48 protein-coding genes, 3 tRNA genes, 1 other RNA gene and 2 pseudogenes (2 of these 54 running past the window's edge) are annotated in these 57,671 nt (G+C 45.0%); 24 read left to right on the top strand and 30 right to left on the bottom strand.

Annotation, left to right across the window (positions count from 1 at the left end; all coding sequences use genetic code 11):
• The 9 genes and pseudogenes from OXI21_RS05225 to OXI21_RS05185 all read left to right on the top strand — a co-directional run.
• Positions 1-1,200, top strand: the 3' portion of a protein-coding gene (locus tag OXI21_RS05225) for a multifunctional CCA addition/repair protein (RefSeq protein ID WP_279618506.1). 42 nt of this gene lie to the left of the window's left edge; only the last 1,200 of its 1,242 coding nucleotides appear in the window; its start codon lies off the left edge, out of view; its stop codon occupies positions 1,198-1,200.
• A gap of 58 nt (positions 1,201-1,258) precedes the next feature.
• A tRNA-Pro gene (locus OXI21_RS05220) sits at positions 1,259-1,335 on the top strand.
• 45 nt (positions 1,336-1,380) lie between these two features.
• Positions 1,381-1,457: transfer RNA gene (locus OXI21_RS05215), tRNA-Arg, on the top strand.
• Between the two features lie 26 nt (positions 1,458-1,483).
• A tRNA-His gene (locus tag OXI21_RS05210) sits at positions 1,484-1,559 on the top strand.
• Between the two features lie 696 nt (positions 1,560-2,255).
• A pseudogene (locus tag OXI21_RS05205) lies at positions 2,256-3,179 on the top strand (TRAP transporter substrate-binding protein); the annotation flags it as partial.
• 181 nt (positions 3,180-3,360) lie between these two features.
• Positions 3,361-3,972 carry a TRAP transporter small permease gene (locus OXI21_RS05200; protein ID WP_279618504.1) on the top strand — a complete coding sequence of 204 codons (612 nt, stop codon included), beginning with the start codon at positions 3,361-3,363 and terminating at the stop codon, positions 3,970-3,972.
• A gap of 2 nt (positions 3,973-3,974) precedes the next feature.
• Positions 3,975-5,258 (top strand): C4-dicarboxylate TRAP transporter large permease protein DctM, encoded by a 1,284-nt coding sequence (dctM, locus tag OXI21_RS05195; RefSeq protein ID WP_279618502.1) that lies wholly within the window; start codon positions 3,975-3,977, stop codon positions 5,256-5,258.
• Between the two features lie 180 nt (positions 5,259-5,438).
• Entirely contained in the window at positions 5,439-6,083 is a 645-nt protein-coding gene (locus OXI21_RS05190) for a hypothetical protein (RefSeq protein ID WP_279618501.1), read from the top strand.
• Positions 6,084-6,134: 51 nt separating this feature from the next.
• Complete coding sequence (locus OXI21_RS05185; RefSeq protein WP_279618500.1) at positions 6,135-7,055, top strand: CorA family divalent cation transporter; 921 nt, start codon at positions 6,135-6,137, stop codon at positions 7,053-7,055.
• Between the two features lie 146 nt (positions 7,056-7,201).
• On the opposite strand, the gene OXI21_RS05180 is transcribed toward OXI21_RS05185, so the two are convergent.
• The 13 genes from OXI21_RS05180 to paaN all read right to left on the bottom strand — a co-directional run bounded on the left by OXI21_RS05180 (position 7,202) and on the right by paaN (position 19,902).
• Complete coding sequence (locus OXI21_RS05180; RefSeq protein WP_279618499.1) at positions 7,202-8,302, bottom strand: 2Fe-2S iron-sulfur cluster-binding protein; 1,101 nt, start codon at positions 8,300-8,302, stop codon at positions 7,202-7,204.
• A 33-nt stretch (positions 8,303-8,335) separates the two neighbouring features.
• Positions 8,336-8,869 carry a 1,2-phenylacetyl-CoA epoxidase subunit PaaD gene (paaD, locus tag OXI21_RS05175; protein ID WP_279618498.1) on the bottom strand — a complete coding sequence of 178 codons (534 nt, stop codon included), beginning with the start codon at positions 8,867-8,869 and terminating at the stop codon, positions 8,336-8,338.
• Entirely contained in the window at positions 8,869-9,696 is an 828-nt protein-coding gene (gene paaC, locus OXI21_RS05170) for a 1,2-phenylacetyl-CoA epoxidase subunit PaaC (RefSeq protein ID WP_279618497.1), read from the bottom strand. Before paaC ends, paaD begins: the two co-directional genes overlap by 1 nt.
• Complete coding sequence (gene paaB, locus OXI21_RS05165) at positions 9,696-9,989, bottom strand: 1,2-phenylacetyl-CoA epoxidase subunit PaaB (RefSeq protein WP_279618496.1); 294 nt, start codon at positions 9,987-9,989, stop codon at positions 9,696-9,698. The genes paaC and paaB overlap by 1 nt, the downstream gene beginning before the upstream one ends.
• An 85-nt stretch (positions 9,990-10,074) precedes the next feature.
• Positions 10,075-11,097, bottom strand: a complete 1,023-nt coding sequence (paaA, locus tag OXI21_RS05160) for a 1,2-phenylacetyl-CoA epoxidase subunit PaaA (RefSeq protein ID WP_279618495.1) — start codon at positions 11,095-11,097, stop codon at positions 10,075-10,077.
• 67 nt (positions 11,098-11,164) lie between these two features.
• Positions 11,165-11,950, bottom strand: a complete 786-nt coding sequence (locus OXI21_RS05155; protein WP_279618494.1) for an enoyl-CoA hydratase-related protein — start codon at positions 11,948-11,950, stop codon at positions 11,165-11,167.
• Positions 11,951-11,963: 13 nt separating this feature from the next.
• Entirely contained in the window at positions 11,964-12,749 is a 786-nt protein-coding gene (locus tag OXI21_RS05150; RefSeq protein WP_279618493.1) for an enoyl-CoA hydratase, read from the bottom strand.
• A 9-nt stretch (positions 12,750-12,758) separates the two neighbouring features.
• Positions 12,759-13,964: a 3-oxoadipyl-CoA thiolase gene (gene pcaF / locus OXI21_RS05145; protein WP_347815511.1), complete on the bottom strand. Its 1,206-nt coding sequence runs from the start codon at positions 13,962-13,964 to the stop codon at positions 12,759-12,761.
• A 5-nt stretch (positions 13,965-13,969) separates the two neighbouring features.
• A complete protein-coding gene (paaK, locus tag OXI21_RS05140; protein ID WP_279618491.1) occupies positions 13,970-15,301 on the bottom strand; it encodes a phenylacetate--CoA ligase PaaK in 1,332 nt (443 codons plus the stop codon).
• 111 nt (positions 15,302-15,412) lie between these two features.
• Positions 15,413-15,862 carry a hydroxyphenylacetyl-CoA thioesterase PaaI gene (gene paaI, locus OXI21_RS05135; RefSeq protein ID WP_279618490.1) on the bottom strand — a complete coding sequence of 150 codons (450 nt, stop codon included), beginning with the start codon at positions 15,860-15,862 and terminating at the stop codon, positions 15,413-15,415.
• Complete coding sequence (locus OXI21_RS05130; RefSeq protein WP_279618489.1) at positions 15,849-17,429, bottom strand: 3-hydroxyacyl-CoA dehydrogenase; 1,581 nt, start codon at positions 17,427-17,429, stop codon at positions 15,849-15,851. Before OXI21_RS05130 ends, paaI begins: the two co-directional genes overlap by 14 nt.
• A gap of 2 nt (positions 17,430-17,431) precedes the next feature.
• The gene (locus OXI21_RS05125; protein ID WP_279618488.1) at positions 17,432-18,229 is read right to left on the bottom strand and encodes an enoyl-CoA hydratase-related protein; all 798 of its coding nucleotides are present in this window, start codon (positions 18,227-18,229) and stop codon (positions 17,432-17,434) included.
• On the bottom strand, positions 18,226-19,902 hold the full coding sequence (gene paaN, locus OXI21_RS05120) for a phenylacetic acid degradation protein PaaN (RefSeq protein ID WP_279618487.1): 1,677 nt from the start codon (positions 19,900-19,902) through the stop codon (positions 18,226-18,228). Before paaN ends, OXI21_RS05125 begins: the two co-directional genes overlap by 4 nt.
• 743 nt (positions 19,903-20,645) lie before the next feature.
• Between paaN and OXI21_RS05115 the strand changes: the two genes are divergently transcribed.
• The gene (locus OXI21_RS05115) at positions 20,646-21,569 is read left to right on the top strand and encodes a LysR substrate-binding domain-containing protein (RefSeq protein ID WP_279618486.1); all 924 of its coding nucleotides are present in this window, start codon (positions 20,646-20,648) and stop codon (positions 21,567-21,569) included.
• Positions 21,570-21,676: 107 nt separating this feature from the next.
• Positions 21,677-23,053, top strand: a complete 1,377-nt coding sequence (locus OXI21_RS05110; RefSeq protein WP_279618485.1) for an MFS transporter — start codon at positions 21,677-21,679, stop codon at positions 23,051-23,053.
• Positions 23,054-23,062: 9 nt separating this feature from the next.
• On the opposite strand, the gene OXI21_RS05105 is transcribed toward OXI21_RS05110, so the two are convergent.
• Complete coding sequence (locus tag OXI21_RS05105) at positions 23,063-24,478, bottom strand: DHA2 family efflux MFS transporter permease subunit (RefSeq protein WP_279618484.1); 1,416 nt, start codon at positions 24,476-24,478, stop codon at positions 23,063-23,065.
• A gap of 150 nt (positions 24,479-24,628) precedes the next feature.
• On the opposite strand from OXI21_RS05105, the gene rnpB reads away from it, so the two are divergent.
• Positions 24,629-24,967, top strand: an RNA gene (gene rnpB, locus OXI21_RS05100) — RNase P RNA component class A.
• Between the two features lie 21 nt (positions 24,968-24,988).
• Positions 24,989-25,840: a peptide chain release factor N(5)-glutamine methyltransferase gene (gene prmC, locus OXI21_RS05095; protein ID WP_279618483.1), complete on the top strand. Its 852-nt coding sequence runs from the start codon at positions 24,989-24,991 to the stop codon at positions 25,838-25,840.
• Positions 25,841-25,947: 107 nt separating this feature from the next.
• Here the strand turns inward: prmC and htpX are convergent, their stop codons facing one another.
• The gene (htpX, locus tag OXI21_RS05090; RefSeq protein WP_279618482.1) at positions 25,948-26,835 is read right to left on the bottom strand and encodes a protease HtpX; all 888 of its coding nucleotides are present in this window, start codon (positions 26,833-26,835) and stop codon (positions 25,948-25,950) included.
• A gap of 178 nt (positions 26,836-27,013) precedes the next feature.
• Here htpX and OXI21_RS05085 point away from each other — a divergent pair, with 178 nt between their 5' ends.
• Positions 27,014-28,159, top strand: a complete 1,146-nt coding sequence (locus OXI21_RS05085; protein WP_279618481.1) for a glycosyltransferase — start codon at positions 27,014-27,016, stop codon at positions 28,157-28,159.
• Positions 28,160-28,207: 48 nt separating this feature from the next.
• On the opposite strand, the gene OXI21_RS05080 is transcribed toward OXI21_RS05085, so the two are convergent.
• The 5 genes from OXI21_RS05080 to OXI21_RS05060 form a co-directional block, all read right to left on the bottom strand.
• Positions 28,208-29,458, bottom strand: a complete 1,251-nt coding sequence (locus OXI21_RS05080) for an O-antigen ligase family protein (RefSeq protein WP_279618480.1) — start codon at positions 29,456-29,458, stop codon at positions 28,208-28,210.
• 135 nt (positions 29,459-29,593) lie between these two features.
• Positions 29,594-29,956: a 50S ribosomal protein L19 gene (gene rplS / locus OXI21_RS05075; protein ID WP_279618479.1), complete on the bottom strand. Its 363-nt coding sequence runs from the start codon at positions 29,954-29,956 to the stop codon at positions 29,594-29,596.
• A gap of 88 nt (positions 29,957-30,044) precedes the next feature.
• On the bottom strand, positions 30,045-30,665 hold the full coding sequence (locus OXI21_RS05070; RefSeq protein WP_279618478.1) for an L-threonylcarbamoyladenylate synthase: 621 nt from the start codon (positions 30,663-30,665) through the stop codon (positions 30,045-30,047).
• The gene (locus OXI21_RS05065) at positions 30,655-31,290 is read right to left on the bottom strand and encodes an NUDIX domain-containing protein (RefSeq protein WP_279618477.1); all 636 of its coding nucleotides are present in this window, start codon (positions 31,288-31,290) and stop codon (positions 30,655-30,657) included. The genes OXI21_RS05070 and OXI21_RS05065 overlap by 11 nt, the downstream gene beginning before the upstream one ends.
• A 138-nt stretch (positions 31,291-31,428) precedes the next feature.
• Positions 31,429-32,052: a DUF882 domain-containing protein gene (locus tag OXI21_RS05060; RefSeq protein WP_279618476.1), complete on the bottom strand. Its 624-nt coding sequence runs from the start codon at positions 32,050-32,052 to the stop codon at positions 31,429-31,431.
• A 213-nt stretch (positions 32,053-32,265) separates the two neighbouring features.
• Between OXI21_RS05060 and dnaB the strand changes: the two genes are divergently transcribed.
• The 9 genes and pseudogenes from dnaB (at position 32,266) to OXI21_RS05010 (ending at position 45,126) form a co-directional block, all read left to right on the top strand.
• On the top strand, positions 32,266-33,648 hold the full coding sequence (gene dnaB, locus OXI21_RS05055; RefSeq protein WP_279618475.1) for a replicative DNA helicase: 1,383 nt from the start codon (positions 32,266-32,268) through the stop codon (positions 33,646-33,648).
• 10 nt (positions 33,649-33,658) lie between these two features.
• On the top strand, positions 33,659-34,516 hold the full coding sequence (locus OXI21_RS05050) for a hypothetical protein (protein ID WP_279618474.1): 858 nt from the start codon (positions 33,659-33,661) through the stop codon (positions 34,514-34,516).
• Positions 34,517-34,698: 182 nt separating this feature from the next.
• A complete protein-coding gene (locus OXI21_RS05045) occupies positions 34,699-35,580 on the top strand; it encodes a DNA ligase (RefSeq protein WP_279618473.1) in 882 nt (293 codons plus the stop codon).
• A 923-nt stretch (positions 35,581-36,503) separates the two neighbouring features.
• Positions 36,504-38,726: an NADP-dependent isocitrate dehydrogenase gene (locus tag OXI21_RS05040; RefSeq protein WP_279618472.1), complete on the top strand. Its 2,223-nt coding sequence runs from the start codon at positions 36,504-36,506 to the stop codon at positions 38,724-38,726.
• A 232-nt stretch (positions 38,727-38,958) separates the two neighbouring features.
• Positions 38,959-40,681: pseudogene (ggt, locus tag OXI21_RS05030) on the top strand (gamma-glutamyltransferase).
• A 346-nt stretch (positions 40,682-41,027) separates the two neighbouring features.
• A complete protein-coding gene (locus tag OXI21_RS05025) occupies positions 41,028-42,503 on the top strand; it encodes a catalase (RefSeq protein ID WP_279618469.1) in 1,476 nt (491 codons plus the stop codon).
• Between the two features lie 280 nt (positions 42,504-42,783).
• On the top strand, positions 42,784-43,320 hold the full coding sequence (locus OXI21_RS05020; protein WP_279618468.1) for a GNAT family N-acetyltransferase: 537 nt from the start codon (positions 42,784-42,786) through the stop codon (positions 43,318-43,320).
• Between the two features lie 140 nt (positions 43,321-43,460).
• A complete protein-coding gene (locus OXI21_RS05015) occupies positions 43,461-43,988 on the top strand; it encodes a GNAT family N-acetyltransferase (RefSeq protein WP_279618467.1) in 528 nt (175 codons plus the stop codon).
• Positions 43,989-44,004: 16 nt separating this feature from the next.
• Positions 44,005-45,126 (top strand): cation diffusion facilitator family transporter, encoded by a 1,122-nt coding sequence (locus OXI21_RS05010; protein ID WP_279618466.1) that lies wholly within the window; start codon positions 44,005-44,007, stop codon positions 45,124-45,126.
• Positions 45,127-45,281: 155 nt separating this feature from the next.
• On the opposite strand, the gene OXI21_RS05005 is transcribed toward OXI21_RS05010, so the two are convergent.
• The 5 genes from OXI21_RS05005 to OXI21_RS04985 all read right to left on the bottom strand — a co-directional run bounded on the left by OXI21_RS05005 (position 45,282) and on the right by OXI21_RS04985 (position 50,980).
• The gene (locus OXI21_RS05005; RefSeq protein ID WP_279618465.1) at positions 45,282-46,319 is read right to left on the bottom strand and encodes a cytochrome-c peroxidase; all 1,038 of its coding nucleotides are present in this window, start codon (positions 46,317-46,319) and stop codon (positions 45,282-45,284) included.
• Between the two features lie 220 nt (positions 46,320-46,539).
• Positions 46,540-47,784 (bottom strand): amidohydrolase, encoded by a 1,245-nt coding sequence (locus tag OXI21_RS05000; RefSeq protein WP_279618464.1) that lies wholly within the window; start codon positions 47,782-47,784, stop codon positions 46,540-46,542.
• A gap of 235 nt (positions 47,785-48,019) precedes the next feature.
• The gene (ftsH, locus tag OXI21_RS04995; RefSeq protein WP_347815491.1) at positions 48,020-49,924 is read right to left on the bottom strand and encodes an ATP-dependent zinc metalloprotease FtsH; all 1,905 of its coding nucleotides are present in this window, start codon (positions 49,922-49,924) and stop codon (positions 48,020-48,022) included.
• A 236-nt stretch (positions 49,925-50,160) separates the two neighbouring features.
• Positions 50,161-50,787 carry an SAM-dependent methyltransferase gene (locus OXI21_RS04990; RefSeq protein ID WP_279618463.1) on the bottom strand — a complete coding sequence of 209 codons (627 nt, stop codon included), beginning with the start codon at positions 50,785-50,787 and terminating at the stop codon, positions 50,161-50,163.
• Positions 50,774-50,980 (bottom strand): hypothetical protein, encoded by a 207-nt coding sequence (locus tag OXI21_RS04985; protein ID WP_279618462.1) that lies wholly within the window; start codon positions 50,978-50,980, stop codon positions 50,774-50,776. Before OXI21_RS04985 ends, OXI21_RS04990 begins: the two co-directional genes overlap by 14 nt.
• A gap of 97 nt (positions 50,981-51,077) precedes the next feature.
• Here OXI21_RS04985 and yhbY point away from each other — a divergent pair, with 97 nt between their 5' ends.
• Positions 51,078-51,386 carry a ribosome assembly RNA-binding protein YhbY gene (gene yhbY, locus OXI21_RS04980; RefSeq protein ID WP_279618461.1) on the top strand — a complete coding sequence of 103 codons (309 nt, stop codon included), beginning with the start codon at positions 51,078-51,080 and terminating at the stop codon, positions 51,384-51,386.
• A 235-nt stretch (positions 51,387-51,621) separates the two neighbouring features.
• Here yhbY and OXI21_RS04975 read toward each other — a convergent pair whose 3' ends face one another.
• From OXI21_RS04975 to OXI21_RS04955, 5 genes are all read right to left on the bottom strand, one after another.
• Positions 51,622-52,965, bottom strand: a complete 1,344-nt coding sequence (locus tag OXI21_RS04975) for an MFS transporter (protein ID WP_279618460.1) — start codon at positions 52,963-52,965, stop codon at positions 51,622-51,624.
• 343 nt (positions 52,966-53,308) lie between these two features.
• Complete coding sequence (locus OXI21_RS04970) at positions 53,309-54,676, bottom strand: MFS transporter (protein ID WP_279618459.1); 1,368 nt, start codon at positions 54,674-54,676, stop codon at positions 53,309-53,311.
• Between the two features lie 495 nt (positions 54,677-55,171).
• On the bottom strand, positions 55,172-55,885 hold the full coding sequence (locus OXI21_RS04965) for a DsbC family protein (RefSeq protein ID WP_279618458.1): 714 nt from the start codon (positions 55,883-55,885) through the stop codon (positions 55,172-55,174).
• 7 nt (positions 55,886-55,892) lie between these two features.
• The gene (gene xerD, locus OXI21_RS04960; RefSeq protein ID WP_279618457.1) at positions 55,893-56,813 is read right to left on the bottom strand and encodes a site-specific tyrosine recombinase XerD; all 921 of its coding nucleotides are present in this window, start codon (positions 56,811-56,813) and stop codon (positions 55,893-55,895) included.
• Positions 56,814-56,873: 60 nt separating this feature from the next.
• Positions 56,874-57,671, bottom strand: partial view of a hypothetical protein gene (locus OXI21_RS04955; RefSeq protein ID WP_279618456.1) — the 3' portion only. 306 nt of this gene lie beyond the right edge of the window; 798 of the gene's 1,104 nt are visible here — the last part of the coding sequence; its start codon lies beyond the right edge, outside the window; the stop codon is at positions 56,874-56,876.

The raw sequence follows: 57,671 nt of genomic DNA, 5'->3' as shown, positions 1-57,671 counted from the left end.
CGTGATGCATTGCTTGGACACCCGTTTCATGAGCACGATTGGGTCGTTGTGGGCGCGACGCCTGAGATGATGCTCGAAAAAGGCTTTAAACAAGTGGGGAAAGATTTCCCGGTCTTTTTGCACCCGAAAACCGGGGAAGAATATGCCCTTGCTCGCAGTGAACGGAAAACGGCAAAAGGCTATCACGGCTTTGAGATTGATGCCTCGCCAAACACTACATTAGAAGAGGATCTCCTCCGCCGCGATCTCACCATTAATGCCATGGCTCAAGATGAAACGGGGAATTTGTTCGACCCCTATCACGGCGCGGACGATCTTAACAATCGTATATTACGCCATGTGAGCGATGCCTTCATTGAAGATCCGGTGCGAGTACTTCGCCTTGCACGATTTTACGCGCGCTATCAGCCCTATGGCTTTACCGTTGCCGATGAGACAAAAGCGTTAGTTAAAATAATGATTGATTCCGGTGAGCTCGATGCACTGGTGCCGGAGCGCATTTGGCAGGAGCTTGTGAAAGCGCTATCTGAGGATCAGCCCCAAGCCTTTTTCTACTGTTTAAAAGAGCTCGGTGCGCTAGAAACGCTATTTCCGGAGGTCCATGCTCTTTTTGGCGTACCGCAAACGGCGAAATATCACCCTGAAATTGATTCCGGCATCCATGTAATGATGGCGCTTGAGCAAGTTGCGAAGATTACGGGCGATCTTCCCACCCGTTACGCTGTGCTCTGCCACGATTTTGGCAAGGCCGTGACCCCGACTGATGAATTACCGAGCCATAAAATGCACGAAATTCGCGGCGTGCCGATTACGAGAGCCTTTTCGGAGCGGTTACGGGTGCCCAATGAGTATCGCGATATCGCACTTAAGGTGACTGAACACCATCTCATCATGCATCAACTGCTCAATGTTCGCCCAAAAACGATCTTAAAACTGATTTTAAATCTTGATGGATTTAGGCGGCCAATCAATGTAGAACGCTTTATAAATGCTTGTTTAGCTGACGCGCGCGGACGCCTTGGGTTGGAAACGCGAGAATATCCGCAAAAAAACTATTTACAAACCATTTTTAATGCACTACAATCACTCCCCATCAATGAGGCGATTCAGTCTTGTGAACCCAAAGAAATTCCATTGGTAATTGAACGACTTAGGTTACAACGAATCAGTGAAATGATTAAAAGTTACACACCCTCTTGACGAATGATGGCTTCGGCTATATCATACTAATCCTTCCTTCAACGGAAGATCAAAAAAACGGGGCATAGCGCAGTCTGGTAGCGCATCTGGTTTGGGACCAGAGGGTCGGGGGTTCGAATCCCTCTGCCCCGACCATTTTGATTTGATTAGTAACTCAACTTGGCCCTTTAGGGTTGTAAGGCGCTCGTAGCTCATCTGGATAGAGCATCGGCCTTCTAAGCCGAGGGTAGCAGGTTCGAGTCCTGCCGAGCGCGCCACTCAAATCTGCAAAAATTCGACTATGGTGGTCGTAGCTCAGTTGGTAGAGCCCCGGATTGTGATTCCGGTTGTCGCGGGTTCAAATCCCGTCGATCACCCCAATTCTCCCTCCTTATATATTTCTATATAAACTTCCCTCTCTAATCTATTCTCCACATCCACATATTGTTATTTTTGTACGACAAACCAAGATCGTCTTGCGTGTTGTTTTTTGCCGTCTATCGTTTATCTCCTCCCCTTGCACTATCTCCCATCTCAATTATTGTGATCACTTATTGCGGAAATCTCTAAGTCTTCCGAATCTTTTGGGGTTTTCACCGCGATTACTTCCCTATTTCTAATCTTTCCGTGATTTTTGCGCACGTTTATTGCTATTCACTCCGATAATTTTCGAGCAAACTTAAGATTTTCTATAGAATATTTATAGAGTTATCCATAAAAAAATTCACTATTTACATGCCTTTAATCCGCTTAACGTTTATTAATGTTTGTAAAATAGACGATCAAAATCAATCGATTAATTGATATGTTACATGTTGCATACCGTTAACTTAGATCAATAAAAAGAGGTGATTAACATCATCTTACGATTAAAATACATTTCTTGATTTTTTAGGAATGTGCTATTGTCATAATCGATGACGGCCAAAACGTACACCAAAATCTAAATAATAAAGTTCGTCATCGGTAATCAATATTTATAGTTATAGTGAATGGAGTAATTAATGAATAAGTTAATTAATAGGCTAGTCATGCCGCTTGTTTTTGCGTGCGGTGGAATGCTCGGCGTTGCAAATGCGGACCCGATCGTAATTAAATTCTCACACGTTGTTGCAGACTCAACCCCGAAAGGTCAAGGCGCACAGCTCTTTAAGAAATTGGCTGAAGAGCGTTTAGCCGGTAAAGTAAAAGTTGAAGTCTATCCAAACTCATCGCTTTATGGTGATGGACAAGAGATGGATGCCCTCTTACTTGGAGACGTGCATATTCTTGCGCCCTCGCTTGCAAAATTTGAGCACTATCAGAAAAAAATTCAGCTCTTTGACCTTCCATTCCTATTTGACGACATGGCAGCCCTTGATCGCTTCCAACACAGTGACGCCGGCCAAGGCTTACTGAAAAGTATGGAAGATAAAGGCATCACCGGTCTTGCGTACTGGCACAACGGTTTAAAACAGCTTTCAGCAAATAAAGCCCTACGTGTTCCACGTGACGCGCGCGGTCTAAAATTCCGTGTACAAGCCTCAGCAGTTCTTGAAGAGCAATTTAAAGCGCTCCGTGCAAACCCACGTAAAATGGCGTTTGCAGAGATGTATCAAGGCCTTCAAACCGGCGTTGTAAACGGTGCTGAAAACCCTTATTCAAACATCTATTCACAAAAAATTCATGAAGTTCAAAAGTACATCACTGAATCAAATCACGGTACTTTAGACTACATGGTAATCACAAATACAAAATTCTGGGACGGTTTACCAGAAGATGTTCGTACCGAGCTTAAAGCGATTATCGATGAAGTATCGATCGAAGTAAACGCGCAAGCGAATGCGGTAAACGAAGGTGATAAACAGCGCATTTTAGATGCGGGCACAACTGAAATTATTACGCTCACCAAAGAAGAGCGTGAACAGTGGCGTGATGCAGTTCGCCCGGTTTGGAAAAAGTTTGAAAATGAAGTCGGCGCGGATTTAATTGAAGCGGCGGTAAACTCAAACAACCAATAATGTAGGTTAGCGCACAACAACAGTTCATCTTGTTAGATGAATCAATGATAGCCCCTTTAATCCCTGTATTAAGGGGGTTATCGCGTTTTTGTGTGCGTCAAGCAATCTGTAAGGGGAACTCACCATGTTTATGAACATCTACCGGTTCATGGATAATTTATGGCAAAAAACTGAAATTTTTATGACGGTTTTTATCCTAACATCGATGACACTGGTTACTTTTATCTACACCATGCTCAACAATCTCTATATGCCATTTTATAAATTGGCGGACTGGGTTGCGGGCGATGAACCATCTAAACTGGAAGATTTTTTATTAGATGCCGGCGATTTCATGATGGAATCGGCGAGCTCGTTTAGTTGGTCAAATGAATTTACAGCGGCCTGCTTTGCCTGGCTTATCTTCTTCTGTATGTCGTACGGCGTGCGTATCGGCGGCCATATCGGCGTGGATGCACTCGTTAAACTTTTTAGCACACCGGTAAAACGCTTCTTTGCTTATTTAGGCTTAGGCGCTTGTCTTTTATACGGCGGGATTATGCTCTTTGCGAGTATCGACTGGGTCTTAAACTTCTACCGTTTAGGCACGCTTGCCGAAGGGCTTGACCGCTTTGGCGTAATGCGTTGGCAGATCTCCATCATTGTTCCGATCGGATTTACGCTCCTTATTTTCCGCTATATCGAAGTGGGCTATCGCATTTTTACCCACAAACAAGACACCCTCGGGTTAGCCGACGAAGCGGCCGATGCCATTGATGAGTTGAAAAAAAGCCAAGCAGAGGAGCTTAAATAATCATGACTGTACTATTTCTATTTGTCATCCTCTTTGCACTGATGCTGATCGGCGTGCCGGTCGCGATTTCACTCGGGCTTTCAAGTGCATTGACCATTATGTTTTTTAGCCCCGACTCACCCCGTGGCTTAGTGATTAAAATGTTCGAAACTTCCGAACATACAACGCTTCTCGCGATTCCTTTCTTCTTAATTGCCGGCGCATTTATGACCACAGGTGGCGTTGCTCGTCGTCTTATCGACTTTGCAAACACCTGCGTTGGCCATATTCGTGGCGGTCTTGCCATTGGTTCAGTACTCGCTTGTATGCTCTTTGCGGCACTTTCAGGCTCAAGTCCAGCTACCGTTGCAGCCGTCGGATCAATTGCGATTGCGGGAATGGTTCGTTCAGGCTATCCACAAGAATTTGGGGCAGGCATTATCTGTAACGCGGGAACCCTCGGAATCTTAATTCCTCCTTCCATCGTCATGGTTGTTTACGCAGCGGCGACGGAGCAATCGGTCGGTAAAATGTTTATCGCGGGAATCGTACCCGGTGCCCTACTTGGGGTTGCGTTAATGGTGGCGATCTATATCGTCGCGCGCATTAAAAACTTACCGGCTCAACCTCGCGCAAGCTTCAGAGATTGGATCGTCTCCTTTAGACGCGCCCTCTGGGGACTTCTGTTAATGGTGATTATCCTCGGCGGGATCTATTCTGGGATGTATACTCCGACAGAAGCGGCGGCGGTTGCGGCCGTTTATTCCGCGTTTATCGCGCTCTTTGTCTATAAAGATATGCGCATTCGCGACTTCCCGAAAGTGATGCTCGACTCTGGAAAAATGACGGTTATGCTGATGTTTATCATCGCCAACGCTATGCTCTTTGCCCACGTTTTAACCACTGAGCAAATTCCACAAATGATCGCAGCATGGGTGACCGATATGGGGCTATCTCCATGGATGTTCCTGGTGATTGTGAACATTGTGCTCTTAATTGCGGGGAGCTTTATGGAGCCATCGGCGGTGATTTTAATTCTCGCGCCAATCTTCTTCCCGATCGCGATGGAGCTTGGCATCGACCCAATCCACTTAGGAATTATCATGGTGGTTAACATGGAAATTGGTCTGATTACCCCGCCTGTAGGGCTCAACCTCTTTGTGACCTCAGCGGTTACCGGCATGCCGATCACCCGCACGATTCGCGCAGCACTACCATGGTTAATGATCTTGATTTTCTTCTTACTCTTAATCACCTATATCCCTGCCATTTCGCTCACTTTACCCGAGCTATTAAATGCAAAATAGGTATTAATCTTAAGAGGATTAGCATCATCATAAAAGAGTCACTTCGGTGGCTCTTTTTTTATTGCCACCCTACATTAAGGTGATCGGATATATTTAGGAATTTGATTGGGATTTCCTAAACTTCACGCTAAAATACCCCCATTCATTCATGCTTTTTGCTTCTTACTGATCGGATAAAAAATGACTGTTCTAACCGCTTTTCGTAGCAAATATTTTGTGCTCGCGCTTCTCTTAACGCTCTTGATTACAAGTTGCGCGCACTATAACGATTCAGTCACCGAGATAGAGATTCCCGCCCATATCAATGCCAAATCGATTCCCACCTTTTTAGTTCCTGAACCGATCAATCCGGAAGTGATTGTCTTTGAAAATGGTGATCGCTACGCGGGCGATGTGGAAAATGGTGTTCCGAACGGCATTGGAAAATATCGCTATAGCGACGATTCTCCCTTTAGCGGTACGGTCATTGTAGCCGGATTTATCGATGGCGTTGCCGAAGGCGAAGGCCGCATTGTGACCCCTCATTCGGTGTATACAGGTTCCATTAAACACGGCGTTCCCGATGGGATGGGCACCTCAGTCTCAGCACTTAGCCGATATGATGGGCAATTTGTCAATGGTGTCATGCATGGTTACGGGCGCATGGATTATGCCGAAGGACGCTATTTTGAAGGGCTTTACGAAAATGGCTACGCTAAATCCGGCACCTTCTATCTCCCTGAACTGGGCACTTTTAAAGGCGAGATCAAAGCCGGAAAACTCTTTGGCACCATCACCTATTTAGACGGCACCACCGAAGCGGTACAAAATATCCGCATCGATTAATCCGCGCGCATTTCCTATAATGATCTTTTACCGTACAGAAAGGAGATCACCATGGAATGCTATCAATTTACCGATAATCAATTTATAACATCCGATGTCGATACGGCGACCTTGCGGTGCATTCCCTTTGATCAACTCGAAACGGTGGCGTCTGAAAACGGCTGGCCGAGCACGATGATTACCGAAGTTTTGAACGCTAAAAATGATGCCTATGTCGAGCGGTATCGCGACCATATGCTCTTTAGCCTTACCATTAAAAATCATACCCAGCTTGAGAAAAATGAGGAGCTCGTCTTTATTAAACATGCGCAATCGGCGCTCCTTTTTTATGATGAAACGCTCCGCACGCCGCAAGATTATATTGAAATTATTAATTACGTCTACAGCCAAATCGGCGACGTTGATGATGCCAATCTCTTAATTCCCTATGCGCTCACTCGCTACGATCTTCTTACCGATCGCACCTTTCTCCGCGATCTTGAAAACACCATTTTAGAGCTTGAACTTTCACTTACTAGAGAGCCTAAAAACCCAGAAGAATCGATTCTCTCGCTTCGAAAAACGCTCTCCATCTACAAGCATCACTATATGTCCTTAATTGATCTCTTTGAAGATATTACCGACGATTACCGCGAGCTTTTAACCCTTGAGGCCGCCCGCGATTATCAGCGCATCCTCAACAAACTCAATCGGCTCTATAAATATACGACGATGCTTGGTGAATATGTGTCGCAAATTAATGATCGCTACCGCGCTCAGATCGATCTTAATCTCAATAAAACGATGAAAACCTTCACCATTTTATCCGCCGTTTTCCTGCCTCTGACCCTCATTGTCGGCTGGTATGGCATGAACTTCCAAGGCATGCCCGAGCTTGAATCAAAATATGGCTATCTCTATGTGATTATCCTCTCCATCTCGATTCTAATCGGCTCACTGCTCTATATTCGCCATCGCGGATTTTGGGATTAGTTCGCCCCATAAAAAAGCTTTTTAACTGCCGATCACCTGCTAGTCATCTAGCCAATCATCAGAGTTAAAAAGCATTCAACGATGGAGTCTAATTTACACAGCGCACTACCGAGAGGAGGTAGCGCAATCAGTGCAAACTACTACAATCAACGTTCATCATAACTAATCACTAACGTTGAGGTGGCCGGTCGTGATTGGCACGTTAACGCATACCCTTTATCTACCTCATCGGCCTCTAAGGTAAAGTTCTTATCCATGGTGATTTTCCCTTGTAAGACTTTGCCTCGGCAGGTACTGCAAACCCCCGCCTTACAGGAAAAAGGAACATCCAACCCTTCGGCAATAAGTGCATCTAAAATCACATCTTCATCGCTAATGTGAAGCGCATGCGTAACGCCGTCTAAAATAACGGAGATTGCCACATTTTTCTCTTTGGGCGCCTCGCGGATAATATCGGATACGACGCTATTTTTGGTATGATGCTCAGGATCAAACGCCATGAAACGCTCGCTATAGACACGCTTTTTTGGCACGCCAAGCTCAATTAAAGTTGCCTCCACCTCATCGATCATTCCTTCAGGCCCGCAGATAAAGACCTCATCCATACTCTTAATGGGGAGTAAAGTATCGACGATCTCTTTGACTTTAGAGGCAGTAATTCGCCCCTCTAACAGTGGCACTTCTTGCGCTTGACGTGAGAAAATGTGGATCAGAGTTAAGCGATCAGCAAAACGATCTTTCAAATCTTGCAATGCCTCATTAAACATCACTGTATTGACGTGACGATTGCCATATACGAGCGTAAATTTTGCGATAGGGTTTTCCTCAAGTGTCGTCGCAATGATCGCTAAAATGGGGGTAATTCCCGATCCCGATGCAAAGCCAACTCGGTGCAATGCGCGCTCTTTTTTAACCACAAAGCGGCCACTTGGAGGCATTACCTCAAGGGAAATTCCGGGTTTAAGGTGCTCATAGGCCCAATTCGAAAAGAGTCCCTCTTCAATGGAACGAATCCCAATACTCACCTCATTTTGCGTCTGCAAGCGACTGCGTGGACTGCAAATGGAGTAGGTACGGCGTACCTCTTCATCTTGAATATCGGTTTTAAGCGTTAAAAACTGCCCCGCTTTAAAATCAAATTGATCTTTGATCTCATCGGGTACAAAAAATGTTACCGCGATGGCATTATCCGCTTCAATATTGACGGCTTTCACAGCTAATTGATGAAAATGAAATGATGAAGTCATCTTCATACCTCCTTTGTTAAATTATTATTGTTTTTAATGAGGCTTAAAATAATCGAATGGCTCGTGGCATGTTTGGCAACGATAGAGCGCTTTACACGACGTCGAACCAAATTCAGACGTTACAACCGTATTGTTTGAACCGCAATGGGGACACTCAACAGACTCTGTCTCATAATGCCGTTCAAAATGGACGATCTGAATGGTTTTCCCACACTGTTTTTCTGGAGGCGCAATGCCATAGGCTTTAAGTTTTGCACGGCCACTCTCTGTCATCCAATCGGTGCTCCAAGCGGGCGATAATACCGTTTCAACGCGCACATTTTGGATCGCATTTTTTGCAAGCTCTGCAACAATATCATCCTCGATCTGCTCCATTGCGGGGCAACCACTGTAGGTGGGCGTAATCACCACAACCCACTCGCCATTATCATAGGAGACCTCTCGTAAAATACCGAGTTCACGCAGAGAGATCACCGGGATTTCAGGGTCTTTGACCGCCTCTAAAATCGCCCAGATTTCGGTAATCTCTGACGCATGTCGGTTCATCTCGTTTGCAATCATACTCATCACCAATTTCCATCAGGATAACTCCGAGCCACATATTGCATCTCGGCTAATAAAGGACCTAAATACTCAGAGTGGTAGCACACTTTCCCTTGGGTAATAAAGCCCGTAGCCTCGGGGAGCGTTAAGGTTGACGCGGTAACGGTTGTGCTCACCGCCTCCTCCCAGCTCGCTTTTAAGGTTGAAGGCAGCACCCCAAATCCTTCCAAATTTGCGGCCGTTTCAAAGTCTGCATCTTGCCAAAACTCCTGCGTATAATGAAAAAGTGCATCTAACGCCGATTGCATTTTCTGATGAGACTCCTCTGTGCCATCGCCTAAACGCTGCAACCATCCGCTTGAATGCCTCAGGTGATATTGCGCCTCTTTAATGCTCTTTTCGGCAATCGCTTTTAAGGTTTCATCGTTGGAATCGCTCAGCTCATTCCAAAGCAAGACCATCAAAGTGCTATACAGATAGTTGCGCACAATGGTGTAGGCGTAATCTTTATCGGTCGTCATATAGGAAGAGTATGCAATATGATGCGGTAATTCCAATAACGTATAGTTACGAAACTCCCGCTCGTGCCGAAAATAGGCTAGCGTATCTTCCGTTACCTCGTCTGCTCGCAGCGTTGCCGCATATTGATAGAGCATACGCGCCTGACCAATCAGATCTAGGCTGATATTGGCCATCGCAATATCCTCTTCAATCACCGGACCTTGCCCGCACCACTCCGCATTACGTTGCCCCAAAATAAGGGCGTTATCCGCCAAATGGAGGAGATATTCATATTTCATGCGATCCCCTTCATTCACTAAACTGTTTCCGTGATTATTCGTCTTTTTCATTACATGTACCCCACTTTTTCTGGAATGGTGTAAAACGTTGGATGACGATAGATTTTGTCATTTGATGGGTCAAATAATTCACCTTTTTCATCGGGCTGGCTTGCGGTAATCAGTTTAGAAGGCACCACCCAAATGCTTACCCCCTCTTGGCGTCTTGTATAGACATCGCGCGCCATCTCAAGCGCTTGAACCGCATCGGAGGCATGAAGACTGCCACAATGTTTATGCTCCAATCCTTGTTTACTGCGAACAAATACTTCCCATAAAGGCCACTCTTTTAATGCAGGTTTCATACAAATTCTCCTTTGGATATATCTCTATTTTTATTGTTTTTAGTTTGTATTTTGGTTTTATTTAGATAGGAAGAGAACCCCCTTCTTATCCCGCCATCTCTGTGGCTGATGCGTCTCTTTGAGCGTTTTTTTCCGCATAGGCAAGTGCCCCTTCGCGAACCCACGCACCATTTTCATAGGCTTTCACGCGCGTCCGTAAGCGGTCGTGATTGCAAGGCCCCTCGCCTTTTACTGTTGCCCAAAACTCATCCCAATCGATCTCGCCAAAATCATAATGGCCCCGCGCTTCGTTCCATTTAAGATCCGGATCGGGAATAGTAATGCCCAATACTTCCGCTTGAGGCACGGTTGCATCGACAAACTTTTGGCGCAGATCATCATTGGTAAAACGCTTAATGCCCCACTTCATCCCGAGCGCACTATGGGTACTTTCACTATCGGGAGGCCCAAACATAGCAAGGCACTTCCACCACCAACGATTCACCGCATCTTGCACCATTTCGTGCTGTTCAGGCGAACCCTCCATAAGCGCTAATAATGCCTCATATCCTTGGCGCTGATGAAACGATTCCTCCTTACAAATCCGGATCATCGCCCGCGCATACGGCCCATAAGAACAGCGACACAGGGGAATCTGATTCATAATCGCCGCCCCATCAACAAGCCAGCCAATCACTCCGACATCTGCCCATGAAAGCGTTGGATAATTGAAGATGGAACTATATTTTGCCCGCCCACTGTGAAGCTGTTCAATAAGCTCATCACGGCTAATGCCTAAGGTCTCCGCCGCGGAATAGAGATAGAGCCCGTGCCCACCCTCATCTTGCACTTTGGCGATTAAAATCACTTTGCGTTTAAGGCTTGGCGCGCGCAAAATCCAGTTCCCTTCCGGCAACATTCCCACCACTTCACTGTGTGCATGCTGACTAATTTGACGAATTAATGTTTTACGATAGGCCTCTGGCATCCACTCTTGTGGCTCGATTCGACCATCGGCATCAATGCGTGCTTGAAAATGCTCAAGCTGTTTAGGATCTTCATGAACGGCCGCTTTTTCAAGGGCTTGAACCTGCTTATCCTCTGGAATACTTAATGCTTGTGTATACATCGATTCCTCCTTATCGGTTTCGATTAATGATGATTAATAATTGTTTTTGTTGTTATGGTTTTTAATCTTAAGAATGGATCCAATTGGGCGATCGCTTTTCAAAAAAAGCGTCCATTCCTTCTCGCGCTTCATCGGTATTTCGTTGCGCTGTGATCCGCTTTGCTGTTGCCTCAATCACCGCCTCATCAAGTGGCATATTGCCAATACTCTGAATCAGTTCTAAAGCCGCTCTTTGGGCACGTGGACCTCCGATTTTAAGGGAGTCGGCCATGCCTGTGATCGCCTCATCAAGGGTTTCTAACGGCACCACCTGATGAATAAGATGGATGCGCAACGCCTCATCGGCACTGATGATTTCAGCCGTTTGGAAATAGCGCATCGCCTCTCGCCCCCCAATAGCTCGGAGCACATAAGGGCTAATCACCGCCGGGATAATGCCAAACTTCACCTCCGATGTAGCAAATCGCGCATTCTCCGCTGCAATTGCAATATGACAGGCGGCAGCCAGCCCCGTCCCGCCTCCTAACGCCGCGCCTTGGATTCGAGCAATCGTCGGTTTGGGAAAATGGGCTAATTGATAGAGCATCGAGGCAAACCGTTTCGCATCCGCAAGATTCTCCTCATCGCTCATCATCGCCGCACGCTTCATCCAATTGAGATCTGCCCCTGCAGAAAAATGCTTTCCGCGCCCCGCTAACACCAAAATTTTAGTCTCGGCATCGGATTCAAGCTCGGTTAAAACCGCCGATAATTCAGCAATTAAGCGCTCATCAAAGGCGTTATAGACCTCTGGGCGATCCATCCATAGCGTGGTTACGCCGGATTTTTTTTCAACCTCTAATGTTTGATACACATCCACCCCCTGCTTATCGATTGGTAAATTGCGCTTTACGTTTTTCTACAAAGGCGCGCATCCCCTCTTTTTGATCCTCAAGGGCAAAGGAGCTGTGAAATAGGCGCCGTTCAAACCAAAGCCCATCAGAAAGCCCGCTCTCAAAGGCACGATTGACCGACTCTTTGACCATCATGAGCGCGGGAAGCGAGTGTTCCGCCATCTTTTTAACGATGGTTAAACTCTCATCATAGTGGGTTGCAACGGGGAAAATACGTGCTACAAGCCCTGCCTTTTCAGCCTCTTGGGCATCCATAAAACGCCCCGTCAAACAGAGATCCATCGCTTTAGCTTTACCAATCGCTCGCGGTAATCGTTGCGTCCCTCCAGCGCCCGGCATCGTTCCAAGTGTAATCTCAGGCTGGCCAAATTTAGCGGTATCACTTGCAAAAACAAGGTCGCACAGCATCGCAAGCTCACACCCGCCACCTAAGGCATAGCCCGAAACGACAGCAATTAGAGGTTTACGCGCACGCTTAATACGATTCCAATTGTGGCTGACAAAATCGATCTGATAGACATCTGCAAAGGAAAATCCGAGCATCTCATCAATATCACCACCGGCGGCAAAAGCCTTTTCAGAGCCTGCAAGTACGATGCAATGAATGGCATCATTGGCTTCAAATGCCTCTACCGCATTGGCGATTTCACTCACTACCGCATCATTTAAAGCATTTAAAACCTCGGGGCGATTGAGCGTAATAATGCCCACTTTTCCATCCTGCTCAATTAAAATTGAGGATTCGTGATTGTGATTCATACTGCCCTCCTACACCCGCTCAATAATGATGGCGATTCCTTGCCCAACCCCGATACACATCGTGCAGAGTGCATAGCGTTTTTGGGTGCGAATCAACTCATACATCGCCGTTGTGACAAGTCGTGCGCCACTCATTCCAAGAGGGTGCCCCATCGCAATGGCACCACCGTTGGGATTAATGCGCGGATCATCATCGGATAATCCAAGCCCGCGAATCACCGCTAGCGATTGCGCCGCAAATGCCTCATTAAGCTCAATTAAATCGATATCATCTAAGGTCAATCCTGCTTTTTCCAATACCGCCTCGACCGCAGGGATCGGGCCAATTCCCATCACCTCTGGACGAACGCCGCGAGCCGCCATCGCTACAATTTTGGCTTTAGGGATTAGGCCATAGCGCTCTACCGCATCGTTTGAGGCGATTAAAAGCGCGCACGCACCGTCATTAATGCCTGACGCATTCCCCGCAGTCACCGTTAAATCCGCGCCATTAACGCCTTTTAGACGCGCCAATTTTTCTAAATTAGTATCGGGGCGAGGATGCTCATCTTTATCAAATAGATAAGGCTCTTGCCTTGGGCGCTCAATGGTTACCGGAATAATCTCATCTTGAAATTTTCCTGCTTGTTCGGCAGCTACCCACTTCTCTTGAGAGCGAAGCGCAAACAGATCCTGATCTTCTCGCGAGACGGTAAACTCAGCGGCAACATTATCCGCCGTTTCCGGCATGGTATGCACACCAAAGGCTGCCTCCATCTTAGGATTGGGAAAGCGCCAACCAATGGTGGTATCGTACAATTCAGCTGCTCGGCCCCAAGCCTTTTCCTGCTTCGCTTGCACAAAAGGCGCGCGGGTCATGCTCTCAACGCCGCCCGCAATTAAGAGCTCTGCATCGCCAGCCTTAATCGCACGAGCCGCCATCCCCACCGCATCCATTCCGGAGCCGCATAATCGATTAATGGTCGTCCCAGGAACCTCAAGCGGAAGCCCGGACAGTAATCCGGCCATACGCGCCACATTGCGGTTATCTTCACCGGCTTGATTGGCGCACCCTAAAATAATATCTTCCACCGCTTTCCAATCGACATTCGGGTGACGTTCTTGTAGTGCGATTAACGGAAGCGCCGCCAAATCATCGGCGCGGATGGAGGCTAATGCCCCACCATAACGCCCAATCGGAGTCCGGATCGCATCGCAAATATAAGCCTCTTTAATCATGCTCATAGTACTGCTCCATTTGCCGCATAAATATGACGATGATCCACCACACGTTTAGCTTTACCCTCAGAGCGTGGAATCGAGCCAAATGCAACAATATCAATGTTTGCCGAAACGCCGACATTATTTTTAATGAGGCGCTGTAAGTGGCGCGCAATTCGGCGGGTATATTGAGGATTATTAAAGAGGGCTTCATTAATCTGTTTGAGTTCGCACTTCACCTCAATCGTATCTAAAATGCCATCACGATTGACCTCGATAAGGTAGTTGCCAGAGAGCTCTTGCGTTTGCAAAATATACTCTTCGATCTGCGTTGGGAACACATTCACCCCGCGGATAATCAACATGTCATCAATGCGCCCTGCCATTGGACCAATCCGTCTAAATGCCCGTGATGTTGGCGGTAAAACGCTGGCTAAATCGCGCGTTTGGAAACGAATCACCGGGAAGGCCTCTTTAGTGAGAGAGGTAAAGACAAGCTCACCGACCTCACCATCTGGCAATACCTCGCCGGTTTCAGGATCGATCACTTCAACTAAGAAATGATCTTCCCAAATCACAGGGCCATCTTTCGATTCAACGCACTCTGAAGCAACGCCCGGCCCCATCACTTCAGTGAGTCCATAGATATTGAGCGCATCAATGCCTAGTTGCTCCTCCAGAGCGTTACGCATATCACCGGTCCACGGTTCTGCGCCAAAAATTCCAATTTTTAAGGGAATGTCTGATGGTGAAAAACCCTGACGAATCAACTCTTCCGCCACCACGAGTGCATATGATGGCGTCGACATTAAAATATCGCTCTTAAAATCCACAATCGATTGCACTTGACGCTCAGTATTCCCGCCAGAAATCGGTACAACCACCGTTCCTAAGCGTTCACCGCCATAATGGGCTCCAAGTCCCCCAGTAAATAACCCATAACCATAGGCATTTTGTAAGGTATCGCCCGGACGGCCACCCGCCGCATAGATCGAACGCGCAATCAGGTCTGCCCAATGGTCAATATCATTTTTGGTATAGCCCACCACAATGGGTTTTCCCGTCGTTCCTGAGGAGGCGTGTAGGCGCACAATTTTCTCTTTTGGCACCGCAAATAGGCCGTAGGGATAAGTTTCACGGAGCGACTGTTTATTCATCGTTGGAAATTTTTTGAGATCCTCCAACGTCTTTAGATCATCTGGATGCACACCGGCTTCATCAAATCGCGCACGGTGATAAGGAACATTGTTATACGCATTGTGGAGCGTCTCTTTTAAACGCGTTAATTGGAGCGCGGTAATCTCATCGCGACTTGCGTGTTCAATTGCGTGTAATCCTAATGGTTTATCCATGATATCGTCCTCTTTGTCATTATTAGTATTATTCTTATAAGTCTTATTAGTATTGTTATTATCGTGATTACGACTACTTTTAAACCGTGGTTTAATCGTGCTTAAGGCGAGCTACGCCTCAATATAAAGGCCCGGAATAGTGCGGCTTTTTCCTCGAAAAACGGCGATAATTTGCTCGTTTTGATTGGTTACGACAACGTCATAAATGCCATTTCGCCCCGCCTGTACCGTCGTTTCTGCCCGTGCAGTTAATTGGTCTCCTAAGAAGGCGGGCGCCATAAAATCAATGGAACATCCCGAGCTCACCATTTTCTGATTACGATTATTGCAAGCATAGGCAAAGATCGTATCGGCAAAGCTGAAGATAACGCCACCGTGACACGTTTGATGGCCATTTAACATAAAGCTCTCAATCACCATCGTGCCGATTGCCTCACCCGGTGCGGTGTTTAAGAGTTCAACCTTCAAATAGGTTGGAAAATTCTCATGGTCACGCATGATCGAAACGCACGCTTCCGCCGTGGCTTGAGGGCTCTCTAATATCTCATTAGGTTTCATCATAAAAGGGTCTCCCTGAATATAAATAGTGCTGTAACAGTGGGGATAATCGATAACGAGGATCACCGTAACGCTGATGCAGATTGTTTAATAGATCGCATAGGTAGCCTGTACCGATCTGATCCGCCCAATCAAACAGGCCTTGGGGATAATTCACCCCTAGCGTCATCGCGGTATCGACCTCTGCAATCGTGCTCACGCCTTGATGAACTGTGTCGGATGCTTCATTGACGAGCATTGCAACGGTTCGCATCACCAGCATCCCCGGCAGATCATCAAGCTCAACAACATTAAACTCAAGTGCCGTTAACACCGCTAACACCGCTTCAAAATTAGCCTCAAGACAGTTCTTGCTGCGGCTCACTCCGATCGATTTCGCTTCTCTATAATCCCTTGCCAAATCAAGCATGACCACAGATTGGGTTTGGCGCGTATACGCCACTTCCGTTGCGGTAATGCCTTTTGTAATAAAGCATTCAGCCTCACCGATTGTCATAAAAGGTGCCGACTCATCGGAAATGGTCTCAATTAAATGAGGCTCAACTCCTGCTCTGTTAAAACGCTCGATCCACGCCGTATAAAAAGGGGAGAGCTGATTGAGTCTGATCGCCGGTAAAACGCTCTGACTCACACGCTTTTGGGCAGACTCCCGCTGATCGGCAATCACTTTTCGAAGCGCACCACCACTCTCTTTTTCGTAACGGTAAAATCCTCGCCCCGTTTTTCGCCCATAAAACCCTGCATCAACATAGGATTTTTGGATCAGCGATGGGGTAAAACGTGCATCGTAATAAAATGCTTGCCACACCGATTCCGTCACACTGTAATTGACGTCATTGCCAATCAGATCCATTAGCTCAAAAGGCCCCATCTTAAAGTTGCCACTCTCTCTAAAGAGCTGATCAATTTCCGCCACATGAGCCTTTGACTCTTGCATCACGCGGAGCGCCTCAGCATAAAAGGGACGCGCCACTCGATTGACAATAAATCCCGGTGTTGATGCTGTATGAACGGGCGTTTTACCACACGCTTCAGCGGTTTTATAGAGTGTCTCGGCAATCGCTGGATCAGTTGCAAGCCCGGATACCACCTCCACCAGTTTCATCAACGGGGCAGGATTAAAAAAGTGCCAGCCCGCAAGGCGCTCCGGATGTGCCAACGCCGATCCAATCGCGGTAATTGAGATCGATGAAGTATTGGAAGCCAAGATCGTCTCGTTATTCACAATTTCCTCAAGTCTCTTAAATAAGGTCTGCTTAACCTCTAAATTCTCGACAATCGCTTCAATCACCAGCTCTGTTTTATGAAATGCCTCTAAGGTGCTGACGACTTGAAGTGATGCAAGCGCTCGGTTTTTCTCTTGAGAAGAGAGAATCCCTTTTTCAACAAGGCGCGCAAGCCGTGCCTCAATGGAAGCTTCCGCACGAATCGCACTCGATGAGGATTGATCAAACAATAAGACCTGATAGCCCGATTGCAGGAGTACTTGGGCAATGCCTTCCCCCATCGTTCCGGCACCAATCACGCCCACAGACGCGCCTAATGGTAATGTTTCAATGGTATTTGTCATGATCACGCCCCCTTAAAACTTGGTTTGCGCTTCTCAATAAATGCAGTAACGCCTTCGCGGTAATCATCGCTTTGACTCAAAATCCCCATCGCCCGGGCTTCATCATCCAGTTGTTTTTCAAGCGAGGTATAAGTGGATCGCTCCATTAAATGACGAATTTCAACAAGGGCTCTCGTTGGCATCGTAGCGATCTTATGCGCTAATTCCGCCACCACTTCCTCAAATCGAACCTCATCCACAGCGCGCCAGATCAGCCCCCACGCTTCGGCCTCTTCTGCACTCAACTTTTCCGCCAACAGCGCAAGCCCCATTGCTCGAGCACTGCCCACAAGCCGTGGCAAAAACCACGTTCCGCCGGTATCAGGAATCAATCCGATTTGGGAGAAAGCCTGAATAAAGGCGGCGGACTTTGAGGCAATCACAAGATCACATGCAAGGGCTAATGAGGCGCCCGCACCAGCCGCAACGCCATTGACCGCCGCAATCGTAGGAATATTTAACGCCCGAAGATTTAAAATTAACGGCTTATAGAGCGATGTCACCAGCGCTTCAAAATCAGGCACCTCACCGGCATCATTGAACTGCACCGCCGGATCAGAGAGATCTTGCCCTGCGCAAAATCCTCTCCCTGCACCTTTAATCACCAACGCCCGCACCGATGAATCGCTAGCGATCGCCTTAAATACCTGCTGAATCTCCTCATGCATCGTGCGATTAAAACTGTTGAGTTTATCGGGGCGATTGAGAGTTAATGTCGCAACGCCACCGGAGACGCTATAAAGAATGGTGTCATAACTCATACCGCCTCCTGGGTGTGATAACGGCGCTGTATCACCCGAAAACGATTGGCCACAAAGGCTGAATCTGCATAGGAGGCATTCGCCGCAGGATTCCCACCGGTGCCGTGATAATCAGAGTAGGCCGATGATTGATTCACAAACACCCCTTCCGTTAAGTTGATCGAAAGTGCCACTTGGCTCTCAAGCGTTGCCTCAATCACTGCCTCAATAATCGGCTCTTTAGTGCTATAAAGCCCCACCGTTAACGCCCCTTTCTCACGGGTTAAGCTTTTAGAAAGCTCAATCCCCGTCTCAATAGTGTGCGTACTAATGACAAAACTAATCGGCCCAAACTGCTCTTCGGCATAATATTGATTCTCATCGGTCACTTTGAGCATCACCGGCGAATGAACGCGCGCACCTTCAAATTCTGGATGCGTTAACGCCTCAGATCTAAGAATCACCTCGCCCCACTTACCTGAATTGGCAGTCTCTATTCGTGCCACCGTCGCTTCAGATCCGATCGCGCCGAGCACCGCAAATGCCACCTCAGGTTTTGATAAAAATTTGCTTACCGCCGCAGATAGATCGCTCGCCACCTCATCAAAAGTTTTATGCCCCTCATCGGTATCAATCCCCGTTTCAGGAATAATAATCGCCTGCGTTGTGGTACACATCTGCCCTGAGTAGAGCGAAAGCGTGAAAGCGAGATTGCGTAACATCGCTTTATATTGATCGGTGGACTCAATAATGACGTGGTTCACCCCCGCAAGCTCCGCATAGACATGCGCTTGAGTGGCATTCTCAATGAGCCAATTTCCAAAGGCATTATTCCCCGTGTAATCGATCGATTTAATCTTGGGGTGAGTCGCAAGCGCGCGTATTTTCTCGTGATCTTCCTCGATGGAGAGCGCGACTAAATGCGGATCAAGACCATACTCTTTTAGCACCTCTTGAATCACTCGAATCGTCATCGCTACCGGTAAAATTGCATTGGGATGGGGCTTTAAAATCACGCCATTTCCCGTTGTCAGCGAGGCAAAAAGACCTGAGTAACTATTCCATGTCGGAAACGTTGAGCAGCCCAAAACAAGGGTAATACCGCGCCCAACAATCTCATAATGTTTTTTCATCACAAGGGAGGGATGCTTCCCTTGGGGTTTCACCCAAAGCGTCTCTGTAGGAATAAAATCTTGCTCGCGATAGGCATACGCCACCGCCTCAAGGCCACGCTCTTGCGCATGTGAACCACCCGCTTGGAAGGCCATCATCGAGCCCTGACCGGATGTCATCATTACCGCATGGCCAATCTCAAAACTTTTCTGATTTAGGCGCTCCAATATCTCAATGCAGATGGCTGTACGCGCCTCATATCCGATCGCTTGCCACGCTTTCATCGCTTGAGTACTTGCCTCAATTAGTGCCTCGTGATCCGAAATGGGATAGGAAACCCCTAAGGCTTGACCATAGGGAGATTCTTCCGATCCGCCCCAACCAGTGATTCCAACCTGATCGATCTCAAAACGCTGATTCAAAAGGGCATCAAAGGCTTTCTTCCCATCCTCTGCGGCAGTTTCTCCGTAGGTGGAACGGCTTGGCATTTCACTATAATGTGCCCAGAAATGACGTTTCTCAATCGCATCAAGCGCTTTCTCAAGAATCGGTTTATGCGTATCAAACAGAGCTTTTGGCATTCTAGTTCTCCTCAAATAATCGTGTTGTCATCATGTTGACCCGTTTTTTAAGGTAAAATCGTCCTCTCCTTGAGTAAGTCATTTTTTACAAGGATTTAAAAAGCAGGTTCTATGATGTTTAGATGATTTCAGTTATGGATGAAATCGGTTATGTATCGTGTATCGTTTGTTATTATTGTTTTAATCTATTTTTCTAAAAGGCCACGGCGGACTGCCCGCTTGAACTTAGTCTGACGACGTTCTGGGCAATCACCCCTTTGACCTAAGTCAGTTTCATCCTAGTAATTTTGTTTTTTCGCGTCAATCATTATTATTTGCAATTCAATAGGATAAATGCCACAGCAATGGTATTTTTCAAGGCTATTATGGTACTTTTCATTCAAATTTTGATCGGATTTAAGCCCCGTATCTGAAAATTGATAGTACTTTCCGAAGGTTTAATCACGTTTTTCTACTATTAGTTTTTTCGTTAATATCAACCCAAATTCGCATCCTCTTTGGCGATAATCGTCTCGCCTAATCACTCAAAATGGGTACTTAAATCGATAAAAATCCTTCTATAAAAACACTGAAACTTACCATTAAATTTTGATTTATCATACAAATGCGCATAAACCCGAGCTTCGGTAAAACGGCATAAATCCGAGTAAACAAATTCGCTAATTCCGTTGAGATTTGCCTATAATGTCATATCCGTTATAACAAAAACACATATCTAAACGCGGGCTATTTAAGAGGTTTGTATGAAAGAGATTCCAATCGATCTAAAGCAATTACGTTACTTTGTGCACATTGCCGAATTTGGGAGTTTTACCAAAGCGGCCAATTTTCTGGATGTGGCACAACCGGTCTTGAGCCGTCAGATTCGTAAGCTTGAGGTGGATCTTGGGCAAAACCTCTTGATTCGCGATGGGCGTGGCGTGTCACTTACCGACTCGGGCGCCGTGCTACTTGAGCATTCTCGCGGAATTTTGCACCAGCTTGAGCGCGCCTTTGAAGATGTGACTCGCGGGCAACTCTCGGGGCATATCTCTATGGGGCTTCCCCCAACGCTTGCGCGAATTTTTTCCGTCCCGATGACCAAAGATTTCCATGAGCTCTTGCCGGATGCGAATCTTGTGATCACGGAAAAACTTTCCGCTTCGATTGAGGAGGAGATTATTACCGGAAAGCTCGATATGGGCGTTCTTCATAATCCCACCCGCTCGCCGGAGCTCGATATCTTTATGCTCGCCAAAGAAAATCTCTTTTTAATGGCGCCGAAAGAGCTCAAATTTAAAACGACTAAAAAAGGGGTGTCGCTCGAAGAGGTCTCGAAACTGCCGCTCATCTTGCCAAGTTACCCCAATAGCTATCGCCTTTTAGTTGAGATGCAGATGGCGAAAATTTCCGCCAAACCCCGCGTGATTTTAGAGATGAATAGCGTCAACACCATTTTAGAACTTGTCGCTGAAGGGATTGGTTGCGCCATTTTTTCCAGTAAAACGCTCGAAATTATCTCCGAGAAAGATCGGGAACGCCTACAATCGCACTGCATTCACTCGCCGCACGTGGTGAGCCGTATCTATATGGCAACCTCGAATAAACGCATTATCACGAAAACGCAAAAAACGATGCTCAATATTATTCGCAATCTCTGCGATTCACACTTTAATATTATTGAGTAACGGGATTTGGCGTTAAAAATGCGAATACTCTACCTAAATCTTAAATATTAAAGCCTTGCGATAAAAAGAGGCTACAATAGAGAAATACGTTCATTTCGGAGATTTTCATGACGCATTCACACCCCGCTCGTGTCGAATTACAACAATTTTTAAATGACGCGCCCATCTCCCGATTTCAATGGGGGATCTTTATTCTCTGTTTTTTAGTGGCGCTCATCGATGGTTACGATACCGCCGCGATTGGCTATATTGGCCCAAGTCTTCTAGCTGAATGGAATATTGAAAAAGCGGCGCTCGCGCCTGCAATGAGTGCTGGGCTCTTCGGGATTGCGTTAGGTGCGATCTTTTTTGGCCCCGTGGCTGACCGATTTGGCCGGAAAAATGTCCTCCTCATCTCAGTGCTTATTTTTGCGATTGGCACCATCATCTCCGCCTATTCCACTACGCTCCAATTTTTAGAGATTATGCGCTTTATTACCGGGATTGGACTCGGTGCCGCGATGCCAAATGCGGTCACCCTTTTTAGTGAATACTGCCCAAGTAAACGCCGATTTTTCCTCGTGAACACGATGTTTTGCGGCTTCCCGGTTGGCGTTGCTCTCGGCGGGTTTCTCGCCTCCTATCTCACTCCAAAATTTGGCTGGCAATCGATTCTCTTTGTTGGAGGCATTGCTCCGCTTTTTCTTCTGGTTTTAATGCTCAAAAAGCTACCGGAATCGGCGCGCTATCTGCTTCATCAAACGAAAAATGACCAAAACAATCAAAATCGAGAGGAGATTCAAGTAAAGATTCAGGCAAAGATTCAACGTATTATGACGCAGATTGCTCCGCTCCCCGCGCCTTGTGAATTTTATCTCGATGAACCGAAAAAGAGCTCGGCAAAGCAGGGGATCGCCACGATTCTTTCCAAGCATTACATCATTGGCTCGATCCTATTATGGATCACCTATTTTATGGGGCTGGTGATCTTTTATGGAGTCATCAATTGGATGCCGATTCTCTTTAGTGATCTGAATCTCTCCGCCGGCACCGCTAAAATTGTCACTGCGCTCTTTGCGGTGGGAGGACTTGGCGCGATTGCAAATGGATGGCTCATGGATCGCTACAATCCCGCACTTTTAATTATGGCGTGCACATTTTTAACGGCACTTAGCGTTGGACTCATTGGTTATTCCATCCGCCTTGAGCTTGCATTTTTAGTGGGCATTACCCTCTTTTCGGGACTGGTGATGAATACGGCGCAATCCTCACTGCCCTCCTTTGCCGCGAACTTTTATCCCACCGAAGGGCGCACAACGGGCGTCTCATGGATGCTCGGAATTGGCCGCTTTGGTGGCATCGCGGGCTCTTATTTAGTCGCCGCGCTCACCAGGCGCAATCTCTGCTTACTCGATATTTTCTTGATTTTGGCACTTCCCGCTCTTATCGGGACGATCGCCATGCTCGTTATCTATTTTCGCTACTACCACAAACCACTATCATAAACTGCTCTCCTAACGCCGATCTTTCGAGCGTTTTTTAATTAGCCCTTCCCCATCATGTTTATGAAGGCGCATAAAGACAAAGGAAGAGGCAAAAGTGAAAAAGGCGACGGTGCCAAAGGTGAATTTAAATTGCGCCATTTTGGTTGCCTCTGGCACAAAATGCGGATATAGATTGAGAAGGAGCGCACTTAATGCCACGCCTAAACTTAAAGCAAGCTGCTGATTGACCACCATTAAGGTACTGCCCGCGCTCACATGATCGGGGCGAAGACGCGCGATTGTTAGGGTATTCATCGTGCTAAATTGGCATGAATTGGAAAATCCCGCCAAAAACAGCAACGCCATAAACCCCGGCTTACTGAGCGATTCGCCAAGGTAGGCGATCGCGCTAATAATGAGCGTTAAAATCATGGTATTGACCACCAGCATCGGGCGATATCCAATCCGGCGCAGAAGATGGGGGATAAATGGTTTTGCTGAAAGGCCGGCAGCGGCGATCGGGATCAGCATAAATCCCGCTTCACTTGGTGAATATCCTCGCGCAACCTGCAGATAGAGCGGCACCAAAAATGGAATGGCGCTCATGCCTAAACGCGCCACTAAATTCCCCGTCAGTCCAACACGATAGGTACGAATCAGCCACAGCTTTGTGGGAAAGAGTGCCTTTTCATAAAAAGCGGCGTAACGCCAATAGAGCGCAAACAGCGTCCCACCTAAAATAAGCCCAATTAAAGCACCGACGAGATGGCCTCCATGCCCTAACCGATCAAACCCGTAGACCGACAGAAAAAGCCCCGAGCTAAAGAGCAAAAATCCTTTCAGATCGAGTTTCGAACAACGTTCTTTAAGATTGGGCATAAAGGAGAGCCCTGCGATAAACGCGAGCGCCCCGATGGGCAGATTAATTAGAAAAATCCAGTGCCAGCTCGCCACTTCCACAATATATCCCCCCAGCATCGGACCGATTAAAGGGCCGATGAGTGCAGGCATTACAGCAAAATTGAGTACCGGCATAATCTCATCACGGGGATAACTTTTAATCAGCGCTAAACGTGCCACTGGCGTTAAAAATGCCCCGCCCAATCCTTGTACCATGCGCCCGCCAATGAGCGCGGTTAAATTAGGCGCAAGCGCACACAATAGCGAACCCAGAGTAAAGAAAAAGATCGCCGCAGAAAAGAGTGTTTTGGTGCCAAATCGATCGGCCAAATACCCACTAATGGGGGTGAAAATCGCTAAAATTAACGTATAACTAATCACCACCGAGTGCATCGTTAAGGGGGAGGCGTTGAGATCATAGGCGATCGATGGGAGTGCGGTATTGAGAATGGTGGTGTCGAGCATCTGCATAAAGATGGCCACCGCCAGCAGATAGGGGAGAAATCGTTTCGTGCGAACGGAGAGCGTTTCAGCGCGATCTAGCATGCAAATTCCTAAGGTCAATAATGATCATTTTTGATTAACCCTTAAAGTATAGTGCCTCTTGCCGTGCTTGGTTAAATATATCTGTTATAAAGCGGTAACATGGCGATTTTCGGTTGATCTTTTCATCAAAGTAGCGCAGAATAGACCGCTTGAGTTGGTTGGATAATCGCTAGTTGCAAAATTAGAGGAAAGTCCGGGCTCCGCGGATCAAGGTGCTAGATAACGTCTAGGCAGTGTGAGCTGACGGAAAGTGCTGAAGAAATTAGACCGCCGATTTATCGGTAAGGGTGAGAAGGTGCGGTAAGAGCGCACCGTACACGAGGCGACTTTGTGTAGCTGAAGTAAACCCCACCTGGAGCAAGACCAAATAGGAGTACATGTGGCGTGATCCGTGCCGTACTCGGGTAGGTTGCTGGAGGTAGAGAGTGATCTCTATCCTAGATGAATGATTGTCCTCGACAGAACCCGGCTTACAGACCAACTCAACCTTTTATTTTTTGATCGATCGCTATGGAATCTATCGAAACACTCTTAAAAAAAGGGCAAATTCGACTTGCCCATCTCCCTAATCCTAAATTTGAAGCGGAAGTGATTTTAGCGCACCTATTAAAGGTCAATCGCGCGCATTTTATCGCGTTTCCCGAAAATAAGGTCGCAGAAGAAACGGCGATCATCTACGACGACTGGCTTGATAAGCGCGCCTCAGGGCTCCCCTTCGCCTATCTCACCGGTGAAAAAGAGTTTTATGGTCTCACCCTAAAAGTGACGAAAGATACGCTCGTTCCCCGCGATGATACTGAAATTATTGTAGATGCAGCGCTCGATTTAATTCCTGAAAGCGACCATTTAAATTCGCCTTGGAACATTCTCGATCTTGGTACCGGCACTGGCGCGATTGCACTCACGCTAAAAAAATATCGCCCCCATTGCCCTGTAACAGCCGTCGATTATAATCCCGATACGCTTCTCGTTGCGAAACATAACGCAGTGCAGAATCATCTCGATGTCACTTTTATTCAAAGCGATTGGTTTAGCAACGTTAAAGGGCGATTTGAACTCATTGTCTCCAATCCTCCGTATATCGATCCGCTCGATCATCACTTGCAAGACGATGGCGTTAAACATGAGCCGATTCGTGCGCTTGCCGCAGAAGACAGAGGTCTTGCGGATCTTAAAACCATCATCAAAACCGCGCCCGATTTCCTTACCCAAAATGGTTGGCTCCTTCTAGAACATGGATACGATCAAGGCCCATTTTTACGCGAATACATGGAAGTGGTTGGCTATCAATCAGTGCAAACACTTAAAGATTATGGGGATAATAACCGCGTCACTTTAGGACAATGGACAACAGCAGTCTAAATAAGAACTGATTCGCCCTGCCCATTATCGACCATTCTCCATCACCCATAAAAAAGCCTGAGACATTAAATCATCTCAGGCTTTTCTCATTCTCTACAGATATGCGATTACGCCATCACGCTCGGGCGATGACCGCTCTCTAACGCCGCAATGCGCTGCTCTAATGGCGGATGCGTACTGAAAAGATTGCCAAATTTACCGCTTACACCAAACGCCGCAAATTCACCCTCAAGCTCCGCACTTGGATTTGCACCACGACCGAGCGCTTTAAGCGCTGAGATCATCTGAGCGTTTGAGGTCAGTTTCGCACCGCCTTCATCTGCACGATATTCACGATAACGGCTAAATCCTGAGGTGATAATCGACGCCAAAATCCCAAAGAGAATTTGCATAACCATCGTCACCATAAAGTACGTTCCTTGCGAAATCTCACCATCATTATTACGTGCAACTACTTGAGCAATCACCCGAGCAAAGAACATCACAAAGGCGTTCACCACCCCTTGAAGTAACATCATCGTTACCATGTCACCATTTGCTACGTGCGCCATTTCATGCCCGATGACCGCCTCTAATTCATCACGATTCATTGAATGAATCAGCCCGGTATTGATCGCCACCAGTGATGAGTTTTTAGTCGCACCCGTTGCAAACGCATTGGGATTGGGATCATCAAAAATTCCGATTTCAGGCGTTTTAATACCAAGCATCTGCGCCTGACGCGTCACAACGCTCACATACCACGCCTCAAATTCATTACTGGGTGATTCGATCACGCGCACACCCATCGCTCGTTTTGCCATCCATTTTGAGATAAGTAGCGAAAAGCCAGAGCCCGCCATACCCCACACCAAACAGAAAATAAAGAGCCCGCCATAGGTCGACGTTCCCCCTTTTGGCACAATGCCGAGCGCCTGTAACAGCACGAAGATCACTGTCACAATCGCAATGACCGCAATGTTCGTTAAAATAAATAGACCCACTCGTTTTAACATCGATTTAACCTCTTAGTTGTTGATATCGACTGTAGATTGTCAAAAAAGTTATAAATATATATCTACATATGCTGTTGCTAATTTTAGCATATTTTGGGGATTTTCAAGATTCTTATAATACTCATCACTTATCCGATATAATGATGTTTTCTCATCTGACTATCTCAGTATTTGGATTATGAATACAACAAAAAAATTGAAAATTGGAATCTTATTGCGCAACCGCCACGATGGCCCTGGTGGACTTGAAAAAGTGCTATCAATCGTAGCCGATGAGTTTAAAAAGCAAGGGGTATCACTCTACTTTTATGGTCTATATAAACCGTCATATCAAAATTTTACAAATAACTTTGAGAATATTTATTATTTAGCAACACCTTTAGCTCTACAAAAAATTATAAAGTTTTTTCCAAAAAAAGCGCAAAGAGCCATTCACAAACTCTTTGTTCGCTGTAAAGGCTACACCCTATTCAAGAAGATGGGAGAAGATCAAATTGATGCTCTTATTACATTAGACCTATCAAAACAATTTTTAAAAAACTATTCTTTTCTCAAAACGTTTAAGAATAAATATAAGATTCCTTTGGTTTCTTGGGTTCATAGCTCATTAAGCAACACTTCCCCTAAACTTCAAGCGAAAATTCAAAATAAAATAGAAATCTTCGATATGCACCTTGCTATCAGCCAAGGTATTGCAAACGAAATTGCAACCCTATATAACCAACACAATACTCATGTAATCTATAATCCTATTGAAGATGCTCCTCTCCTTCCAAGAAAAAATAATGCCTTCGTATACATCGGACGAATTGATGCTAATAAACGAGTTCATTCATTACTTAAGGTACTTCAAAATCTACAAGGCGATTGGCACTTAGATATTTACGGAAGTACCGGCTCAGAAAATAGTGATGACGCTTTTAGAGAATATATAAACTCTTTAAATTTAACACAAAACGTAACTTTCCATGGATGGGTTAATAACCCCTGGGAGCATATAGAAGAGGCTGGTGTGCTACTACTAAATTCTAAACAAGAAGGTTTTGGACTCGTTATTGCTGAAGCAATGATGCGTGGAATACCTGTTCTTTCGAGCAACTGTCCTGTTGGTCCTGCTGAATTGATACAACATGGGACTAATGGTTGGCTCTACCCCATTGACGCTGAATATCAAATTAAAGGCATATTACAAAGCATTTTAAACAACTCTACAGAACTACCTGATCCATTATTAATTCAAAATAGTGTTCAACAATACGGGACACAAAGCTATTTAAATAATTTTATCGAAAAAATCAATCATTATGTAATAGAAAACAAATAGGGAGCACCTATTATGCTCCCTATTTACTAAGAACTTCTCGTGCTTTAATTAAAAAACTATCGAAGGCGCTTCACATTCTATTCTTACGCTATTACGCTCGAGCATTAATGCAATTGCCAATGACGACCAAATAACGGGTAACCAATCCGCATCGAACAAAGAAGCATGGCTATTAATCGGCATAATGGCAAGAAAAGCGACCAAAAACCATGCGTTACCTTTTCTTGCCACAAGCACCATATACAACAAGTATCCACATAATAAAATATAGGGTATTAGACCAATGATCCCTGTTTCAATAAGTACTTCTAATAAGTGCAAATGAACATGGTGTACTTGTTCAAAGATTTTATAATCATCCGGATATGTCTGATAAACCTTATCAAAAGCTCTAACACCTAGTCCATTTACCCAATAATTGGGGATTTGCTCAATCGTAACGTGCCAAATATTGGTTCTCATCGAAGTAAATCGATCTAAAAAATCCTGATTTTGGCTAACCGTCGTTGTCTGTTTAAACCGCTTTTGAATCGTATCGGATTGAACCGCGATTCCACCTGCAATCACAAGCAAAACGAGCGAAATACCAATAAAACGCAATTTGCGTTTAATCCAACCCTTCTTCATGGCAACCAGCACAAATAAGAACATACTAACAAAAAGCGATACAAATCCTGCTCTTGCCCCGCCCACTAATACCGTCAAGATAAGCATCACTAAAATAATCGGTGTCAAAATCAAATATAGTGTTTTCTTCTCTTGAATTCGTTCTGCTAAATAAAAGAAAACAAGGGGAGAAAGCGTCGCAACAAAATAACTTAGATGATAGCGCTCACCAAAGATTCCTCTTACTCGACTATTTGAAGGAAGCGGGTTATGACCATAGATATTAAAATGAAACAGCCAGTGACTCATTGCATCAACACAGATAAAGACCATAAACCAAAACATAACGGTTTCAAATCGTTTCTCACTTTTTTCATTATTAACCATAAATAAAGCAATAATACTAAAGGCACTATAACGAACCATACGCCACAATGCATGAGACGTTTTTGCTGGATCAAGAGAGTCGATGAGAGAGATTAAACCGGGAATAAAAAAGACTAAAAACACGTAGATATATCGGCTTTTAACAAGCTCATTCCAGATCAGTTTGGGGCGATAAATAAAATAGCCCAAACCAATTAAAAATACTAACGTCGGAATAATACTAATTCCTCTAGGAAAAAGAGGAATAGCCATAAACATGGCAATGAGTAAAAGATAACTATTGCGAATAAACCAGGTATTTTTCAAACCAAGGCTCCAGATTTGATACTTAATGAAATGAATAAGTAGGATATTATACAGAGTTAAAATAAAGAGGCACAAAAAAACCTAGAAACATGAACGCTTCTAGGTTTTGATTTTGATCGATCTGATCGTGAGAAATTACGCAGTTGCTTTGCGTGATAATTTCTCTTTGATACGTGCTGCACGACCTGCGCGCTCACGGAGATAGTAAAGTTTCGCGCGACGAACGTCACCACGTCTTTTAACTTCAACACCCGCAATCATTGGGCTGTAAGTTTGGAAAGTACGCTCCATGCCTACACCGTGAGAAATTCTTCTTACGATGAATGCTGAACCTAATCCACGGTTACGTTTTGCAATTACAACGCCTTCGAAAACCTGAAGACGCTCACGCTCTCCCTCTTTTACCCGTACTTGTACTGCAACAGTATCACCAGGGTTAAATTCAGGAAGCTCTTTACCTTGCATCGCTTCTTGCTCTAACATCTGAATAATATTCATAATTATAAACCTTTAATAAAAACCAACTAGCCTAAATTCGTACTAAGCAAAGCATTATATACTATTGCTCAAATAAACGCACATTTATTTAGATAAATAGGGAAACATCGCCTTGACCTTGGCGAATAATTTCGGGCATGCCATCGCTTAAATCAATGACGGTGGTCGGTTCCATCGAACAAGGGCCGCCATCAATCACCGCATCGACTCGATTGCCAAGCACATCATCGACTAAACTCGGAGTATTGAGCTCATAGAGTTCCATATTCGGGACTTTAAGCGTTGCTGACATTAGCGGAGAACCTAGCTCATCGAGGAGCGCTTGCGTGATGGGGTGATCGGGCATTCGCAACCCCACCGTATCTCGTTTTGGCGTCAACAATCGTTTTGGTACCTCGCGCGAACCCTTTAAAATAAAAGTATATGCCCCCGGCAATACCGCTCTCAACAATCGATATTGGCGATTATCGACAAGTGCATATTGCGATAATTCCGACAGGTCGCGACACACGAGCGAAAAATAGTGTACCTGCTTACTCTCAGCCCGAATTTGAATAATCCGTTCCATACCCTTTTGATTCCCGACCATACAGCATAGCGCATAATTGGAATCGGTGGGATAGACAAGCACGCCATCTTTTCGAAGAATATCCGCTGCCATCTTGATATTTCGCGGCTGAGGATCAACGGGATGAATATTAATTAGCATGTGTCTCCTCCTGAAATTTTTGATAATTTTGACGAAACCATAATAAAGCGATCAGAGTCGATGCATTATCGAGACGGTTTTGATCAAGTAATTGAAACGCCTCTTCCCTAGCGAGGGTAAACGCACGAATATCTTCATGCTCATTTTCAACGCCAAACACACCGCCGGCATTTTCAAGCGAACAGATCCCTAAATAGAGAAACAGTTGCTCAGTACTTCCGCCGGTGGAGCTAAAATAATGATGCATCGGAATTAATTGATCAATCGTGACACCGGCCTCTTCAAGCGCTTCACGGCGCGCCAAAGCCTCTCGATCCTCGCCTTCTTGATCCATAATACCCGCAACAATCTCGTAAGTCCACGGCGATTCACTCTTCTCATAGAGCGGAATGCGAATCTGCTCAATCAACAGAATTTCATCCCGTTTCGGATCGTATAACAAGACACCTACCGCATCTTGACGCTGCACAACTTCACGAACAACGTCATAATTCATACCACCATCAAAACGTTTATGATCAAACGTCACTTTATCGAGTTTGAAAAACCCATTATATGCACGCTCACACGCTTTAATGGTGATATCTTTATTAGTAAACGTCCCTTTTTTAACCACCCGCTTCATTGCACCCTCTCTATTATTTCATAATAAAAAAGCCATTATGGCATGCCATAATGACCTTTATTACAACTATTTTATTACACGTTAATTGACAGATTATCGTATAGAGAAATAAGTAATCGAATTGTAATCGTTAATGAATTAACGACCCCAAGAGCGAACGGTACCGCTATCAATATGAACAAATGCTGAACGGCTGTAATAACCTACGCCACCGGCTTTAAGCGATAACGCCGCGTTACGAAGATTTCGTGTGGAAACGCCTGGCATACGAATATCGATCGCTTGACCTTTCATGTGGAAGCTCTGTTTTGCCACCCCGCCCATCGTACGGCGAAGCATGGCATTGGTTTGAGGTGAGCGATATCCGCTTAATCCATGAACCGGTTTACCATATTCTAATTGAAGGCTTAATGCATACAATTGATCGAGTACATGCGGATCATATAGTTTTGCTGTATTAGTACGACGATCGCGAAGTGCCCAAGACAGCTCATCGAGCGATTCTTTAATGTACCCTTCTCCAGGGATCCAGTAAGTCACCCGTGAAGTTTCCCCTAATGCGGGGGTAAAAATAGTCAACTCGCGCTCTTTGCTAAACGCTTGTTTTGCCATCGCAGGCTGAAGACCAAATAATCCTAATGCCGCACAACCGGCTAAGATTCCAGTTGATTTTTTAAGTAGATCGCGACGGTTTTCACAAACAAGCTCGTTATGAAGCTGAATATAACGTTCGACGGTTTGATCCTTCTCTTCTGAAATCATGCGTAAGTACCTCTAATTTTTACTCTGTCAATTAAACATATTTATTTATTAAATAATGAGCTTTGTATTTTAACTTCTGAGCATTCATTTAGCAACTATTTTCATTTAGAAATCTGGTGGTGAAATGATCCGAAGCAAATAAGCATGCTATAATATTTAACCATATATTTATATAGGATATATTAACTTATATCAATAACTTAAAGAGACAAGATGGATCTACAGCTCGAAAAAATCAAAACGCCTCCCCATTCAATTGAGGCAGAACAGGCCGTCTTAGGCGGTTTACTTATCTCCGCTGAGGCTTGGGATAAGATTGATGGAATGTTAACTCCCGGTGATTTTTATCGTAAAGATCATCGCCAAATTTATGAAGTTATTGAGGATCTCTACAAGAATGTAAAGTCCGTTGATATTTTAACTGTTGCCGATCAATTAGGGCAACAAAATCTGCTTGAAGAGGTCGGTGGTCGCCCCTATCTAGCTACGCTTGCGCAGGATATGCCGAGTGTTAGTAACATTGTTGCGTATGCGAAAATTGTGTACGAGCGCTCGGTGGTTCGCCGTCTTATTGCCGTCGGTACGAATATTGCCGATTCTGGTTTTAACCCGGATGGTCGCACGCCCGATGAGCTGATTCAATTTGCCGAACAAGCGGTATTTGCTATTGCCGAGCAAGGGGCAAAGAGCGATCAAGGTTTGACTAATATCCGCGATGTGATGGAGCATGCCCTTGAGCGAATCGATGAGATGGCGAAAGCGGAAGATGGCATCACCGGAGCACCGACGGGATGGAGTCAATTCGATGAGATGACCTCCGGACTTCAAAATGGCGATATGATTATCGTTGCAGGCCGTCCGTCGATGGGTAAAACCACACTTGCGATGAATATGGTTGAACGCGTGGCGATGTATACCCGTCAACCGGTGGCAATTTTCAGCTTAGAGATGCCGGCAGAACAGCTTGTGATGCGGATGTTCTCTTCGCTTGGTTCGATTGAGCAGGGGAAAATTCGTAGCGGAAAACTCGATGATCTCGATACAAAAAAACTGAGTGATGCCACAAAAACGCTCGCCAATACGAAGATCTTTATTGATGATACGAGTGGCCTTAGCCCCTCTGAAGTGCGTTCGCGCGCGCGCCGATTACAACGTGATCACGGCCAACTGGGACTTGTGATGGTGGACTACCTTCAATTGATGAGTATCCCCGGAATGAGTGATCAGCGGGTAGCGGAGGTTTCGGAAATTTCACGCTCGTTAAAATTGATGGCTCGTGAACTGAATGTTCCGGTTATTGTCCTTTCACAGTTAAACCGTAGCCTTGAGCAACGCCCTAATAAACGCCCAGTAATGAGTGACCTGCGTGACTCAGGGGCGATTGAGCAGGATGCGGACTTGATCTGTTTTATCTATCGCGACGAGGTTTATAATGAAGACTCACCGGAAAAAGGGGTTGCGGAACTTATTATCGGGAAGCAACGGAACGGCCCAATCGGTACAGTAAAACTTGCGTTCCAAGGGAAATACTCACGCTTTACCAACCTGGAAACCCGTGATTATAGCAATTCATTCCAAGATTTCGACGAAGAATAAGAGGATTTATATGGCGAGATACCAACTACGATTTCAGTCTTTTTTAGATCATATTGATCAAAATAGCACGAAAAAACGGCTCGCCAAACTCCTTAATCTTAGCGATGAAGCGCTCGATCTCTATCTTAATGATCAACCTAATCCGCCACTCTACAAAAATCTTAGCGAAACGGAAGCCTCAATTTTACAAACAAAACTGGCCGACATCGGCATTCAAACCGAGGTAACAATAATGTCTAATCCAAACGAAAAAGATACTCTCCACCAAGCACCGCTACCAAAAAATTCAAATAAAGCGGCGCTCGTTTTTACCATTCCCATGATTATTGGGCTTGCCGCGCTGAGCGGTTTTCTCTATATGCAGATTGGTAAATTAACCGAGAGCAATGCAACGCTTGAAGAACGTAACTATCAGCATGTTGTCACAGAAAGTAATCTCAAAAAAGAAAATACAAATATTAAAAAGAGCTTGGAAAATCTGGGCTTAGATAAGATTGAGTATGAGCAGATTGTACCAGGATGCCTCTCTGAGGGTTCGGAATCGACTGTAACGGCGCTTGTGACAGAGCATTTCCCAAACCACATCAAAAAAGATAATCCTGAATTAAACCTCACCTATAAAGCATTACTACAGGGAGAAGAACTCTATTTTGATGCGGGACGAAATAAACGTCTTTGCCGATTGATTGTAAGCTATGATGCTATGAATGAGGCCTCTGAAACGGAAGAGATTGCGATGGATCTCCTATTTGAATCCACTCTGCCTGAAACCAACAAACTCAATCTTTCAGTTTTAAAATATGGATTTATCGGTAAAGTCGTTCGTGATGCCATTCCTAATAATTCAACTGAACCAGTCGCCGAGTAGTTCTATATAACATAGAATTCAAGCTCATTAATCTCCATTCATCAAAGCCCTGCACGCCATAAACTGCAGGGCTTTTTTACGCTCAAACTATTCCTTAAAACTTAACCATTTGATATTAAAGTGCTTTTATGGTTTATTAGAGTCCCTTATCCATCTAAAAACTTATTCAATATCAATATATTATGAAGCATTCAACATCCCCCATCGTTCGATTATTTACTCCTCTCTTTGCGCTATTCCTACCCTTATTATTGTACGCAAATCCTCCCCTTCAACATGGTTCCAATTTCCTCGAAGCACATGAGGATACGATCAATATCGAGCATTACTATATCAGTGAAAAGCTCGATGGTGTCCGCGGTTATTGGACCGGAAAACAATTATTAACTCGACAAGGGAACCCCATTCCTGCGCCCGATTGGTTTACTGAAAACTTCGGCTCTATTCCACTTGATGGAGAGCTATGGATCGATCGCGATCAGTTTGAAAGAGTCTCTGGAATTGTTCGAACGAAAGCGCCAAGTGATCACGATTGGAGAGAGGTACAATTTATGATCTTCGATCTCCCCAATTACCCCGAGCCTTTTAGTGAACGAGTAGTAAAGATGAGAGAGATCGTCACTGAAAAAAATGTTCCATGGCTCAAAAAGATTCCTCAAATTCAAGTCAATACCATTGATGAGATGCATCAATATCACCAAGAGATTATTCAAAAAAGAGGCGAAGGCTTAATGCTCCATCATCAAGATGCCTATTATCATTCAGGTCGTGTGAACCATCTCTTAAAAGTTAAAGAACATCATGATGCGGAAGGCATAGTGATCGAGCATTTCGAAGGAAAAGGAAAGTTTAAAGGAATGCTCGGATCCATGCTAATTGAAATTAAAAATGGAACGCAATTTAAGATTGGATCAGGATTTACTTATGAAGAAAGAGAGAACCCACCAGAGATTGGTGAATGTATCACCTTCCAATATAATGGATATACCAATAATGATATTCCGCGCTTTGCACGATTCTTACGGATTCGACACGATCGGGACAGTCAAACCTGTTTAGAATGATCTCCTCGCTCCTTTTTCCGCACCTCCGTCCTTCCCTTACACTTCCATCGTTTCCAGTCTCTCGTTGTTATTTTCACTTTTTCTCCGGGCAAAAGAAAAAGCCTCTAGCTGTATTATAAGCAGACGAACTATTCTAGCAACTTTTTTTGATCTGTCAACTCTATTTTAAAAGTTTTTGTGTTCGAAAATCGATCAACTTAAAACTCGTAAAACAGACCGTTTAATCAACGCCTCAAATCAACTTGAGGGGATAAAAACGAAACTGACAAACCCAATTGTTAAAGTGCCAATCTTGCAAACTCCGCTAATTTACTCATGAAACTAACCTCGCCGCTTGGAAGATTTTTTGTTCTCTGCCGAAACAGGTGATCAATTATAGCGAAGATTTAGATTACGTCAACACCAAATTTGAAATAAATTCACATTTGCTTACAAGTTGCGCATTCATGATCGTTATCACATTGTTTTATATGAACTGACTCACATTAATGAGCCCGATCAACATTCGCTTGATCACGAAACGAACGACCAGTGTAACAATTTCATAACTGACTGTCAAAAGAGGTATTAAACGATTCTGATAGAGAAATTTTACTTTCTGCATCAACGAAAAACCGTTATCCTTGAATTTCCAAAAACAGACCCTATATATATAGCTAGCTCTATACATAGCTATATATGCACCGAAAATAGGTGTAGTTGAAAGCCGTCGCTTTGATTGTATATACTGCTAACGGTACATTATATGGCTTTGTAAAATGGACACTTTGGAGAGGCGCGGAGAGACCTTTCCTACAACGCGCAGTGCTCGCTTTAAATGGCGATCTTCTAGCTATATTGATAGTTTATATGTACGAAATGCTCTGCACACTATCTATATGGGCACTGCCTCTTGAAACAATAACAGATGAGAACGTGTAATTATGTCAAACAATTCGAAAATCCTTTACACCAAGACCGATGAAGCGCCGGCGCTTGCAACCTATTCCTTCTTGCCGATCGTAAAAGCGTTTACCAAAACGGCCAATATCGATGTGGATCTCAAAGATATTTCACTCGTAGGCCGTATTTTAGCGCTCTTCCCTGAGCGTTTAAACGATAATCAGCAGACAGAAGATGCGTTAAAACACCTCGGAGAACTGACCCAATTAGCCGATACTAATATTATTAAGCTTCCAAACATCTCAGCATCGATCCCGCAATTAGAGCGCGCGATTAAAGAGTTGCAAGAAAAAGGCTTTAACATTCCTGATTATCCGGGCGAGCCTAAAAACGATGATGAAAAAGCGATTAAAGCACGTTATGCCAAAGTATTGGGGTCTGCCGTAAACCCCGTTCTTCGTGAAGGAAACTCAGACAGACGCGCACCGAAAGCGGTTAAAGAGTTTGCGAAAGCAAATCCTCATCGCATGGGCGCATGGAGTCAAGATTCAAAAACACGCGTAGGCACCATGAGCGAAGGCGATTTCTATGCCTCCGAACAAGCGGTGACTCTCGATAAAGAGACCTCCTACACGATCGAGTTTGTCGGGACTGACGGCAGTAAAAAAGAGCTGAAAGGCAAAGCGCCACTTTTAAAAGGTGAAATCATCGACTCATCTGTCATGAATCTCAACGCGCTTAAAGCCTTTGTTGCTAAAGAAATTGCCAATGCAAAAGCGGACGGCGTTCTCTTATCAGCGCATCTTAAAGCGACCATGATGAAAGTTTCTGACCCGATCATGTTTGGCGCAATCGTTGAGGTCTACTTTAAAGATCTTTTCGAAAAATATGCTGATCTCTTTAAAGAGCTTGGGGTAAATACTCGCAACGGGCTTGGCGATGTCATTAATAAAGTGAAAGGTCACGCTAAAGAGGCTGAAGTATTAGCGGATATCGATAAGATTATTGCGCAAGGCCCCGATCTTGCCATGGTGGACTCCGATAAAGGTATCACCAACTTAAACGTTCCCTCGGATGTGATCGTTGACGCATCGATGCCGGCCATGATTCGTAACTCAGGCCAAATGTGGAATAAAGAGGGCAAAACTCAAGATACCATCGCACTCATTCCAGACCGCTGCTACTCGGGCGTTTTCCAAGCGACCATTGATGACTGTAAAGCAAACGGCGCGCTGGATCCTAAAACCATGGGAACGGTGCCAAACGTCGGTCTTATGGCGCAAAAAGCACAAGAGTACGGTTCACACGATAAAACATTCCAAGCGGAAGCCGATGGTACGATCAATGTCGTTGCGGAAGACGGCACAATTTTAATGAGCCAAACGGTCGAGAAAGGCGATATTTTCCGTATGTGCCAAGCGAAAGACGCGCCAATCCAAGATTGGATTAAATTAGCCGTCACTCGCGCACGCCTCTCCGAAACACCTGCAATTTTCTGGCTTGATGAGAATCGCGCTCACGACCGTGAAATGCTCAAAAAAGTGAATCTCTATCTTAAAGATCACGACTTAAACGGGCTTGATATCCAAATCATGTCACCGATTGAAGCAACGAAATACACGCTCAAACGCATCCGCGCCGGCCAAGATACGATCTCGGTCACCGGTAACGTACTTCGCGATTATTTAACGGACCTCTTCCCTATTTTAGAGCTCGGTACCTCTGCGAAAATGCTCTCCATCGTTCCATTAATGAAAGGGGGCGGACTCTTTGAAACAGGCGCCGGTGGATCAGCTCCAAAACACGTTGAGCAGTTTGTCAATGAAGGCTACCTCCGCTGGGATTCGCTTGGTGAATTCTTAGCGCTTGCAGAATCGCTCCATCATTTAGGCCGTACGCAAAATAATCCGAAAGCGACGGTATTAGCGAAAGCACTCGATGAGGCGAACAGTAAATTCCTGCAAAATGATAAATCACCAGCTCGTAAACTCGGTGAAATCGATAACCGAGGATCACACTTCTATCTTGCCACCTATTGGGCAGAAGCGCTTGCCAACCAAGATGACGATGCAGAGTTAAAAGCAACCTTCGCACCGGTTTATAAAGCACTCAGCGACAATGAAGCCACCATTAATGCAGAGCTCATCAGCGCGCAAGGCAAACCTCAAGATATCGGCGGTTACTACATGCCAATCACTGAAAAAGTGAGCCAAGCGATGCGCCCAAGCGCGACACTTAATGCAATCATCGATGGTATTGCATAACACGCCGACTGCTTCTAGCTAAGCATATTTGTATATAGTAAACATATAGTAAATATCATTAAATAAGATCAGCCCTATCAGATTTACTCCGATGGGGCTTTTTATTACCCGCCTAAACATATAGCCTCCAATATTTGATTTACTCAATTGAAAAATTAAAGTAAATTGCATATAGGCCTATCGCCACAATAATCCATAACTGATAACAATAATAACAACTTTGGAGGCATCTATGATTTTACGAAAATCATTTGCAACACTTACGCTTATTCTCGGATTTACGACTCTTAATCCCGCCTTAGCTCAACTCTCTTATGGCGTTGAACATGCTCGGCATCATCCTGTATTTGCTAAAAATGGAATGGTCGCAACCCAAGAAGCGCACGCCACGCAAGTGGGTGTAGATATTTTAAAAAATGGTGGCAATGCCATTGATGCTGCCGTTGCCATCGGATTTACCCTAGCGGTCACCCATCCGCAAGCCGGTAATATCGGCGGTGGCGGATTTATGTTAATTCACACAAAAGAGGGAAAAACCACCTCAATTGATTTCAGGGAAATGGCGCCTGAAGCGGCATTCCGCGATCTTTTTTTAAATGAGGACGGTGAGGCCGATGCCAATAAATCACTTAAAAGCCATAAGGCCGTTGGGATTCCTGGCACTGTAAAAGGTCTCCTCTATGCCCTTGAAACTTATGGCACGCTACCTCGCGATGAAGTTATCAACCCTGCAATTACACTCGCCGAAGAGGGTTTTCCTATTGGAAATAGCGTTGAGTGATACATTAGAAAACTATGCCGATGAGGTGATGGGAAGTCGTGCTGCAAGTCGCGCTATATTCTACAATAAAGAGAGACCTCTACACTATCAAGAGCAGCTTATCCAAAAAGATCTTGCGCAATCGCTTAAATTAATTCGCGATCAGGGAGAGTCGGCCTTTTATCAAGGCAAGATCGCTGAAAAAATTGTCCAAGAAATGGAACGACACGATGGGCTGATTACACTACAAGACCTCAATGCTTACCGCGCCATCGAACGCGCGCCCGTTGAAGGAAATTATAAAGGCTATACCATCCATTCAATGGCTCCTCCCTCTTCGGGTGGCATTCATATCATTCAAATTTTAAATATTTTAGAAAACTTTGATCTAAACGCACTCGGACACAATAGTGCAGATAGCATTCATATTATGAGTGAAGCGATGAAACGAGCCTATGCAGACCGCTCTGAATATCTTGGCGACCCTGATTTTAACGATGTGCCAACCCATGCGCTTCTCGACAAACAGTATGCTAAAACCATCGCAGACGCGATCTCTTTAAAGACAGCGACTCCGTCTGAGATGATCAAACCGGGCGATTTAACACTCTATGAATCGGATCAAACCACCCATTTTTCAGTGATTGATGCTGAAGGCAATGCCGTTGCCGTCACATACACTCTCAACACCAATTTTGGTACGGGGATTGTCGCGGAAGGGACGGGAATTTTACTCAATAATGAGATGGATGACTTTTCAAGCAAACCCGGCGTCCCCAATGTATATGGCTTAATTGGCGGTGAAGCAAATGCCATTGAACCCTTCAAACGCCCACTTTCATCCATGTCCCCTACGCTTGTTACTAAAGATGGGAATGTCGTATTAGTGACGGGAAGCCCTGGCGGCAGCCGAATTATCACCACCGTGCTGCAAGTGATTCTTAACACGCTTGAATATCAGATGAATATTGCTGAAGCAAGTAGCGCTCCTCGTATTCATCACCAATGGTTGCCTGATTATATTCGTGTTGAAAATGGAATTAGCCGTGACACAATCGATCGTTTAAAAGAAAAAGGTCACGCCGTTAAGGTTGAGCCTGTCATGGGGAGCACTCAAAGCATCATGAAAGATGACAAGGGATTTTACGGCGCTTCCGACCCGAGAACCGCTGATGATTTAAGCCTTGGCTATTAGCCCATAGTAATTAAACAATCGATAACATAAGAGCTCCTCATCGTATATTCAATCAGACTTACGATGGGGCTTTTTATTGCCAGTTTTATTACTCTTGTGTGCATACTTCCCCCTAAAAGAGGATCATAATCGTTTTAAATGAGGCTATTTTTGCCGACTTTTTGACCTAGCATCAATATAACAGCCTGTTTATATCTATAAATCAGTCATTATTGACTATATTAATAGGAGCCTTTTTCCTTATCCGTCCTCATAAATTAGAGAGATAAAGAAGCTTAATTAGTCTTTTAAATTGATTTCCATAAAATGATAATCATTACTTATCACAACAACAAGGAGATTCACCATGGCAAACGATCATGATCAAAAAGCGAAATTAACCACCGTAGCCGGCGCGCCGGTTGCCAATAACCAAGATGTGATGACTGCGGGAAAACGCGGTCCGATGTTACTTCAAGATGTCTGGTTTTTAGAGAAACTGGCTCATTTTGATCGTGAAGTAATTCCTGAAAGACGTATGCATGCCAAAGGCTCTGGCGCATTTGGTACGTTTACCGTGACTCACGATATCACTCAATATACCAAAGCAAAAATCTTCTCTGAAATTGGCAAAAAAACCGATATGTTCGTGCGCTTTTCAACCGTTGCCGGTGAACGAGGTGCGGCCGACGCTGAACGTGATATCCGCGGATTTGCCATGCGTTTTTATACCGAAGAAGGCAACTGGGATTTAGTAGGCAACAATACGCCGGTCTTCTTCTTTAGAGATCCGCTTAAATTCCCCGATCTTAACCACGTAGTAAAACGTGACCCTCGCACGAACCTCCGCTGCCCTAATATGAACTGGGATTTCTGGAGTCTTCTGCCAGAAGCGCTTCATCAAGTGACAATTACCATGAGTGATCGCGGGATTCCTAAATCCTATCGCCATATGCACGGATTTGGAAGCCATACTTTTAGTATGATCAACGCCGATAATGAGCGCGTTTGGGTGAAATTCCATTTCCATACACAACAAGGGATTGAAAACTTAAGCGATGAGGAAGCGGCAAAATTAATTGGGGGCGACCGTGAAACCCACCAACGCGATCTCTATACCAATATCGAAAAAGGCAACTTCCCGAAATGGACGCTCTATATCCAAGTGATGACGGAAGAAGAAGCGAACAATATGCCGTTTAATCCGTTTGACCTGACTAAAGTGTGGTACAAAAAAGACTTCCCACTCATTGAAGTCGGTGAGTTTGAATTAAATCGCAATCCTGAGAACTACTTTGCCGATGTTGAGCAAGCGGCATTTAATCCTGCCAATATCGTATCGGGCATTGGTTTTTCGCCTGACCGCATGCTACAAGGTCGCCTCTTCTCTTACGGCGATGCACAGCGCTATCGTCTTGGCGTTAATCACTATCAGATTCCGGTGAATCAGCCCCGTTGCCCCTTCCATAATTATCACCGCGATGGTGCAATGCGTGTCGATGGCAATAATGGCAGCCGCATTACCTACGAGCCCAACAGTTATAGCGAATGGCAAGAGCAACCACAATATGCAGAGCCACCATTAGCACTTGATGGCTACGGCACACGTTGGGATTTCCGTGAAGATGATGATAATTATTACGAGCAACCCGGCAAACTCTTCCGCCTTATGAGCCCAGAGCAGCAACAAGTACTCTTTGACAATACCGCGCGCAACATGGGATATGCCGAAGAGAAAATTAAATTACGCCACATTAATAACTGCTATAAAGCAGACCCAGCGTATGGTGAAGGTGTGGCAACGGCACTAGGGATTTCGCTCGATAAGATTGATCGTTCATAATGAATCCTTCAAAAAATGAGCAAAAGATCAGTTATTTAGTGAAATTTTAGTTAAATAAACGATAAATTTTGAAAATTAACCCGAGAGATTGATCCGTTAACTGCGGCAATCTCTCTTTTTATATCTCGCTGAAAAGGCGCTGTTTTATCTGCTTTTGTCTAAAATTTTTACAAAAAAAGTGCCGCGTTGCCTATTTTTTAGGTAGACTACCTTTTTATTACCTCAAATTTTATGTGTATGATAGACGCTTAAAATTATCATCCGAAAAAAAGGAGTCTTTATGTATTATCAATTAGCGAAACATCGTGTGATGGAAACAGAACGTTTAATTCTGCGCCCAATTACACTTGATGATGCAGATGATCTCTTTGAGTATGCAAGCGATATCGACAATACCCGCCACGTGTTTCCAACGCATCAATCGATCGACGAAACCAACTGGGTCATCTCCAATCTCTTTATGAAAAATCCGCTTGGCCATTTTGCCATCGAATTAAAAGAGAGTGGAAAAATGATCGGCACCTGCGACATTCGCCCGAATGAAACCGCACAAAGTGTCGAGCTTGCCTACGCAATCAATAAGCGCTATTGGGGCCAAGGTCTTGCTCCGGAAGCGGCAAAAAAACTTCTCGATTTCTCAATCGAACACCTTAAAGCCCGACGTATTTGGGCCGCGCATGACTACGAAAACCATGCGTCCGGCCGTGTAATGGAAAAGATCGGGATGACGCACGAAGGCGTGATTCGCATGCGTAAAAACCTCTGCGGTGAACTGCGCGATGCCGTGATCCATAGCTATATCGTTTCTGAGCATTAAGCCTCATTAATGATACCTCGCTAGGATTTTCCAAAATTTTCTAAATAAATAAAATAACAAATCACTCTAAAGCCCATGAAAATGGGCTTGGATAGCCCGTGCTTGCAATAAAGTAACGGGCCTGTTTTAGGAGCATAACTATGTACTATCAATTAGCAAAACACCGTGTGATGGAGACAGAACGCCTTATTCTTCGTCCGATTACGCTCGAGGATGCGGACGATATGTTCGAGTATGGGCAAGATGCAGAGACAACGCGCTTTATTTTCCCAACGCACACCTCGATCGAAGATACGAAAAAAACCATCGTTAATCTCTTTATGAAGAGCCCGCTCGGAAATTTTGCCATTGAATTAAAAGAAAGTGGTAAGATGATCGGCACATGTAATATTCGCCCTAATGTAGAGGAAGATGCGGTAGAGATCGCGTACGCCCTGAATAAGAATTATTGGCGTCGTGGTTATGCGCCTGAGGCTGCGAAGAAACTGATCGATTTCTCAATTCATCATCTCAATGCTAAACGAATTTTTGCCGTCTATGATACCAATAATCCGGCATCGGGCCGTGTTATGGAAAAACTTGGCATGACGCAAGAGATGATCCGACGCAACGACCGTAACTTTAGGGGTGATTTCCGAGATCTTGTGATCTGCAGTTTAATCCCTTAACCTAAGAGGAATCGAAATGATGACCTTCGAGGATCGTTCCAACTTTAACTTTCAAGCGGTCGCTGTGGCCGTCGGTGTACTGCTCTTTGGCATTAAAATCACCGCTTGGTATCTCACCGATTCGGTGGCCATTTTAACCGACGCATTAGAGAGTATCGTCAATATATTAGCCGGGAGTTTTACCCTTTATAGTCTCTATCTATCTGCCCTCCCGCAGGATAAAAATCACCCGTACGGGCACGGAAAAATAGAGTTTGTCTCCGCCGGCATTGAAGGCACATTAATTGTCGTTGCCGGCTGTTTTATTCTCTACGAAGCGTTCAAACGCCTCTTCTTCCAAGATGCCAATATCGACCAACTTTTAGGTCAGATGAATGCGGGGCTTGTCCTTGTGGGAATCACCGGTGTGATCAACTATCTGGTAGGATTTATTGCAGTTCAAAAAGGTCGTCATAGTAATTCGCTTGCCCTTGTCGCCGGCGGGAAACATCTTCAGTCCGATGCCTATTCAACAGCGGGACTCATGATCGGGCTGCTGCTAATTTTAATCACTAAAATTGCGTGGCTCGATGCGGCAATCGCGCTGATCTTTGGCTCAATTATTATCTATACCGGCGTTAAGATCATTCGCTCTTCCATTGCGGGCATTATGGACGAGGCGGATGAAGATCTCATTGAGCGTTTTGTCGATGAGGTGAATCGTCACCGTAAATCAAGCTGGGTCGATCTCCACAAAGTCCGTTTTATTAAATATGGCAATCACATGCATCTTGATTGCCATTTAACGTTGCCGTGGTATTTAACGCTCCGCGATGCTCATAAAGAACTCGATGCCTTTGAGAAAATTCTCTTTTCAAAATTTGGCAATAATTTCGAAATGTTTGTTCATACCGATGATTGTTTGCCTGAATCGTGTGAGATCTGCCCGCTTAAAGCCTGTGTGCATCGCGAACGCCGCTTTGTTGATCGCGTCGAATGGACGAAAGATATTATTATCTTGGACAAAAAACATTCCATCGAAGATATTAAAAATCCCGTTCCCTATAACGAAAGCGAAAACCCCGCAATTACCCAGCTCACCACTGATCTTAAAGAACATGGAGCGCTAGAGAATGAGCATCACGATAACGCAAAATAGACGATGAAATGCCTGATGTTTATGATGGCCTGGCTCTCACTTTTTGTGATTAAACGGGCCTCAATCTTTTAACCTTCAACATAAAAAAGCCCTCAGACCAATTGGTTCGAGGGCTTTTTATTGACACTCACCTTAAGCGAGTACTGAGGGCAATACTATTTAGTAAACGGCTCAGGTTTTGGAGTGTTATTGTTCGATGGTGGTAAGATCGGCATCACAAGTTGTGGCTGATCACCGGTTAAGGTTTTGAACCATGCAACGACTTTTGTCACTTCATCTTCAGTAAAGTTACGACCTAATTGTAAGCGGCCCATCAGCTTGGTTGCATCTTCAAGTGTCTCTGCTGCCCCATCATGGAAGTAGGGGTAGGTAAGTTCAACGTTACGAAGCGTTGGCACTTTAAACATCATGCGGTCAGCGTCTTTACCGGTTACATCGGCACGGCCTTGCGCTAAGTTTTCAGTGTTATACTCTTCAAGAAGTCCCATTTTCTGGAATGAGCTTCCACCGATATTTTCACCATAGTGACATGCAATACAGCCACTTGTTTTGAAGATTTCATACCCTTCTAACTCTTCTGCTGTAATGGCGTTATCATCGCCTTTAAGCCATTTGTCAAAGCGCGAGTTGGGCGTTACTAACGTCTCTTCAAACACCGCAATGGCATCGGTAATGCGATCAATATTCACATCGCGATCGCCGTAGACCGCTTCAAACTCGTCTACATATTGTGGGATTGATGAGATTACGTCCACCGCTAATTCGTGCGTTGATGCCATCTCTTTTGGGTTTGCAATCGGGCCACCGGCTTGTTCTTTTAAGTCCGCCGCACGTCCGTCCCAAAATTGTACGAAGTTAAGCGTTGCGTTCAGAACGGTCGGTGAGTTAATTGGGCCTTCTTGCCAATCGTGACCAATTGACGTTGGCAGGTTATCCGATCCCCCCATGCTTAAGTTATGGCATGAGTTACATGAAATAAATCCTGATTTTGATAAGCGTGGATCAAACCAAAGTTTTTTCCCTAATTCAACTTTTGCTTCATCAGTCACGACCGGCGCTGGGATCGGTTTAATGATCTCATTACGTGGCGTTTGTGCCTGAGCATAAGATGCTGAGAGAAGTAACGAAACAGAGCAAGCTACGATGCCTAAACCTTTTGTAATCGTAGACGAAAGTTTACGCTTTTTAACCATGCGATACTCCTTTATGAACGTTAATTAAGTTTTCTACCTGACTTCATCATACTATAACCACCTTGCGGAAAGATGACATAAAGCAGTATTTGCAAGGGTTGTCGTCCATCTATCTCCACCAATCAATGAGCATTCGATCAAGCGGATATCAGCAATGATGATGAATTTGAGCGGAATAATAATGAGTTACGAATACTTTACGTTTGTTTTAAGTGCTAGTTTATGCTTGTAACGGCGAACCATACACTAACGCTGCAAAATATGCCGCGCCAATCGGCAAAATCTCATCGTTAAAATCGTAGAAACTATTATGGAGTGGCGCACTGTCTGAGCCATTTCCAATAAATGCGTAACAGCCTTTAATATGGCGTAAAAAGTAGGAGAAATCATCACCGGCCATCATTGGTTCAATATCGGTTAGTACATTTTCATCGCCTAAAAGATTTCGTGCAATCGTTGTCGCTTCATGCGTCGCTTCAAGATCATTGACTGCCACCGGATTTTCAAGATCCGAAAGCTCAAAACGTGCACTTCCACCAAAGGCTTTAGCTATATGGGTAACTAATGTCTCAAGGCGCGCAAGCAGATCCTCACGCACCTCATCAGACTGGGTACGAATCGTCCCATTCATCTCGGCGGAATCGGCAATTACATTAAAGGTATCGCCGCCATGAATTTGCGTTACCGAGATCACAACCGGATCGAGCGGACTAAAGGTACGGCTCACCATGCCCTGAATCCCTTGATAGATATGCATCGCCATTAAAAGCGGGTCGTTCGAGGTTTGTGGCATCCCCGCATGCCCGCCCTTGCCCTCTACATGGATGGTGAAATTATCGGTACTGGCCATCACATTATAGGGTTTAAACGCCATTTTCCCCGCCGGAATGCCCGGCCAATTATGAAGCGCATAGACGCGATCGGCAGGATAAAAATCAAAGAGTTTTTCATCATCAATCATCTGGCGCGCACCGCCTAATCCTTCTTCAGCTGGCTGAAAATAGAGAATCACTTTCCCCTTAAACCCGCGGAAAGTAGCCAAATATTTTGCCGCAAGCAGAAGCATCGTCACATGCCCATCGTGCCCGCAAGCGTGCATGCAATTTTTATGGGGTGAGATGTGCGAAAAAGTGTTCTCCTCTTCAATCGGTAATGCATCCATATCCGCGCGAAGTCCGATGGTGGGGCCTTTATTTTGATCCGCTGATTTAGGATCACCATAGATCACCGCAACAACGCCCGTCCCGCCAAACCGTGTATCGATCTCATCGACGCCATATTCCGTCAATTTTTGAATAATCAGATCGCGGGTCTTATGTTCATGAAAGCCAAGCTCGGGCGCTTGATGGATCGCTTGTCTTGTCCGTTTAGCAAGCGGTTGCCAGGCTTTAAGTTGCGCCATAATAGCGGTCAATTCATGAGCGGATTCAGGATCAATAATGGGGGCGTCATCAGCGTGTGACATGGAAATTCTCCTTGGATTTTTGGCAGATTTTTTAGTGTATAACGAGGTTGATTAATTCACGCAATTACCGGGGTAAAACAGCGCTCTTTACCAATCCTAACACGCTTCCTTAATAAAGCAATCGAGCCGGCATGTGCCCCTATAAATTATCTTTAGGCGTAAAAAAACGCCACCTTGCATTCAAGATGGCGCTCTTTTTTATTTGAAGTCAGTCGTTACTTAAGTGTGTCCCGAATTATGAGATCGGATCAAGCTTTGGCGGTGCACGGAACTCTTTCTCTTCCGCAACATCACTATCGCTTAAATCATCATCACTGCCCTCGTTATCTTTTGAATAACCGGTCACAGGCTTGCCTTCCATAATCTCTTTAACTTGATCCGCATCGATCGTTTCAAGCTCTAAGAGGACTTCTGCCATTTTGTGAAGTTTATCGATATCATCATTCAGAACTTGCTCAGCACGCTCATAATTTCGATCAATCACTGCGCGGATCTCTTCATCGACTAAACGAGCCGTTTGATCCGATACACCATTCGCGCCACCGCCCATAGAGCGACCTAAGAATGGCTCATCATTATCGTCTGAATAGGTTCTAAATCCGAGTTTATCGGAAAGACCCCATTTGGTAACCATGCTTTTCGCTAAGCTCGTTGCGTGCTGAATATCACTCGCCGCACCAGTTGTAACCGCATCGTAACCAAAGATAATTTCTTCAGCGATTCGGCCACCAAATACCATCGCAAGTTTATTTTCAAGCCAACGACGAGGAACACTCACATGATCACGCTCAGGAAGCGTCATCGTCACACCAAGTGCGCGGCCGCGCGGAATGATCGTCACTTTATAAACCGGATCCGATTTAAGGCGATAGCCCACAATGGCGTGCCCCGCTTCATGATACGCCGTTAAACGTTTATCATCTTCGGTCATCACCATTGAGTTGCGCTCAGCGCCCATCATGATCTTATCTTTCGCATCTTCCATATCTTTCATGTAGACCTCTTTTTGATCACGACGCGCTGCAAAAAGAGCCGCTTCGTTCACAAGATTTGCAAGGTCTGCCCCCGAAAATCCAGGTGTCCCGCGGGCAATGTGTTCGACATTGATATCACTCGACGCTTTAATTTTCTTCATATGGACATTTAAGATTTGCACACGGCCTTTAACATCCGGAAGCGGTACGACCACTTGTCTGTCAAAACGGCCCGGACGAAGGAGCGCTGGGTCTAATACGTCAGGACGGTTCGTCGCTGCGATTACAATCACGCCTTCATTTTCGTTAAATCCATCCATCTCAACGAGTAGCTGGTTAAGGGTTTGCTCACGCTCATCATGACCGCCGCCTAATCCCGCACCACGATGGCGACCGACCGCATCAATCTCATCAATAAAGATAATGCACGGCGCATGTTTTTTCGCTTGCTCAAACATATCACGAACACGCGAGGCCCCAACCCCGACAAACATCTCCATAAAGTCAGAGCCTGAAATGGTGAAAAACGGAACGCGCGCTTCCCCTGCAATCGCTTTTGCGAGCAATGTTTTACCGGTACCGGGTGATCCCACCATTAAGATACCGCGAGGCATTGTGCCCCCGAGTTTTTGGAATCGCGATGGATCACGCAAGAACTCAACAATTTCGCCCACTTCTTGTTTCGCTTCATCAGCCCCTGCAACGTCAGCAAAGGTGGTTTTGATCTGATCTTGCGTTAACATTCGTGCTTTTGATTTACCAAAGCTCATCGGGTTTTTACCCCCGCCTGAAGATTGGCGCATCATAAAGACAAAGAAACCGAGCAAGAGTAAGATCGGCAATAGGTTTAAAAAGACGCTTAATAAGACGCCTTGCGTTTTCATCGAACGCCCATCAAAAGAGACTTTATTTTGGCGCAATGTATCAATCATTGGACCGTTGTCTGTTTCCGGGCTGATGGTTGAAAAACGACGATTATCATTGGTCACACCATCAATGGCTGACCCGGTAATTGTCACTTCTTTAATCTGTCCACGATCGACTTGATCGAGGAAATCAGAGTATCTAATTTCTCTTCCACCGCTACTGCCAAAGCCTTGGAATAGGAATAAAATAAACATTCCAATACCGAGCCAGATTGCGATATCTCTTCCAGTGTACTTCAAAAGACTAACCTCAATTATCGTTAAAAAGACCCCGCGTTTTGCGTAAGTCCGATGATACGAATGGAATCTCCTTAATAGGATGCTCCGCTGATGAGGGCGTGCTGCCTCATTAATCCACTCACTATAATACCGTATTTTTGTCTAAAAGATGCCGATATCCTCTCTATAGTGTAGATAAATTTTCGATTTTCAAGCAAAAAGCGCAAATTTAATGGCGATTTTTACCGATTAAATCACTATCCTCGAAATCCCGTTGCTACTAAGTATAGTACAGGCGTTTTTTCACGACGTGGATCGGCATTTTGCTCCACAATATTTTGCGTTCTCACTTTCGAAAAATGGTCGCGAAGCGCTTGCAAATATTCATCAAACCCTTTGCCTTTACTCATCCGCGTGATAAATGCTCCGCCTTTATTGAGGTGATTGATTGCAAGATCATACGCAAGTTCCGCTAAATAGATACGGCGCGATTGATCCACATCCTTAATTCCACTGATGCGCGGCTCCATATCAGAAAGCACCACATCAATTTTTTCACCATTTAACGTTTCAATCAGTTCATTAAAAACCGCTTCATCGTGAAAATCGCCCACAACGTATTCTAAATTAGGAACGGGATTAAAAATCTCACGTTTATCAAGGCCGATTACACGCCCTTTACGCCCCACTTTTTCAAGGGCATATTCGCTGAAACTGCCGGGACATGCACCAAGATCAACGACGAGTTGTCCAGGTTTGAAAATCCGATCTTTTTGATCAATTTCTAAAAGTGAGTAGATCTCTTTTGAGCGATAACCATCGCGGTGCGCCTGATCTTGCATCGCATCGCGCTCTCGCATGTGGGGTTGTCTATTCTTGTTCATCGTGTTCCCTCTGTGTTTCTCTTTGTTCTGTCTGCGCCTTGTGCGCCTCGATTTGGGTCAAAATTGACCGCGCTCTACCCATTAAATAGCCGCCGCTTGCGACGCCAAACAAAAGTAAAACGCCCCACTCAACGAGCGGTGACACCTCTAAAAATGAGAAGATGATAACGAGCACAATTCCCGTGATTAACATCACTGCCGCAACGCCTCTAAGCCCTGTAAAAAGGTTACTTATTTGCGAATTTTGTGCTACCCTTATCTCTTTATTATCTGGATTATTATTACTATTCATGACACAAATTAAATTAACAAACGACCATATTAAACTTTTAAAAGCGAAAGCGCACCATTTAAACCCCGTCATGATCATGGGCGATAAAGGTCTCACGGAAAATTTCGTTGAAGAGACTCGCCGCGCGCTCACTCACCATGAGCTTATTAAAGTTAAGGTCGCAGGCGATAAAGCTGAGCGTGATGCGCTCGTAAAAGAGCTGATTCAAGTAGTCGATGCCCAACTCGTTCAACAAATTGGACGCATGGCCGTTCTCTTTAAGCGCAATCATGAAGCGCCAAAAATTATGTTTGATTCGATCAAATAATCGAGCCAAGCACCGTACGATTTCACTTTGATCGGTATTAAATGGGTACGACCGAATCCTAACAAAAAGCCCGGTTCAGCGCAACGAAAAAGAGTCTCATTTAGCAATTAAATTGCCGCGTAATAAGAGCGACCCGCCGTTCAAAGCACACAAAAGCCATAAATAAAAAGAGAGGGAATGTTGTAAAATGCATTCCCTCTTTGTTGTCCAGATGGCTTATCTGTTACGCAACTTTTTACGCAATTTCAGTAAATTTACTCTCAACCGGCGCCGTCCAACCTTTATACGAAAGCGGATAGGAGCTCACCAAAATCGCAAGCATCGAGATCCCCACAATATAGATTCCTGCCCCCATCGGGGTAATCCCGAGGAGATAGAGAGTAAACATCGGCGTGATCGCACTAAAGATCGCATAGGCCAAATTATAAGAAAACGATAAGCCTGAATAACGCACTGCAGGCGGGAAAACACGCGTTCCAATAATGGGAGGCGTCGTCGCAGCCCCTGCAAAAAAGCCCATCACTGCATAATTAACATAGATCATCTCAAGGCTAATCCCGCGGGTTAAACTATAGTAAAAATAGAGGCTCGAGAGCGCGAGTCCACCCCACGAGAGCACCATATTAAGACGCGTTTTTAATTGATCTTCCATAAAGCCCCAGAAGATACAACCAAAGCTTAAACTCAGCGCCGCAATCGATCCCGCAATCCGCGCATTGAGCGGTTCCATGCCATACATTTTTCCAAGAATCGCGACCGGCGTAATCAAAATCCCGATCATAATCGTCGTGGAAAGCGACCAAGTTAAGAGTCCCACAATAACGCAGGCAATTTTATGGCGTTTTAATACCGTCATCACCGGAATCTCTTTCGATAAACTTTTAGTTTCGGACATCTCTTGGAAGATCGGCGTTTCCGATAAGTAACGGCGTAAATAGACCGCGATAATTCCAAAAACACCGCCGGCAATAAAGGGAATCCGCCATGCGTAGGATAAAATCTCAGCTTTTGAGTAGTTTAAATCGATCATGATTGAGACCAAAAAGCCCAATAAAATTCCGCCGCTAATGCCACTCGTTAATACCCCAATCCCAAGACCGGAACGATTTTTCGGCGTATGCTCGGCAATAAAGACCCACGCGCCCGGCATCTCACCACCAATCGCAGCCCCTTGGAACATCCGCATAATCACCAGTAAAATCGGCGCAAACATGCTGATCTGCGCATAAGTCGGAAGGAGCCCAATAATAAAGGTCGGGAGCGCCATCATCGCAACGCTCAAAGTAAACATCTTTTTACGGCCAAGCACATCACCAAAGTGCGCCATAATCACGCCACCAATCGGGCGAGCAATATACCCCGCGGCAAATCCGCCCCATGCAAAAAGATCGGCAATGAGCGGCGAAATATCACTCGGCAGAAAAAGCGGTTTAACAATGGTCTCAATATAAAGCGCATAAATGACGAAATCGTAAAACTCCAGCGTCCCGCCAAGTGATGATAATGTTAGTGTTTTATAGTCGTGACGATTTAAGCGCCGCGCCACCGGGTAGCCGTCGGCATTGATCGCAATACTCATGAACCCATCCTCGTATCTTTTAGTCGTATTATTGTGTATCGGTTGTGTATCTCTATTTTTATTGATTGCCCTAAAAAAGCATTTGGAGCAATAATATTCTTTATTTAGATACATCTTTAGAATTATTTTAATTTTATCGATTTAAAAACGAATAATTTAATTCGTTTCATTCATTAATACACAACTTAACCCTGTTTAGCAATGGCGATCACCTCAATTTTTTAATTAGGACATAACAAAAAGAGAAGCTGGCAGATGACCATGCTTCCCTAGTTTATGCATCTTCATCCCTATCGATGGCCGACTATCGATGGGATAAGCGTCTGAAACGTTTTAAGCGAATTTACATTGCGCCTAATGCCCCTTTCACCTCAGGCTTAACGGCTGGAGTCGCTCCTTTCGCTTCCCACCCTTTATACGAGAGCGGATAGAACGCCACTAAGATCGCTAAGATCGAAACACCGGCAATATAGATGCCTGCGCCAAGTGGCGTCACGCCGAGCAATTTAAGCGTCAACATCGGCGTAATCGCACTGAATACCGCGTAGGCTAAATTGTATGAAAATGATAGACCTGAATAGCGGATCGCTGGCGGGAATGCGCGCGTTCCAACCACCGGCGTTAACGCAATCGCGCCCACAAAGAAGCCCATAATCCCGTAATTGATATAGACCATATTCATCGAAATGCCTTGCGTTAAGCTGTAGTAAAAATAGAGGCTTGAAACGGCGAGTCCACCCCATGCAAAAAGCATGTTAAGACGCGTTTTAATTTTATCTTCCAACCAACCCCAAAATACACATCCAATGGTTAACGTTAATGCGGCAATTGACCCGGCGATACGAGCGTTAAGCGGCTCAATTCCATGCATTTTTCCAAGTACGGCAACAGGGGTAATTAAAATCCCCACCATGATCGCCGTTGAGAGCGACCAAGTTAAAAATGCCACAATTAAACAGGCAATTTTATGACTTTTTAACACCGTCATCATCGGGATCTCTTTTGAGAGCGCTTTTTGCGCAGCCATCTCTTTAAAAATCGGTGTTTCAGATAGATAACGGCGTAAGAATACCGCGATAATTCCAAAGATACCGCCCGCGATAAATGGAATTCTCCATGCGTACGATAAGATCTCGGCTTTCGAATAATTTAAGTCGATAATGATTGAGACTAAAAAGCCCAGTAAAATTCCGCCTGTGATACCACTTGTTAAGGTACCAATACCAAGACCGTAGCGGTTTTTCGGAGTATGTTCTGCAATAAAGACCCACGCGCCCGGCATTTCACCGCCAATCGCAGCGCCTTGGAACATCCGCATAATCACGAGTAAAATCGGCGCAAACATACCGATCTGCGCATAGGTAGGAAGGAGCCCAATAATAAAGGTCGGGAGCGCCATCATCGCAACGCTCAAAGTAAACATCTTTTTACGGCCAAGGACATCACCAAAGTGCGCCATAATTACCCCACCAATCGGGCGAGCAATATACCCTGCGGCAAATCCGCCCCATGCAAAGAGGTCGGCAATGAGTGGTGAAATGTCCGCCGGGAGAAATAGCGGTTTGACGATCGTTTCAATATAGAGTGCATAAATGACGAAATCGTAGAATTCAAGCGTTCCACCGAGCGATGAAAGCGTTAACGTTTTATAATCTTCACGATTTAATGGGCGCGCCATGGGCTGACCATCAGCCCCAGTTGCAGAACTCATGGGTATACTTCCTTTTATAAAATATAGTAAGTCAAAAATAGTAAGATATTATTGTATTATCGGCGAATATCGAGTGCATTCGCGCTGTTGTTGCAATATTTTTGACCATCTTTTGGACGGCGTGTTTTTTAGTAATTTGGCCCATCTTTTGGATGCTTGGCCAAGAAAACACTCACTTTGCAGAAGTGCATCGTTCATTAATACACCATTTCAAAAAAGGGCGCAATGGGTATTCTATAAAAAGCGTAAAAATTGAGAAGCCCATAAGAATGAGGGTTAAAAGGTAACTTATTTGTAGTTAATTTGGATAAAAAACCGCTCTTTCCCTTTTTAGCTCTCTTTCCATTTCAAATCAGCCCGCTCTCAACATTTTACCGCGCAATAAAAAAGCAATGCCGTTTAGGATGAATCATCGAACGGGCATTGCTTTTTTCTAAAAGACGATTGTTAAGACAATCGCTCTCTTTTAATCTCTTTTACCATAAACCTGTGAGACTAGCGATCGAGTTGCATGAGAAGTTGTTTGTAAGGGAGATATCCGCCCAGCATTGTGCCATCTTCAAGGAAGATCGCGGGCGTTCCTTGCACACCAAGCTTCATGCCTATATCAAATTGATTGCTAACGGGACTATTCGCACACGTTGCATTTTTAACGCTACGGCCATTTTTTGCATCGGTTAGCGCTTTTGGCTTATCGTCCGAGCACCACACCGACACTAAATGATTGTAGCCCGCCGATGGAATTCCGGTACGAGGATAGGCCATATAACGCACGGTGACGCCGTTATCGTTATAATCTTTCACCTCTTTATGAAGCATCTGGCAATAGGGACAGTCAACGTCGGTAAAGACGGTAATTTTATGCTTTTCGTTTTTCGCTTTATAGACCACCATGTCATCTTCTGAGATGTCATCAATGATCGCTTTTTTCATCTTTTTCGCGTAATTGTCGGTAAGGCTCTCTTTATTAACAAGATCGATTAAATGGCCTTCAAACATATATTTCCCATCTTTAGAGACATAAATGGGCTGTGCAATCTCTTCGATTTCCACTTGATAGATGCCTTTGATCTCACTCTCTGAGATATTTTTTACCGTTACGCCTTGAAAGGTTTCGTTAAAATATTTCAGATCGACTTTCTCTTTTGCCATCGCGCCAGTTGTCATAAGTGCGCCGAGTGTCATCGTTATTAATACTTTTTTAATCATAAATTCACTATCCTCGTGGGTGATTCTCTTGATGAAGTTTTTTGAGGCGTTCCGTTGCCACGTGAGTATAGATCTGCGTTGTCGACAGATTGCTATGCCCAAGCAGGAGCTGAACAACCCTGAGATCTGCCCCGTGATTCACAAGATGCGTCGCAAAGGCGTGGCGCAACGTGTGAGGCGAAACCTCTTCATTAATCCCTAATTGTCGCACATATTTTTTGATAATGTGCCAAAAAGTTTGTCGCGTCATAAAGGTCCCGCGATTACTCACAAAGACCGCTTCCGAACGCCCATCTTTCAATAATGCCGGACGCGAACGCTCCACATATTGCTTTAACCAATCGATCGCCACCTCGCCGAGGGGAATGAGGCGCTCTTTATCCCCCTTCCCAACAACACGCACATACCCCGCACGAAGATTAATCTCCGAAAAGGTAAGCCGCACCAATTCCGTCACCCGAAATCCGCACGAATAAAGCATCTCCAGCATCGCTTTATCACGAAGGCCAATCACAGTCGAGGTATCAGGGGCATCGAGCAACGCTTCCACCTTCTCTTCAGAGAGCGAAACGGGGAGCGAGGCGCTAAATTTAGGCAAAATAAGCTTTTCGGCGGGATTATCGTCGCGATATTTTTCAACAATGAGATAGGTATAAAAGTGCTTAAAACAGGAATGATAGCGCGCAAGCGAACGAGGGCTAATCCCCGCACGCCCTTCCCGATCAATAAATCCCTGCAGGTCTTTCGTGGTCGCCGTTTCAATATGTTTAAAACGCTTTTTAAGCGACGCTTCCAATTTATAGAGATCCGATAAATAGGACGCAAGCGTATGCTCACTTAAATTTTCATGAAACCAGAGCGTATCTTTAAAATGCTCAAGGGTTAGATTGGTTTTTTTATCCGTTTCAAGCGGTGAATCGATCGGCATTAGTCTCCTTTTTTTAACGCTTTTGATCGTTAGGATACCACAGTTTAGCCCCTGTTTACGCTAATCCTCACGCTCATTTAAGCTCTTTTCGAGCGCATCAGAGAGTTTCCCCGCCACCTCTTCTTTTAGCTCTAACGGATGCACCCCGCCCCCTTTAAGCCCCATCGGTTCTTGCGGGCAATTCGCCTCATCAAGCGCCGATTTTGAAGGGATTTTGCCCTCAGCCATCTCGGCAACTTTGCGATATTCAATCACCCGATTTTGGCATTTTTCCACCAAATTAAGATCAAGATTATTAACGCGAATCTGATAAGCGTCAGGGAAAAGTTCACTCACGCTGATGTCGGTATAAAAGGGAATGTTTTCCATCAGCTCAAGACCGAGCTCCTCTTTAAGATCGGGCGCGACATCATTAATACAGCTATTATCGATCAAATAATTGACGCGATATTCGCCCTCTTCAATAAGATAAAATCGGCGCTCACAAGGAATTTGGGTGCGGTCGTGATAACGCAACAGACGCGCATTGAGCTCAGCACCACTTAATTCCAAAATCGACTCATTGGTAAGATCATCAGTCTGCAGCCAATAGCTCCATTTCCCATCTGGCGGGGTAAATAATCCCGTCGGCGCAAAGCGGTTACAGTGATCAAGATAATCAAACTCATAGATAATGCGCTCGCTCCCGTTCAGCTCCGTTTCATCATTCGCGCGAATATCGGTCACATAACGATAGTGATTATCGCCAAGCTTACTAAAAGCAAGCTCGATCTCTCCTTCTGGAAAGGGTAGATAATAGTGCTCCATCGCTCTATTTGCACACGCTTTGGTTAGCTCATAACGCAGCGTAATGTCTTC

The organism is Ignatzschineria sp. RMDPL8A (genome assembly GCF_029815055.1).
GTDB lineage: Bacteria > Pseudomonadota > Gammaproteobacteria > Cardiobacteriales > Wohlfahrtiimonadaceae > CALZBJ01.
Note: the sequence above shows the minus strand (reverse complement) of the source record. Positions and strands in the feature narration are given on the sequence as shown.

Bases quoted from the DNA above. Each gene is read 5' to 3' on its own strand.
- OXI21_RS05000 (WP_279618464.1), bottom strand. From the start codon at position 47,784: ATGTCACACGCTGATGACGCCCCCATTATTGATCCTGAATCCGCTCAT.
- OXI21_RS04975 (WP_279618460.1), bottom strand. From the start codon at position 52,965: ATGAGTATTGCGATCAATGCCGACGGCTACCCGGTGGCGCGGCGCTTA.
- OXI21_RS05185 (WP_279618500.1), top strand. From the start codon at position 6,135: ATGGAATGCTATCAATTTACCGATAATCAATTTATAACATCCGATGTC.
- OXI21_RS05020 (WP_279618468.1), top strand. From the start codon at position 42,784: ATGTATTATCAATTAGCGAAACATCGTGTGATGGAAACAGAACGTTTA.
- yhbY (WP_279618461.1), top strand. From the start codon at position 51,078: ATGACACAAATTAAATTAACAAACGACCATATTAAACTTTTAAAAGCG.
- dctM (WP_279618502.1), top strand. From the start codon at position 3,975: ATGACTGTACTATTTCTATTTGTCATCCTCTTTGCACTGATGCTGATC.
- prmC (WP_279618483.1), top strand. From the start codon at position 24,989: ATGGAATCTATCGAAACACTCTTAAAAAAAGGGCAAATTCGACTTGCC.
- OXI21_RS05005 (WP_279618465.1), bottom strand. From the start codon at position 46,319: ATGGTTAAAAAGCGTAAACTTTCGTCTACGATTACAAAAGGTTTAGGC.
- paaI (WP_279618490.1), bottom strand. From the start codon at position 15,862: ATGATGAAACCTAATGAGATATTAGAGAGCCCTCAAGCCACGGCGGAA.
- OXI21_RS05025 (WP_279618469.1), top strand. From the start codon at position 41,028: ATGGCAAACGATCATGATCAAAAAGCGAAATTAACCACCGTAGCCGGC.
- OXI21_RS05010 (WP_279618466.1), top strand. From the start codon at position 44,005: ATGATGACCTTCGAGGATCGTTCCAACTTTAACTTTCAAGCGGTCGCT.
- OXI21_RS04970 (WP_279618459.1), bottom strand. From the start codon at position 54,676: ATGAGTTCTGCAACTGGGGCTGATGGTCAGCCCATGGCGCGCCCATTA.
- paaN (WP_279618487.1), bottom strand. From the start codon at position 19,902: ATGCCAAAAGCTCTGTTTGATACGCATAAACCGATTCTTGAGAAAGCG.
- paaB (WP_279618496.1), bottom strand. From the start codon at position 9,989: ATGAAACCTGCATTAAAAGAGTGGCCTTTATGGGAAGTATTTGTTCGC.
- OXI21_RS05085 (WP_279618481.1), top strand. From the start codon at position 27,014: ATGAATACAACAAAAAAATTGAAAATTGGAATCTTATTGCGCAACCGC.
- OXI21_RS05190 (WP_279618501.1), top strand. From the start codon at position 5,439: ATGACTGTTCTAACCGCTTTTCGTAGCAAATATTTTGTGCTCGCGCTT.
- OXI21_RS05065 (WP_279618477.1), bottom strand. From the start codon at position 31,290: ATGAAGCGGGTGGTTAAAAAAGGGACGTTTACTAATAAAGATATCACC.
- paaK (WP_279618491.1), bottom strand. From the start codon at position 15,301: ATGGATAAACCATTAGGATTACACGCAATTGAACACGCAAGTCGCGAT.
- OXI21_RS05045 (WP_279618473.1), top strand. From the start codon at position 34,699: ATGAAGCATTCAACATCCCCCATCGTTCGATTATTTACTCCTCTCTTT.
- paaD (WP_279618498.1), bottom strand. From the start codon at position 8,869: ATGAGTATGATTGCAAACGAGATGAACCGACATGCGTCAGAGATTACC.
- OXI21_RS05115 (WP_279618486.1), top strand. From the start codon at position 20,646: ATGAAAGAGATTCCAATCGATCTAAAGCAATTACGTTACTTTGTGCAC.
- OXI21_RS05130 (WP_279618489.1), bottom strand. From the start codon at position 17,429: ATGACAAATACCATTGAAACATTACCATTAGGCGCGTCTGTGGGCGTG.
- OXI21_RS05125 (WP_279618488.1), bottom strand. From the start codon at position 18,229: ATGAGTTATGACACCATTCTTTATAGCGTCTCCGGTGGCGTTGCGACA.
- OXI21_RS05070 (WP_279618478.1), bottom strand. From the start codon at position 30,665: ATGCTAATTAATATTCATCCCGTTGATCCTCAGCCGCGAAATATCAAG.
- OXI21_RS05015 (WP_279618467.1), top strand. From the start codon at position 43,461: ATGTACTATCAATTAGCAAAACACCGTGTGATGGAGACAGAACGCCTT.
- OXI21_RS04985 (WP_279618462.1), bottom strand. From the start codon at position 50,980: ATGTTAATCACGGGAATTGTGCTCGTTATCATCTTCTCATTTTTAGAG.
- OXI21_RS05105 (WP_279618484.1), bottom strand. From the start codon at position 24,478: ATGCTAGATCGCGCTGAAACGCTCTCCGTTCGCACGAAACGATTTCTC.
- OXI21_RS04990 (WP_279618463.1), bottom strand. From the start codon at position 50,787: ATGAACAAGAATAGACAACCCCACATGCGAGAGCGCGATGCGATGCAA.
- OXI21_RS05060 (WP_279618476.1), bottom strand. From the start codon at position 32,052: ATGATTTCAGAAGAGAAGGATCAAACCGTCGAACGTTATATTCAGCTT.
- OXI21_RS05050 (WP_279618474.1), top strand. From the start codon at position 33,659: ATGGCGAGATACCAACTACGATTTCAGTCTTTTTTAGATCATATTGAT.
- htpX (WP_279618482.1), bottom strand. From the start codon at position 26,835: ATGTTAAAACGAGTGGGTCTATTTATTTTAACGAACATTGCGGTCATT.
- paaC (WP_279618497.1), bottom strand. From the start codon at position 9,696: ATGAAAAAGACGAATAATCACGGAAACAGTTTAGTGAATGAAGGGGAT.
- OXI21_RS05110 (WP_279618485.1), top strand. From the start codon at position 21,677: ATGACGCATTCACACCCCGCTCGTGTCGAATTACAACAATTTTTAAAT.
- rplS (WP_279618479.1), bottom strand. From the start codon at position 29,956: ATGAATATTATTCAGATGTTAGAGCAAGAAGCGATGCAAGGTAAAGAG.
- OXI21_RS05200 (WP_279618504.1), top strand. From the start codon at position 3,361: ATGACGGTTTTTATCCTAACATCGATGACACTGGTTACTTTTATCTAC.
- OXI21_RS05180 (WP_279618499.1), bottom strand. From the start codon at position 8,302: ATGACTTCATCATTTCATTTTCATCAATTAGCTGTGAAAGCCGTCAAT.
- xerD (WP_279618457.1), bottom strand. From the start codon at position 56,813: ATGCCGATCGATTCACCGCTTGAAACGGATAAAAAAACCAATCTAACC.
- paaA (WP_279618495.1), bottom strand. From the start codon at position 11,097: ATGTATACACAAGCATTAAGTATTCCAGAGGATAAGCAGGTTCAAGCC.
- dnaB (WP_279618475.1), top strand. From the start codon at position 32,266: ATGGATCTACAGCTCGAAAAAATCAAAACGCCTCCCCATTCAATTGAG.
- OXI21_RS04965 (WP_279618458.1), bottom strand. From the start codon at position 55,885: ATGATTAAAAAAGTATTAATAACGATGACACTCGGCGCACTTATGACA.
- OXI21_RS05150 (WP_279618493.1), bottom strand. From the start codon at position 12,749: ATGAATCACAATCACGAATCCTCAATTTTAATTGAGCAGGATGGAAAA.
- OXI21_RS05040 (WP_279618472.1), top strand. From the start codon at position 36,504: ATGTCAAACAATTCGAAAATCCTTTACACCAAGACCGATGAAGCGCCG.